Source organism: Streptomyces sp. NPDC090108 (genome assembly GCF_044747185.1).
In the GTDB taxonomy this organism is placed as follows: Bacteria; Actinomycetota; Actinomycetes; order Streptomycetales; family Streptomycetaceae; genus Streptomyces.
The window spans coordinates 854,042-909,880 of the sequence record NZ_JBIVDQ010000001.1 but is presented as its reverse complement, the minus strand read 5'-3'; the positions used below and the strand labels follow the sequence as shown (position 1 = coordinate 909,880).

The 55,839-nt window shown below is 73.0% G+C and carries 51 protein-coding genes and 2 pseudogenes (2 of these 53 only partly in view); 35 read left to right on the top strand and 18 right to left on the bottom strand.

What is annotated here, in order from left to right:
• On the top strand, nt 1–507 hold the 3' portion of the coding sequence (gene sucD / locus ACIPRD_RS03995) for a succinate--CoA ligase subunit alpha (RefSeq protein ID WP_356400743.1). Its footprint begins 378 nt before the window's first position; only the last 507 of its 885 coding nucleotides appear in the window; its start codon lies beyond the left edge, outside the window; it ends in the stop codon at nt 505–507.
• Between the two features lie 153 nt (nt 508–660).
• On the opposite strand, the gene ACIPRD_RS03990 is transcribed toward sucD, so the two are convergent.
• Nucleotides 661–1,755 carry a helix-turn-helix domain-containing protein gene (locus tag ACIPRD_RS03990; RefSeq protein ID WP_401559639.1) on the bottom strand — a complete coding sequence of 365 codons (1,095 nt, stop codon included), beginning with the start codon at nt 1,753–1,755 and terminating at the stop codon, nt 661–663.
• 104 nt (nt 1,756–1,859) lie between these two features.
• Here ACIPRD_RS03990 and ACIPRD_RS03985 point away from each other — a divergent pair.
• Nucleotides 1,860–2,936 (top strand): annotated as a pseudogene (locus ACIPRD_RS03985) (DUF6350 family protein); the annotation flags it as partial.
• 1,445 nt (nt 2,937–4,381) lie between these two features.
• Here the strand turns inward: ACIPRD_RS03985 and ACIPRD_RS03980 are convergent.
• Complete coding sequence (locus ACIPRD_RS03980) at nt 4,382–5,212, bottom strand: hypothetical protein (protein WP_356400739.1); 831 nt, start codon at nt 5,210–5,212, stop codon at nt 4,382–4,384.
• A 272-nt stretch (nt 5,213–5,484) separates the two neighbouring features.
• Between ACIPRD_RS03980 and purN the strand changes: the two genes are divergently transcribed.
• Both purN and purH read left to right on the top strand, forming a co-directional pair.
• Nucleotides 5,485–6,123: a phosphoribosylglycinamide formyltransferase gene (gene purN, locus ACIPRD_RS03975; protein WP_356400737.1), complete on the top strand. Its 639-nt coding sequence runs from the start codon at nt 5,485–5,487 to the stop codon at nt 6,121–6,123.
• On the top strand, nt 6,120–7,691 hold the full coding sequence (purH, locus tag ACIPRD_RS03970; protein ID WP_356400735.1) for a bifunctional phosphoribosylaminoimidazolecarboxamide formyltransferase/IMP cyclohydrolase: 1,572 nt from the start codon (nt 6,120–6,122) through the stop codon (nt 7,689–7,691). Before purN ends, purH begins: the two co-directional genes overlap by 4 nt.
• A 147-nt stretch (nt 7,692–7,838) precedes the next feature.
• On the opposite strand, the gene ACIPRD_RS03965 is transcribed toward purH, so the two are convergent.
• Nucleotides 7,839–8,396, bottom strand: coding sequence for an RDD family protein (locus ACIPRD_RS03965; RefSeq protein ID WP_356400733.1), 558 nt, complete (start codon nt 8,394–8,396; stop codon nt 7,839–7,841).
• Nucleotides 8,397–8,671: 275 nt separating this feature from the next.
• Between ACIPRD_RS03965 and ACIPRD_RS03960 the strand changes: the two genes are divergently transcribed.
• The 12 genes from ACIPRD_RS03960 to ACIPRD_RS03905 all read left to right on the top strand — a co-directional run bounded on the left by ACIPRD_RS03960 (nt 8,672) and on the right by ACIPRD_RS03905 (nt 24,211).
• Nucleotides 8,672–9,526, top strand: a complete 855-nt coding sequence (locus tag ACIPRD_RS03960; RefSeq protein WP_356400731.1) for a bifunctional methylenetetrahydrofolate dehydrogenase/methenyltetrahydrofolate cyclohydrolase — start codon at nt 8,672–8,674, stop codon at nt 9,524–9,526.
• 22 nt (nt 9,527–9,548) lie between these two features.
• Entirely contained in the window at nt 9,549–9,974 is a 426-nt protein-coding gene (locus tag ACIPRD_RS03955) for a DUF3017 domain-containing protein (RefSeq protein WP_356400729.1), read from the top strand.
• 291 nt (nt 9,975–10,265) lie between these two features.
• Nucleotides 10,266–11,594, top strand: a complete 1,329-nt coding sequence (locus ACIPRD_RS03950; RefSeq protein WP_401559634.1) for a DUF2690 domain-containing protein — start codon at nt 10,266–10,268, stop codon at nt 11,592–11,594.
• 596 nt (nt 11,595–12,190) lie between these two features.
• Entirely contained in the window at nt 12,191–13,180 is a 990-nt protein-coding gene (locus tag ACIPRD_RS03945) for a malate dehydrogenase (protein WP_356400725.1), read from the top strand.
• Between the two features lie 201 nt (nt 13,181–13,381).
• Nucleotides 13,382–15,112 (top strand): hypothetical protein, encoded by a 1,731-nt coding sequence (locus ACIPRD_RS03940; protein ID WP_401559631.1) that lies wholly within the window; start codon nt 13,382–13,384, stop codon nt 15,110–15,112.
• Nucleotides 15,102–15,461 carry a hypothetical protein gene (locus ACIPRD_RS03935; protein ID WP_356400721.1) on the top strand — a complete coding sequence of 120 codons (360 nt, stop codon included), beginning with the start codon at nt 15,102–15,104 and terminating at the stop codon, nt 15,459–15,461. The genes ACIPRD_RS03940 and ACIPRD_RS03935 overlap by 11 nt, the downstream gene beginning before the upstream one ends.
• Nucleotides 15,462–15,807: 346 nt before the next feature.
• Entirely contained in the window at nt 15,808–16,674 is an 867-nt protein-coding gene (locus ACIPRD_RS03930; protein ID WP_401559628.1) for a hypothetical protein, read from the top strand.
• 418 nt (nt 16,675–17,092) lie between these two features.
• Nucleotides 17,093–18,613 carry an aldehyde dehydrogenase family protein gene (locus ACIPRD_RS03925; protein ID WP_401559625.1) on the top strand — a complete coding sequence of 507 codons (1,521 nt, stop codon included), beginning with the start codon at nt 17,093–17,095 and terminating at the stop codon, nt 18,611–18,613.
• A 55-nt stretch (nt 18,614–18,668) separates the two neighbouring features.
• Nucleotides 18,669–20,201 carry a GMC family oxidoreductase gene (locus tag ACIPRD_RS03920; protein ID WP_401559623.1) on the top strand — a complete coding sequence of 511 codons (1,533 nt, stop codon included), beginning with the start codon at nt 18,669–18,671 and terminating at the stop codon, nt 20,199–20,201.
• Entirely contained in the window at nt 20,198–21,286 is a 1,089-nt protein-coding gene (locus tag ACIPRD_RS03915; protein WP_356400713.1) for a glycine betaine/L-proline ABC transporter ATP-binding protein, read from the top strand. Before ACIPRD_RS03920 ends, ACIPRD_RS03915 begins: the two co-directional genes overlap by 4 nt.
• Nucleotides 21,286–23,244, top strand: coding sequence for an ABC transporter permease (locus tag ACIPRD_RS03910; protein ID WP_401559620.1), 1,959 nt, complete (start codon nt 21,286–21,288; stop codon nt 23,242–23,244). Before ACIPRD_RS03915 ends, ACIPRD_RS03910 begins: the two co-directional genes overlap by 1 nt.
• Before the next feature lies 1 nt (nt 23,245).
• Nucleotides 23,246–24,211: an ABC transporter substrate-binding protein gene (locus ACIPRD_RS03905; RefSeq protein ID WP_356400709.1), complete on the top strand. Its 966-nt coding sequence runs from the start codon at nt 23,246–23,248 to the stop codon at nt 24,209–24,211.
• Between the two features lie 172 nt (nt 24,212–24,383).
• Here the strand turns inward: ACIPRD_RS03905 and ACIPRD_RS03900 are convergent, their stop codons facing one another.
• On the bottom strand, nt 24,384–24,881 hold the full coding sequence (locus ACIPRD_RS03900; protein WP_356400707.1) for a carboxymuconolactone decarboxylase family protein: 498 nt from the start codon (nt 24,879–24,881) through the stop codon (nt 24,384–24,386).
• A gap of 47 nt (nt 24,882–24,928) precedes the next feature.
• Between ACIPRD_RS03900 and ACIPRD_RS03895 the strand changes: the two genes are divergently transcribed.
• Nucleotides 24,929–26,332 carry a PLP-dependent aminotransferase family protein gene (locus tag ACIPRD_RS03895; RefSeq protein ID WP_356400705.1) on the top strand — a complete coding sequence of 468 codons (1,404 nt, stop codon included), beginning with the start codon at nt 24,929–24,931 and terminating at the stop codon, nt 26,330–26,332.
• A 329-nt stretch (nt 26,333–26,661) separates the two neighbouring features.
• Here the strand turns inward: ACIPRD_RS03895 and ACIPRD_RS03890 are convergent, their stop codons facing one another.
• A complete protein-coding gene (locus ACIPRD_RS03890; protein ID WP_401560049.1) occupies nt 26,662–27,546 on the bottom strand; it encodes a hypothetical protein in 885 nt (294 codons plus the stop codon).
• Nucleotides 27,547–27,663: 117 nt separating this feature from the next.
• Here ACIPRD_RS03890 and ACIPRD_RS03885 point away from each other — a divergent pair, with 117 nt between their 5' ends.
• The 3 genes from ACIPRD_RS03885 to ACIPRD_RS03875 all read left to right on the top strand — a co-directional run bounded on the left by ACIPRD_RS03885 (nt 27,664) and on the right by ACIPRD_RS03875 (nt 30,928).
• Nucleotides 27,664–28,035: a hypothetical protein gene (locus tag ACIPRD_RS03885; RefSeq protein ID WP_356400703.1), complete on the top strand. Its 372-nt coding sequence runs from the start codon at nt 27,664–27,666 to the stop codon at nt 28,033–28,035.
• A 7-nt stretch (nt 28,036–28,042) separates the two neighbouring features.
• Complete coding sequence (locus tag ACIPRD_RS03880) at nt 28,043–29,254, top strand: glutathionylspermidine synthase family protein (protein ID WP_401559616.1); 1,212 nt, start codon at nt 28,043–28,045, stop codon at nt 29,252–29,254.
• A gap of 213 nt (nt 29,255–29,467) precedes the next feature.
• A complete protein-coding gene (locus ACIPRD_RS03875) occupies nt 29,468–30,928 on the top strand; it encodes a glycine hydroxymethyltransferase (RefSeq protein ID WP_401559613.1) in 1,461 nt (486 codons plus the stop codon).
• A 78-nt stretch (nt 30,929–31,006) separates the two neighbouring features.
• On the opposite strand, the gene ACIPRD_RS03870 is transcribed toward ACIPRD_RS03875, so the two are convergent.
• Nucleotides 31,007–31,708, bottom strand: a complete 702-nt coding sequence (locus ACIPRD_RS03870; RefSeq protein ID WP_401559610.1) for a hypothetical protein — start codon at nt 31,706–31,708, stop codon at nt 31,007–31,009.
• Between the two features lie 155 nt (nt 31,709–31,863).
• Between ACIPRD_RS03870 and trpS the strand changes: the two genes are divergently transcribed.
• A complete protein-coding gene (gene trpS / locus ACIPRD_RS03865; RefSeq protein ID WP_356400695.1) occupies nt 31,864–32,877 on the top strand; it encodes a tryptophan--tRNA ligase in 1,014 nt (337 codons plus the stop codon).
• Between the two features lie 206 nt (nt 32,878–33,083).
• Complete coding sequence (locus ACIPRD_RS03860) at nt 33,084–33,662, top strand: 2'-5' RNA ligase family protein (RefSeq protein WP_356400693.1); 579 nt, start codon at nt 33,084–33,086, stop codon at nt 33,660–33,662.
• Between the two features lie 86 nt (nt 33,663–33,748).
• Here the strand turns inward: ACIPRD_RS03860 and ACIPRD_RS03855 are convergent, their stop codons facing one another.
• On the bottom strand, nt 33,749–34,504 hold the full coding sequence (locus tag ACIPRD_RS03855; RefSeq protein ID WP_401559605.1) for a decaprenylphospho-beta-D-erythro-pentofuranosid-2-ulose 2-reductase: 756 nt from the start codon (nt 34,502–34,504) through the stop codon (nt 33,749–33,751).
• Nucleotides 34,505–34,586: 82 nt separating this feature from the next.
• Here ACIPRD_RS03855 and ACIPRD_RS03850 point away from each other — a divergent pair, with 82 nt between their 5' ends.
• A complete protein-coding gene (locus ACIPRD_RS03850) occupies nt 34,587–35,498 on the top strand; it encodes a YihY/virulence factor BrkB family protein (RefSeq protein ID WP_356400690.1) in 912 nt (303 codons plus the stop codon).
• Here the strand turns inward: ACIPRD_RS03850 and ACIPRD_RS03845 are convergent.
• Nucleotides 35,446–36,741: a D-alanyl-D-alanine carboxypeptidase family protein gene (locus tag ACIPRD_RS03845; protein ID WP_401559601.1), complete on the bottom strand. Its 1,296-nt coding sequence runs from the start codon at nt 36,739–36,741 to the stop codon at nt 35,446–35,448. The two genes, ACIPRD_RS03850 and ACIPRD_RS03845, sit on opposite strands and share 53 nt — an antisense overlap.
• Nucleotides 36,742–36,832: 91 nt before the next feature.
• On the opposite strand from ACIPRD_RS03845, the gene ACIPRD_RS03840 reads away from it, so the two are divergent.
• Both ACIPRD_RS03840 and ACIPRD_RS03835 read left to right on the top strand, forming a co-directional pair.
• Nucleotides 36,833–37,072: an SCO4848 family membrane protein gene (locus ACIPRD_RS03840; protein WP_356400686.1), complete on the top strand. Its 240-nt coding sequence runs from the start codon at nt 36,833–36,835 to the stop codon at nt 37,070–37,072.
• A 239-nt stretch (nt 37,073–37,311) separates the two neighbouring features.
• Complete coding sequence (locus ACIPRD_RS03835; RefSeq protein ID WP_356400684.1) at nt 37,312–38,859, top strand: ABC transporter substrate-binding protein; 1,548 nt, start codon at nt 37,312–37,314, stop codon at nt 38,857–38,859.
• A gap of 58 nt (nt 38,860–38,917) precedes the next feature.
• Here the strand turns inward: ACIPRD_RS03835 and ACIPRD_RS03830 are convergent, their stop codons facing one another.
• The 4 genes and pseudogenes from ACIPRD_RS03830 to ACIPRD_RS03815 all read right to left on the bottom strand — a co-directional run bounded on the left by ACIPRD_RS03830 (nt 38,918) and on the right by ACIPRD_RS03815 (nt 41,274).
• Nucleotides 38,918–39,664: a TetR/AcrR family transcriptional regulator gene (locus ACIPRD_RS03830; RefSeq protein WP_401559599.1), complete on the bottom strand. Its 747-nt coding sequence runs from the start codon at nt 39,662–39,664 to the stop codon at nt 38,918–38,920.
• A gap of 297 nt (nt 39,665–39,961) precedes the next feature.
• Nucleotides 39,962–40,354 (bottom strand): annotated as a pseudogene (locus ACIPRD_RS03825) (thiol-disulfide oxidoreductase DCC family protein); the annotation flags it as partial.
• 5 nt (nt 40,355–40,359) lie between these two features.
• On the bottom strand, nt 40,360–40,767 hold the full coding sequence (locus tag ACIPRD_RS03820) for a hypothetical protein (RefSeq protein ID WP_356400681.1): 408 nt from the start codon (nt 40,765–40,767) through the stop codon (nt 40,360–40,362).
• A 96-nt stretch (nt 40,768–40,863) separates the two neighbouring features.
• Nucleotides 40,864–41,274 carry a VOC family protein gene (locus ACIPRD_RS03815; protein ID WP_356400680.1) on the bottom strand — a complete coding sequence of 137 codons (411 nt, stop codon included), beginning with the start codon at nt 41,272–41,274 and terminating at the stop codon, nt 40,864–40,866.
• A gap of 143 nt (nt 41,275–41,417) precedes the next feature.
• Between ACIPRD_RS03815 and ACIPRD_RS03810 the strand changes: the two genes are divergently transcribed.
• The 3 genes from ACIPRD_RS03810 (at nt 41,418) to ACIPRD_RS03800 (ending at nt 42,703) form a co-directional block, all read left to right on the top strand.
• Nucleotides 41,418–41,840: a TM2 domain-containing protein gene (locus tag ACIPRD_RS03810; protein ID WP_356400678.1), complete on the top strand. Its 423-nt coding sequence runs from the start codon at nt 41,418–41,420 to the stop codon at nt 41,838–41,840.
• Nucleotides 41,833–42,240, top strand: a complete 408-nt coding sequence (locus ACIPRD_RS03805; RefSeq protein ID WP_401559595.1) for a DUF2752 domain-containing protein — start codon at nt 41,833–41,835, stop codon at nt 42,238–42,240. The genes ACIPRD_RS03810 and ACIPRD_RS03805 overlap by 8 nt, the downstream gene beginning before the upstream one ends.
• A 199-nt stretch (nt 42,241–42,439) precedes the next feature.
• On the top strand, nt 42,440–42,703 hold the full coding sequence (locus tag ACIPRD_RS03800) for a TM2 domain-containing protein (RefSeq protein ID WP_401559592.1): 264 nt from the start codon (nt 42,440–42,442) through the stop codon (nt 42,701–42,703).
• Between the two features lie 187 nt (nt 42,704–42,890).
• On the opposite strand, the gene ACIPRD_RS03795 is transcribed toward ACIPRD_RS03800, so the two are convergent.
• From ACIPRD_RS03795 to ACIPRD_RS03775, 5 genes are all read right to left on the bottom strand, one after another.
• Nucleotides 42,891–43,652: a succinate dehydrogenase iron-sulfur subunit gene (locus ACIPRD_RS03795; protein ID WP_356400675.1), complete on the bottom strand. Its 762-nt coding sequence runs from the start codon at nt 43,650–43,652 to the stop codon at nt 42,891–42,893.
• Entirely contained in the window at nt 43,652–45,406 is a 1,755-nt protein-coding gene (sdhA, locus tag ACIPRD_RS03790; protein ID WP_356400673.1) for a succinate dehydrogenase flavoprotein subunit, read from the bottom strand. Before sdhA ends, ACIPRD_RS03795 begins: the two co-directional genes overlap by 1 nt.
• 19 nt (nt 45,407–45,425) lie before the next feature.
• The gene (locus tag ACIPRD_RS03785; RefSeq protein WP_356400671.1) at nt 45,426–45,908 is read right to left on the bottom strand and encodes a succinate dehydrogenase hydrophobic membrane anchor subunit; all 483 of its coding nucleotides are present in this window, start codon (nt 45,906–45,908) and stop codon (nt 45,426–45,428) included.
• A gap of 5 nt (nt 45,909–45,913) precedes the next feature.
• Nucleotides 45,914–46,294: a succinate dehydrogenase, cytochrome b556 subunit gene (gene sdhC, locus ACIPRD_RS03780; RefSeq protein ID WP_356400670.1), complete on the bottom strand. Its 381-nt coding sequence runs from the start codon at nt 46,292–46,294 to the stop codon at nt 45,914–45,916.
• Nucleotides 46,295–46,484: 190 nt separating this feature from the next.
• Nucleotides 46,485–47,039, bottom strand: coding sequence for a 2-oxo-4-hydroxy-4-carboxy-5-ureidoimidazoline decarboxylase (locus tag ACIPRD_RS03775; RefSeq protein ID WP_401560047.1), 555 nt, complete (start codon nt 47,037–47,039; stop codon nt 46,485–46,487).
• 172 nt (nt 47,040–47,211) lie between these two features.
• Between ACIPRD_RS03775 and ACIPRD_RS03770 the strand changes: the two genes are divergently transcribed.
• From ACIPRD_RS03770 to ACIPRD_RS03740, 7 genes are all read left to right on the top strand, one after another.
• Nucleotides 47,212–48,843: a glycoside hydrolase family 20 protein gene (locus tag ACIPRD_RS03770; RefSeq protein WP_401559587.1), complete on the top strand. Its 1,632-nt coding sequence runs from the start codon at nt 47,212–47,214 to the stop codon at nt 48,841–48,843.
• 350 nt (nt 48,844–49,193) lie between these two features.
• Complete coding sequence (locus tag ACIPRD_RS03765; RefSeq protein ID WP_401559585.1) at nt 49,194–50,618, top strand: DUF2079 domain-containing protein; 1,425 nt, start codon at nt 49,194–49,196, stop codon at nt 50,616–50,618.
• A 145-nt stretch (nt 50,619–50,763) separates the two neighbouring features.
• Nucleotides 50,764–51,573, top strand: a complete 810-nt coding sequence (locus ACIPRD_RS03760) for a DUF4328 domain-containing protein (protein WP_401559584.1) — start codon at nt 50,764–50,766, stop codon at nt 51,571–51,573.
• Between the two features lie 91 nt (nt 51,574–51,664).
• Nucleotides 51,665–52,237 (top strand): hypothetical protein, encoded by a 573-nt coding sequence (locus ACIPRD_RS03755; RefSeq protein WP_356400660.1) that lies wholly within the window; start codon nt 51,665–51,667, stop codon nt 52,235–52,237.
• 274 nt (nt 52,238–52,511) lie between these two features.
• Nucleotides 52,512–52,898 carry a hypothetical protein gene (locus ACIPRD_RS03750; protein WP_356400658.1) on the top strand — a complete coding sequence of 129 codons (387 nt, stop codon included), beginning with the start codon at nt 52,512–52,514 and terminating at the stop codon, nt 52,896–52,898.
• A 442-nt stretch (nt 52,899–53,340) separates the two neighbouring features.
• Nucleotides 53,341–54,003 (top strand): RNA polymerase sigma factor, encoded by a 663-nt coding sequence (locus ACIPRD_RS03745; RefSeq protein WP_356400656.1) that lies wholly within the window; start codon nt 53,341–53,343, stop codon nt 54,001–54,003.
• Nucleotides 54,003–55,166, top strand: coding sequence for a hypothetical protein (locus ACIPRD_RS03740; protein WP_356400654.1), 1,164 nt, complete (start codon nt 54,003–54,005; stop codon nt 55,164–55,166). Before ACIPRD_RS03745 ends, ACIPRD_RS03740 begins: the two co-directional genes overlap by 1 nt.
• 301 nt (nt 55,167–55,467) lie before the next feature.
• Here the strand turns inward: ACIPRD_RS03740 and ACIPRD_RS03735 are convergent, their stop codons facing one another.
• A protein-coding gene (locus tag ACIPRD_RS03735; RefSeq protein ID WP_401559580.1) for a L,D-transpeptidase family protein crosses the window boundary here: on the bottom strand, nt 55,468–55,839 show its 3' portion. Its footprint extends 561 nt past the window's final position; the window shows 372 of its 933 coding nt (coding positions 562–933); its start codon lies off the right edge, out of view; the stop codon is at nt 55,468–55,470.

Genomic DNA, 55,839 nt, shown 5'->3' with positions numbered 1-55,839 from the left:
GGCCCGAACTGCCCCGGCATCATCACCCCGGGTCAGTCGAACGTCGGCATCATCCCGGGCGACATCACGAAGCCGGGCCGCATCGGCCTGGTCTCGAAGTCCGGCACGCTGACGTACCAGATGATGTACGAGCTGCGTGACCTCGGCTTCTCGACGGCCGTCGGCATCGGTGGCGACCCGATCATCGGCACCACGCACATCGACGCCCTGGCCGCGTTCCAGGACGACCCCGACACCGACCTGATCGTGATGATCGGTGAGATCGGTGGCGACGCCGAGGAGCGCGCGGCCGCGTTCATCAAGGAGAACGTGACCAAGCCGGTCGTCGGTTACGTCGCGGGCTTCACCGCGCCCGAGGGCAAGACCATGGGCCACGCCGGCGCCATCGTCTCCGGTTCGTCCGGCACCGCCCAGGCGAAGAAGGAGGCCCTCGAGGCCGCCGGTGTCAAGGTCGGCAAGACGCCGACCGAGACCGCGAAGCTGGCGCGCGAGATCCTGAGCGCCTGAGTCTCCGGACACACGCGCCGGTGGGCCCGCTCCCCTTCGAGGGGGGCGGGCCCACCGGCGTTCCGGGCCCGGCTCGCAAAGGCCCACCGCGGCTCGCGAAGGCCCACCGGCGTTCCGGGCCCGTGCGGCCGGGAGCGGCCGCGTCCGCAACGGTCAGCGCGCCGCCGGGACGAGCCGTTGCGGACCGCTCTCCGCCGTCCCGCGCAGCTTGGCCCGCAGCGCGGTCTCGGCCGGGGAGAGCGGACCCATGGCCGGGGCCACCGGGACCCCGCGCACGGCCTGGGCCGGGGCGAGCGGCGGGATGTAGTGCGTCGGGGCCGTGTGCAGGGTCAGCGCCGTCGCGCCGACGATGGCGGCCGTGAACGCGATGGCCGCCTGGGTCCAGAAGACGTTGCGGCGCTCGCCGACCGTCCGGACCGTCGTCGGTTCGGTGGCGCGCAGCCTCTCCGTGGACGCCAGCTCGGTCAGCCGCCGGTGCAGGGCCGCCGGATCGGCGAGTTCCGGCACCTGCGCGGCCACGGCCTCCCGCGCGCGGGTCAGCCGGCCCGCCGCGGCCGGTGTGCTCGCCTCGGTCTCCGCCGCCGTCTCCGGCAGGTCGAGGCCGACGCCGTCGTACAGCACGAGGGTGCGCCGGTACGACGGCGGGAGTTTCAGCAGCGCGTGCAGCAGGGCGCGGTCCGCCGGATCGGCGGGCGGGGACTCGGGGGAACGGTGGCGGCGGCGGAAGCGGTGCCAGGGGGAGAGGGCGTACTCGTACGCCGTCGACCGGATCCAGCCGCCCGGGTCACGGTCGCGCGCCACCTCGGGCCAGTTCTGCCAGGCCAGCTGGAACGCCCGTTCCACGGCTTCCCGGGACAGTTCGCGGCGCCCGGTGAGCAGATAGGTCTGGCGCACGAGAGCGGGCGCGCAGAACGCGTACAGCGCGTCGAAGGCCTGATCGGGAGTCAGGGACGGGACGGCGGGCGAGGGTGCCGGTACCCGCGCGGCCGAACGTTCCTTCCGCTGCCCGTCGTCCGTCCGTTCCCGTCCCCGGCCGTCCGTCGGCGGTGACGCGAGTGTGGCGATCAGGCGGGCGTAGGCGGCGGCCCGCGGGCCGCTCGGTGCGGTGCGGCCGCGCTCCCACGCGCGGACCGTCGCGCGGCTGACGCCGACGTGTGCGGCGACCTGAGCCCGCGTCAGCGAGGCGGCGTCGCGCAGACGGCGGCGTTCCTTCGGCGGTGGGAGCGGGCCGGCAGGATTCTGCGTCACAACTCACCCCTCCGTGCGAAAAAGTACATAAACATATATTGAGCGACACATCGGGCGATCGCCTGTTACGACGGGAAAGCGCGTGTCGTTGGGAGCATGGCGGCGTGACTCAGCTGACCGCCCGCCGCTCGTCGCCCCTGCTGACCCGGCTGCGTGACCGTTCGCCAGGACTGGCCGCGAGCCTCATGGGAGGCGCGCTCGCGGCCGGGCTCGGACTCGGCTCGTCCGCGGTGCTGGTGATGGTGCTGTGGGTCAGTTCGCCGTACCCCGACAGCGGTCCGGGCGGCGCGCTGCACATCGCCGCCGCGCTGTGGCTGCTGGCGCACGGGGTCGAACTGGTCCGCGCCGACACGCTCTCCGGCGCCCCGCACCCGGTCGGCGTGACACCGCTGCTGCTGCTCGCCGTGCCGGTGTGGCTGCTGTACCGGGCGGCGCGGGACGCGGCGGACGCGTCACCCGAGCCCGACGGGCCGCCGCCGGTGCGCGCCCGCACGGCGTGGACCGGCGTCGTCGCCGGCTACCTCGGCGTCGGTGTGCCCGCCGCGCTGTACTGCTCCGGCGGTGAACTGCGCCCCGAATGGCCCTGGGTGACCCTGTGTCTGCCGCTCGTCGCGGCGGGCGCGGCGGGGGCCGGGGTCTGGTCGGCGTACGGCCGTCCGCGTGAACCCCTGGCGCGGCTGCGGACCGTACTGCCGCGGCCGGTGCGACGGCTGGTGTCCGGGCCCGACGGGCGGGCGCGGCTGGGTACGGCCGTCCGGGCCGCCGGGGCCGGTACGGCGGTGCTCACCGGCGGCGGGGCCCTGCTGCTCGCGGTGTCGCTGGTGTGGCACGGGGATGCGGCCCGGGTGTCCTTCCTCCAGCTCACGGAGGGCTGGACCGGACGGTTCGCGGTCCTGCTGCTCGGGGTCGCGCTGATCCCCAACGCGGCGGTGTGGGCGGCGGCGTACGCGCTCGGCCCCGGCTTCGCCCTCGGTGCCGGGCACATGGTGCACCCGCTCGCCGCCGATCCCGCCCCGCTGCTGCCGCCCTTCCCGCTGCTCGCCGGGGTGCCGGACGCGGGTGCCGGGACCCCGCTGAACTGGGCGGCCGGGCTGGTGCCGGTGGCCGCGGGGGCGACGGTGGGATGGTTCGTCGCGCGCGGGTCCGTACGGCGGGCGCCGGCCCCGAAGGCGGGAGCGCCGGCGAAGGCCGGGGCGTCCGCGAAGGCGGGAGCTCTCGCGGTGGGACCGGCGGGCGCCGGGAGGCCGGTTCTTCCCGGGAAGCCGGCGGCGGACGGACGCGAACCGGGAGCTTCGGGGAAGCCGTCCGCCGCCGCGAGACAGGGGGCACCCGCGGCAGCGGCCACCCGCGTGGTGCCGCGGGCGCGCTGGTCGGCCGCGCGGACCGCGGGGGTGCTGCTGTTGGCCGCCCTGGTGTGCGCGGCCGTGCTCGCCCTGCTCGCCGAACTGGCCGGAGGGCCGCTGGGGGTGGCCGCGCTGTCCCGGTTCGGCCCGTCGGGATGGCGGACCGGTGCGGCGGCCGGCAGCTGGATCGCGCTGACCGGTCTGCCGGTGACGCTCACCGTACGGGCGTGGCGGCTGCGCGGACCGCGCGAGCCGGGGACGCCGCGGCGGCCGGGGGCGATCCCGGCGCAGGGTGCCGAGGAGGGGCGCGCGGAGATCCGTACGGCACGGAAGGCGGCGAAGGCGGCGGCGAAGAGGGCGCGCAAGGACGCGAGGAGCGGGCTGAAGGAGGCGAAGAGGGCGCGGAAGGCGGCGAAGAGGACGGACCGCCGAGCGGCGAAACAGGAGCGGGCGACGGCGAAGCAGGAGCGGGCGGCGGCGGGGAAGGCCGCGAAGGCGGTGAAGAGGGCCGCGCGCGCCGGGAAGTCCGGCGCGGGGAGCGACCCGGCCGTGCAGGTCGTCGCGGACCGCTCGGCACAGGGCGCGGCCGAGTCGTCCGCCGTGCGGGACCCCTCGGAGGAGACCGCCGGGACCCCGTCCGGCCACCCGGCCGTACTCACCGGCCCCGCGCCTGCCCCCGCGCCCGGATCCGGAACCGCGCCCGCCTCCGCGGCCGTTCCCGTTCCCGGACCCGCGCCCGCGTCCTCCGTCGGGCGTGCCGGAGATCAGGCCCGGGATCGACCGGACGGTGTTCTCCCCGCCGAGGGCACGTTCCCTCCGGCATGGCAGGACGACGACGTCTCCCGCACCGCTCGCTGGGCGGCCCTGCGCGCGGCCTCGACGGCACCGGACCCCGAGCCGCCGGCCCGGCACCCCCGAAACGGCCCGGACGCGACGACGGACCTGCCACGGAACCCGCAGGCCGTCTCACCGCAGAACCCGCAGGCCGTCTCGCCGCAGAACCCGCGGGCCGACTTGCCGCAGAGCTCGCAGGCCGACTCACCGCGGAACCCGTCGTCACCTGCCGGGGCGTCACCCGGACGGGACCGGGCGTCGTCCGCGCAGCCGGACGCCACCTCCGGCGCACCGGCGGCCGGTCCGGACCGGCCGGAGCCGCCCGAGCCCACACCCCCCGGCGACGCTCACCGCTCCCCGTCCACCCCGCCGGACCGGACGGGCTGAACCGGGTGGCGACGCGAGACCCTGCCGCGAGGACACGGGCCGGAGGCCGGCGCCGCCTCCGCTCAGTCGTTGCCGGCGCTCAGGATGCCCCGCAGTTCGCGCGGGAGCATCTGGTCGCAGGACTGCTTGGACTCGCGGGTCAGGGCGTCGTTGACGCAGGTGTAGTAGTCCCGGTAGGCGACCTGGACGGAGAAGACGCCGCCGACCAGGACCAGGGCCAGGGCCCCGGAGACCAGGCCGCCGATCGCGGACATGGTCTGCGGGCGGGGGCCCGGAGGAGCCGCGGGCGCCGGACGGTCCGGGTCCTCGGCGGGCCGGGACTTGGCGCGCAGGGCGCTGACGCCCCAGTACAGGGCGAGCGCGCCCAGCAGCAGGGAGACGTAGGGCCAGCCGAGCAGCACGAAGAAGATCGCCCACATGCCGGACAGGAGCGCGTAGCGCGCGCGGCGCTGGGCGGGGTCCGCCGGGTCCCAGCGCATGCCGGACCGGCCCCCCTGGCCCTCGGGGCCGCCGCCGGGCCGCTCGCCGAAGTTCCCCGGCGCGCGCCCGGGCTGCCGGTCGCTCCACTGGCCGCCCCACGAGGAGCCGGAACCCTGGGAACCCTCGGGGTGGCGAGGCTGCCACGGCCGGTCGGGCGTGCCCTCCGGCGGCGGCGCGAACGGGTTGTCGTCCTGCTGTCCGCCGCGGGCGCCGTCCCCGGCCTGTCCGGCCTGTCCGCCCTGGTCACGGTGCTCCTCGTGTCCGCCGCCACCGGCGCGCCCGTCACCGTCCCGGCCGCCGGGAGGCGTCTGCGACGGCGAGGCCGGACGCTCCCGCAGCAGCGTGGCACCACGCTCGCCTCCCTGGACCTTCAGTGGCGGGAACGTGAGGAGTCGCGGGCTGCGATCGGGCATCAAAAGAGCGTCTTCCCCTAGGTGGAACGGCTGTCCGGCGTGAGCTTCCACCCCGTGAACGCACCGCACGAAGACCGCGTTCCCGAGCAGGCTCGTCCCGAACGCTACCTTCCGGCCAGGCCCCCGTCCCGTGGGGGCCGTCCGGAGTGCCGGTATCGTTGCTGCCGGTCGGCCGCTTCGTAGACTTCCCCGTATCGCGGGGCGCGAAGCATTCGTACGACTGTACAAACCGCCGGCCGGACACCCGTCGCTCCCCGAGAAAGGGCCCCACCGTGGCCGCCACCCCCGCTGGCCCAGCGGTCAAGCGCCTCGTCGTGCTGGTCTCCGGATCCGGCACCAACCTGCAGGCGCTCCTGGACGAGATCGAGCGCACCGGAGCCGAGGCCTACGGCGCCCGCGTCGTCGCCGTCGGGGCCGACCGCGACGGCATCGAGGGGCTCGCCCGCGCGGAGCGGGCCGGGCTGCCCGTCTTCGTCCGCCGGGTGAAGGACTTCGCCGCCCGGGAGGAGTGGGACGCGGCGCTCGCCGAGGCCGTGGCCGCGTACGAGCCCGACCTCGTGGTCTCCGCGGGGTTCATGAAGATCGTCGGGAAGGAGTTCCTGGCGCGGTTCGGCGGCCGGTTCGTCAACACCCACCCGGCCCTGCTGCCCAGTTTTCCGGGGGCCCACGGCGTGCGGGACGCACTCGCGTACGGCGCCAAGGTCACCGGCTGCACCGTCCACTTCGTCGACGACGGCGTCGACACCGGCCCGATCATCGCCCAGGGCGTGGTCGAGATCCGGGACGAGGACGACGAGAGCGCGCTGCACGAGCGCATCAAGGACGTCGAGCGAAGGCTGCTCGTCGAGGTCGTGGGCCGGCTCGCCCGCCACGGCCACCGCATTGAGGGACGAAAGGTAGTTATCCAGTGACCGCCACCGCCGAGAGCACCAAGCGGCCCATCCGCCGGGCGCTCGTCAGCGTCTACGACAAGACCGGCCTGGAAGACCTCGCGCGCGGGCTGCACGCGGCCGGGGTGGAGCTGGTCTCCACCGGGTCCACCGCGGGCCGTATCGCCGCCGCCGGCGTCCCCGTCACCAAGGTCGAGGAGCTGACCGGCTTCCCCGAGTGCCTGGACGGCCGGGTCAAGACCCTGCACCCCAAGGTGCACGCCGGCATCCTCGCCGACCTCCGCCTGGACAGCCACCGCGAGCAGCTCGCCGGTCTCGGCGTGGAGCCGTTCGACCTCGTCGTCGTCAACCTGTACCCGTTCCGGGAGACCGTGGCCTCCGGTGCCTCGCCCGACGAGTGCGTGGAGCAGATCGACATCGGCGGCCCCTCGATGGTCCGCGCCGCCGCCAAGAACCACCCGTCCGTGGCGGTCGTCACCAGCCCCGAGCGGTACGCCGACGTCCTCGGCGCCGTCCAGGACGGCGGTTTCGACCTCACCACCCGCAAGCGCCTCGCCGCCGAGGCCTTCCGGCACACCGCCGCCTACGACGTGGCCGTCGCCTCCTGGTTCGCCGACGGCTACGCGCCCCTCGACGACTCCCCCTTCCCCGACTTCGTCGGCGGCACCTGGGAGCGCGCGCACACCCTGCGCTACGGCGAGAACCCGCACCAGCCCGCCGCCCTGTACACCGAGGCCGGCGCCACCGGGCTCGCGCAGGCCGAGCAGCTGCACGGCAAGGAGATGTCGTACAACAACTACACGGACACGGACGCCGCCCGCCGTGCCGCGTACGACCACGACGAGCCCTGCGTGGCGATCATCAAGCACGCCAACCCCTGCGGCATCGCGACCGGCGCGGACGTCGCCGAGGCGCACCGCAAGGCGCACGCCTGCGACCCGCTGTCCGCGTTCGGCGGCGTGATCGCCGTGAACCGGCCGGTGAGCAAGGAGATGGCCGAGCAGGTCGCGGAGATCTTCACCGAGGTCATCGTGGCGCCGGACTACGAGGAGGGGGCCCTGGAGGCCCTCGCCAAGAAGAAGAACATCCGTGTGCTGAAGGCTCCGGACGCCCCGGCCGGCCGGCTGGAGAGCAAGCAGATCGACGGCGGTCTGCTGCTCCAGGAGACCGACCGGCTCCAGGCCGACGGCGACGACCCGGCGAACTGGACGCTGGCCAGCGGTGACGCGCTGTCTCCCGAGGAACTGGCCGAGCTGGCCTTCGCGTGGCGGGCCTGCCGCGCGGTGAAGTCCAACGCGATCCTGCTCGCCAAGGGCGGCGCCTCGGTCGGTGTCGGCATGGGCCAGGTCAACCGCGTCGACTCCTGCAAGCTGGCCGTCGAGCGGGCCGGCGAGGAGCGGGCGCGCGGCTCCTTCGCCGCCTCCGACGCCTTCTTCCCCTTCCCCGACGGCCCGCAGATCCTCATCGACGCCGGGGTGCGCGCCATCGTGCAGCCGGGCGGCTCGATCCGGGACGAGCAGGTCGTCGAGGCGGCGAAGCAGGCCGGCGTGACGATGTACTTCACCGGGACGCGGCACTTCTTCCACTGACCCGGCCGCTCGCCCGGCCCGGCCGCTCGCCCGAGCTCGCCGGCGACGGCGGGGCCGCGGTGCACGGAGACCCGTGAACAACGGAAAGCGGCCTTCCGCCCCCTTTCGCGGGGTGTGGAAGGCCGCTTTCCGTTACGGGAGTTCAGCTCACTGGCTGCGGATCACGATCGTGCCGCACACCTTGTCGGCGAACGTCTGACGCTTGGCGTCCCACGCCGGCCACAGCCAGCCCAGGTAGCAGGCGACGTTGTCGATGAAGTGGGCCAGCTGGCGCACGAACGCCATGCCGAAGCCGATCGGCTGGCCGGTCAGCTCCTTGACGAGGCGGATGCCGACGGCCTTCTTGCCGAGGGTCTGCCCGGTCTTGCCCTCCATGATCATCTGCCAGATGGCGAGGCCGAACACGATGAGGAAGCCGATCGCGCCCAGGACCGGTATGTCGTTCCGCAGGCCCGCCAGCGCCAGGCCGTAGGGCACACCCAGGATCAGGAGGTCGACGAGCTTGCCGAGGAAACGCTGCCCCCAGTTCGCGTACGACGGCTGCCCGTAACCGGCCTGCGGGTAGCCGCCGTAACCCTGCTGCGGGTAGCCGTAGCCCTGCTGCGGCGGGATGCCCTGCGGGGCCTGCGGCGCCTGCGGGTAGCCGTAACCCTGCTGCGGGTCCTGCGGCTGACCGTAGGGGTTGTTCGGTGAGCCGAAACTCATGGGGGTGTTCCTCCGTTGACCTTGCGGGGACGAAGCGGAAGGCGCGGAGGAACGTCAAGGTCTGAGCGGTTTTCCCCCCACCGGACCGCAGTGACACGGCGTTCATCGTTATGGACAGACCGGTCCCTGTCCAGTCTCTTTTGGACAGGTGTTGCACAAGCGAAACAACGACGATCACCTGGTGACGTCCGTGTGACGGCCCGGTTCTCCGCCCGTGACACGGTGCCGCCGACCCGGAGTGGAACCGGGGGCCCGTCATCCGCGAGGATGGTGCCATGACCGCCCAGATTCTCGATGGCAAGGCCACCGCAGCCGAGATCAAGACCGATCTGACCGCCCGCGTGGCGGCGCTGAAGGAGAAGGGCGTCACGCCCGGCCTCGGCACCATCCTGGTGGGGGAGGACCCCGGAAGCCAGAAGTACGTCGCCGGCAAGCACCGCGACTGCGCGCAGGTCGGCATCGCCTCCATCCAGCGTGAACTCCCGGCCACGGCGACCCAGGAGGAGATCGAGGCGGTCGTCCGCGAGCTGAACGAGGACCCGGCCTGCACCGGCTACATCGTCCAACTGCCGCTGCCCAAGGGCATCGACGAGAACCGTGTCCTGGAGCTGATCGACCCGGCCAAGGACGCGGACGGCCTGCATCCGATGAACCTCGGCCGCCTCGTGCTGAACGAGACGGCGCCGCTGCCCTGCACCCCCAACGGCATCCTCACCCTGCTGCGCCGCCACGGCGTGGAGACCAAGGGCGCCGAGGTCGTCGTGGTCGGCCGCGGTGTGACCATCGGGCGCTCGATGCCGCTGCTGCTCACCCGGCGCAGCGAGAACGCCACCGTCACCCAGTGCCACACCGGCACCCGTGATCTCGCCTCCCACCTGCGGAAGGCCGACATCATCATCGCGGCCGCGGGTTCCCCGCACCTGATCCGCGCCGAGGACGTCAAGCCGGGGGCGGCCGTCCTGGACGTCGGTGTCTCCCGCAACGCGGAGGGCAGGATCGTCGGCGACGTCCACCCGGACGTGGCCGGGGTGGCCGGCTGGATCTCCCCGAACCCGGGTGGAGTGGGCCCCATGACGCGCGCCGAACTGCTGGTCAACGTGGTCGAGGCGGCGGAGCGCAGTGTCGGCTGAGCGCGCGCGTCCGAGCACGGCGATGACCGCCCCCGTCCGCACCGAGCGGCACCCCCGGCGTCCCGGCCGCCGTTTCCCCCGGTTCACCCGGGACACCGCCCGCCCCGAGGGCGGCGGCCGCGCGGCGCCCGGTGACGCCCCGGCGCCCGCCCGGCAGTGGCCCATGCTCGTCGTGCTGTCGACGGTCGCCCTCGGGCTGCTGCTGACCGCGCTCGGCGTGTTCCGCTACGGCATGGTGCTGATCGGCGTCGCGATGCTGGCCGGCGCGGTCATGCGCTGGGCGCTCCCGAGCGTCGGCATGATCGCCGTCCGCTCACGGTTCACCGACATCGCCACCTACGGCGTCCTGGGCGCCGCGATCGTGCTGCTGGCGCTGTCGGCCCAGCCCCATCCGCTGCTGGAGATCCCGTTCCTGAAGGGCATCCTGCACTTCACGCTCTCCAACTAGCCCTCTGCGCCGAGACGGCGGCCCGCCCCCTCCCCCGAGGAGGGCGGGCCGTCTGCGTTCACCCTGGCCCGCCGGGGGCGGCCCGTTCAACGCCTGTCCGCACGCTGTGGCACGGAAGTGACCGTTCCGCCACGGTGTCCGCGCCCTGTCGCGCCGGGGACCGCCGTGTCGATGTGCCGACAATTCGGGGGTTATCTTACGAAGGAGCGTCAGAACCCGGCTGACTTGTCCGGCGTGTCCTTCCGGGGCGGGGAAGCGACAGCACCGACCCGGGGAAAGAGGGGGGAAGCAATGCCTCGATGGAAAGCCCTGCCGGACGAACTCGATCCGCAGATAAAGGAGTTCACCAGTCAGCTGCGGCTGCTCGTGGACCGCAGCGGCATGGGCGTCGCGGCGCTGGCCGACCGTACCGGCTACAGCAGGACGTCCTGGGAGCGCTATCTGGCGGGCCGGCTTCTCGCGCCCAAGGGCGCGATCGTCGCGCTCGCCGAGGTCACCGGCACCCATCCCGGTCACCTCACCACCATGTGGGAGCTGGCCGAACGGGCCTGGAGCCGGGCGGAGATGCGGCGCGACCCGACCGCGGAGCGGAGCGGGGCCTCCCGGACGCCGACCCTGCCCGGGGAGTCCGTGATGGCCGCCGGGGCCAAGGGTGCCTCCTGGGCCGCCCGCGGGAGCGGCGCGACGGCGCCGGACGCCGCGAGCCCGGCCGGTGCCCTTCCGGCCGCCCCGCCCCGCCCGCCGGCCGCGGAGACCGTCGAGGACGGGAAGCCGGAGGACGCGGGCACCGACGGCACGGTCGCCAAGGCCAACTCCTGGGGGGTGGCCGGGTACCAGGGACCGTCCACGGCGAGCCGCGGCCCCGGCGCCGGCTCGCCCGCGGGCGCGGGCCCGGACGCCGGCACGGGCGCGGGGAGAAGCGCAGGTGCGCGTACGGGTACGGGTTCCGTGGTGCGGCCCTCCGGACCGGGCGGGGGCTTCGACTCGACGACGGTCCTGCCTGCCTCGCACGGCGTCCCGCCGCAGGCGTCCCGTCCGGCGGGCGGCGCACCGGGAGGCGGTGCGCCGGGCGCCGGTGTGCCCGGAGCCGGCGCCCGGGCGGGCGGTGGTCGCGGGAGCGCCGGGGGCGGGGCCGGACAGCGGCTCACGATGTTCCTGGCCGGCTTCGGCACCATGCTCGTCCTCATCGGCGCCGTCTTCCTCTTCACGCACCGCGGTGACGCCGACGGACACGGGGCCGCCGCCTCCCCCTCGCCGTCCGCCACCGCCCACCGCAAGCTGCCCCACGGCGTGAAGTGCGCCGGAACGGACTGCGACGGCAAGGACGCCGAGGCCATGGGGTGCAGCGGCGAGTTCGTGACCACGGTGAAGACCGCCACCGTCGGTGCCGCCACCCTGGAGGTCCGCTACAGCAAGGCCTGCGGCGCGGCCTGGGGGCGGATCACCGGGGGCGCCCAGGGCGACCAGGTGCGGGTGACCGTCGGCGGGACCCGTCAGGCGGGGGACGTCGCCACCGCCGGGGACACCATCGCCTACACCCCGATGGTGGCCGTCAAGGACGCGTCCGGGGTCAAGGCCTGCGCGATCCTGGCGGCCGGCCAGAAGGGGTGCACCACCTAGGGGGCGTCTCCCCGATCTTCGTGGGTCCGCGACGCCCGGCACGGCACCTCGCCGCACGGCCGAACCGCCCACGTACGCCCAGTACGAGGGCGGTCCGGCCGCACGCCGAGGCACCGCACCGGACGCCGCGGCCTGTTCCACGAAGATCGAAGAGACGCCCCCCCAGGGGGCATCCTGAGGGTGTCCCCGAGAGACGCCCTCAGGGGAGCCGGACCGCGCTTCCGGTGCTGCTTGATACACCAAGTCGGGCCGGAGCGTGGGTTCGACGCAAAACCTCCAGCAATTCGGGTGTATTTCCCGAGGGGGACGCATGTCCGGTCCGATCCTGGGCACGCGATTCGTACCCCCACGGGAATCCGGTGTACCGGTATCCCCACCGGCGGCCGTCCTCGTCCCCCCCTCTCCCGGACGGGACGGCCGCCCCCCTTCCGTCCGCGCGCGACGCGCCCCGCCTTGTGTGCGGGGCCACATGCCCCCGGCCGTCTCGCATGCCGGATGCGCGATAGCCTGACCGGTGGAGATCTCTTGACGCCAAGAGATCGATCATCCGCACGGGGCAGGGACGCCCCACCGACAGCTGTCATACGGAGAACGCCATGACCCGCACTCCCGTGAACGTCACCGTCACCGGCGCGGCCGGCCAGATCGGTTACGCCCTGCTCTTCCGCATCGCCTCCGGCCAGCTGCTCGGCGCGGACGTGCCGGTCAACCTGCGCCTGCTGGAGATCACCCCGGCGCTCAAGGCCGCCGAGGGCACGGCCATGGAGCTCGACGACTGCGCGTTCCCGCTGCTGAGCGGCATCGAGATCACCGACGACCCGAACGTGGCGTTCGACGGCACCAACGTCGCCCTCCTCGTGGGCGCCCGCCCGCGCACCAAGGGCATGGAGCGCGGTGACCTGCTGGAGGCCAACGGCGGCATCTTCAAGCCGCAGGGCAAGGCCATCAATGACAACGCCGCGGACGACATCAAGGTCCTGGTCGTCGGCAACCCGGCCAACACCAACGCCCTGATCGCCCAGGCCGCCGCCCCGGACGTCCCGGCCGAGCGCTTCACCGCGATGACCCGCCTGGACCACAACCGCGCGCTGACCCAGCTGGCGAAGAAGACCGGCACCCCGGTCTCGGAGATCAAGCGCCTGACGATCTGGGGCAACCACTCCGCCACCCAGTACCCCGACATCTTCCACGCCACGGTCGCCGGCAAGAACGCCGCCGAGGTCGTGAACGACGAGCAGTGGCTGGCCGACGACTTCATCCCGACCGTCGCCAAGCGCGGTGCCGCCATCATCGAGGCCCGCGGTGCCTCCTCGGCCGCCTCCGCCGCCAACGCCGCCATCGACCACGTGTACACCTGGGTCAACGGCACCGCCGAGGGCGACTGGACCTCCATGGGCATCCCGTCGGACGGCTCCTACGGCGTCCCGGAGGGCCTGATCTCCTCCTTCCCGGTCACCACCAAGAACGGCACGTACGAGATCGTCCAGGGCCTGGACATCAACGAGTTCTCCCGCGGACGCATCGACGCCTCCGTCCAGGAGCTCGTCGAGGAGCGCGACGCGGTCCGCGCGCTCGGCCTCATCTGAGCCACCGGCGCTCCGGCGGTCCGCCCCGCCGCGCCCCACGGCCCCGTTCCGGCTTCCCGGAACGGGGCCGTGCCCGTTTCACAGGTTTCGCACAGACCGCCCGCCGCAATCCCGCTACAGCCCTCTCTCCCGCCGCCCTATGCTGATGGCTTGTCAAATGCCTGTACGGCAGTAGGCCTTCGCGCTCATCGGGGGAGTGGCATGAGCACCGCTCACGTGCCGCAGCAACAGCAGACCGCGTCGCCCCCAGGGGTGCCGCCGACACCACCGCCCACACCACCGCACGCCAGCGAGGCCACCCGTCTGCTGTGCGCGGGTGTCTACCTGGACTCCGGCTACCGCGACCGCGTCATCGAGGAACTCCACCTCAACGAACAGCGGATCGCCGCGCCGTCGCTCGGTTTCGACGCCGCCCGCGTCCTCGCGCACGCCCTGCGCGCCCGGCGGCTGGAGCTGGGCTGGGCCGGGGCCGTCATCGGATTGTGGGTGGTGGGGACACCGCTCAGCGGGTGGCTGCTGGGCATGGTCCTGTGGGCGAGCGTCTGGCTGGCGCTCGCGCCCTGGATCCGGGGCCGTGCCGCGCAGCCGCCCCTGTACCGGCTGGTCCCCGCGTTCCTGGTCCGCCTCGGGGCCCGTCTGGTCTTCGCCCTGATGCTGGGCCTCACCCTGTTCATCGCGTTCGGCGGCGGCCCGGACGGCGGCTCCTCCCCGGAGCCGTACGACCCCTACTCCGGCTCCTCCGGCGGGGACGACATCACCACCCTGCTGACGCCCAAGCCGCTGCAGGCCTGGGCCGCGCTCGTCGTGCTGGCGCTCATCGGCTTCTGCGTCCACGCCCAGCGCACCCAGGTCAGCCGGGCGCTCGCCGCCGAACTCTCCCCGCAGCGCTTCCCGGACGCCGCCGGTGACCCCGCCGAGCAGACCGAGAACGCGCGTTACCAGCGGCTCAAGCGGCTCATCCGGACCGAGCAGCACTCGCCGCTGATCATGTACAACGAGGCCCATCCCTTCTGCGGGGCGGGTGAGGCGTACGACACCTGGGTGCTCGCCGTGGAGCTGAAGCCGGACGAGCTGAAGAAGAAGCAGCAGCTGAGCAACCGCACCATCCTGGAGAAGATCCGGCCGCTGCTCGAACAGCTGCGGATCCCCTCCGAGTTCGCCGGGGACGGGGTCCGGGACCGGCTGCGCCGGCTGGAGATCGACGAGTGCGTGTTCCTGCCGGCCGAGGGACTCCTCCGCCGCGACCAGGCGCCGTACACCCCGCAGGCGTTCGAGGAGCACCGGGCGCGCGCGGTCGAGGAAGGGGCCGAGAAGCGGCGGCACTTCCTGCGCATCCGCGTCGGCGGCTGGGAGGAGGAGCTGGTCGTCACGGTCTTCGTGCGCGTCCACACCCAGGGCCGGATGCTGATGCTGGAGGTCGCCCCGCACGTGCTGACGCCGGTGCGCGCCGACTTCAAGGACGCCGACCGCACGGCGCACCGGTTCCGCCACAACACCGCGCTGGGCAAGGCCGCCGGCGCGGCCGTCCTGGTGCCCGGCTCCCTGGGCCGCGCGCTCGGCCAGCTCGGCCGGGGCCTGCGGTACGTGTGGCGCGTGACGACCGGCGGCTACGCGGGCGCGCTGCCCGACGGCCCGGCCCTGTCCGTGCGCGAACTGGGCTCGGCGCCCGCCGCCTCCCTCTTCCAGGACATGGACGTGGCCCGCTACCTCAAGAGCGTGCAGGACCGCGTGGCGAACGGCGTGCGGGCCGCGCTGGCCGATTCCGGCTACGAGACCGGCGAGTTCGTCCAGAAGGTCGTCAACATCAGCAACGGCGACGTGAACATCGGCCGCGTCGAGGGCAGCACCTTCGCGGTCGGCAGCCACGCCTCCGCGTCCTCCATCGATCAGCGCGGCGCCACGCCGCAGAAGGGAGCCGACCATGTCCGGTGACGAGCCCCGTGTCAGCTTCGGCGACGTCTCCAAGAGCACCTTCGCCGTCGGCAGCCACGCCCACGCCGAGAGCCATCACCACCAGGGCGCGGGCGCGCCGCTCGACGAGGGCGCCCAGGAACTGCTCAGAGCGGTGCGGGAGCTGCGCGCCGACCTGGAGCGGGTGCGCGGCAGCGAGCAGACGGCCGCGCTGGGCAGCGCGCTCGCCGAGACCGAGGACGAGATCACCCGTACCGGCCAGGCGGGGACCACCCGGCGCGAGCGCCTGCGGGAACTGCTCACCGACTCCCAGGCTCTGCTGAGCGTGCTCGCCTCGGCGGGCGCCGTGGCCGGCCTGCTCGGCATGTGACCGGGGGAGGGACACGATGAGCGGGGGACAGCGGTACTGGGACGAGGACGCGCAGCGCTGGCGGGACGGGGCCGGGCACCAGCCGGCCGTACCGCCGACGCTCCCGCCCCCGTCCCGGCCGTCCCATGCGCCGAGCGCGCCGGCCGCCGGGACCGGCCCGGCCGCCGGGACCGGCCCGGGCACTGGGGCAGGCCCGGACACCTGGACCGGCCCGGACACCGGGACCGGCTCACGCACCGGGACCGGCTCACGCACCGGGACAGGCCCGGACACTGGGATCGGCTCACACACCGGGACGGGCCCGGACACCGAGACGGGTACGGGTGCCGACACGGGTGCGGGTGCCGTGATCGGTGCCGGCACGGGTACCAGCACCGGTGTCAGCCCCGGCACCGGTACCGGCACCGCTGAGGGCGCCGCGTGGCCGCCGCCGGACGTGCCGGGCGCCGTCACCATCACCTGGCCGCCGGCCGCGGACGGGCCCCAGGCGCCCCGCGCCGGCGGGCTGAACCGGCGTCGGGTGGCCGTGGTCGCCACCGGTGCCGCGGTCGTCGGCGTGGCGGTGAGCGTCGCGCTGTTCCTGACCGTCGGCCACGGCAGCCCCGCCCCGCACCGGAGCCCTGTCGCCGGGCCCTCCGGCTCGACGCACCCGCCGTCACCGGCGCCCTCCACGTCCGGGGTGCCCACCATGTCGCCGTCGCCGTCCGGCTCCGCCACGGCGCTCCCGGCGGGCTTCGCGTCGTACGACGACGAGGAGGGCTTCCGGATCGCCGCGCCCGAGGGGTGGACACGCAGCTCGGTCGGCTCCTCGTACGGCATCCGCGTGGTCAACTACCGCAGCCAGGACCGCAGGGAGCGGCTGCAGATCTACCAGGTGGCGGAGCAGTCCCCGGACGCCTCCTTCGAGCTGTTCCTCGACCCGACCACCCACAAGCCGCGGGGCTTCGAGAAGCTCTCTTTGCGGAACCTCGACGACGGCGACTTCATCGGCTCGCGCCTGGAGTACCTGGCCGACTCGATCAGCGGCGAGCCCGACGTCGGCACCTGGCGTGTCTACGACGAGCGCTTCGTCGCGGCCGACGGCAACATCTACTCCGTCACCGCGTACGCCCCCGACTCCGGCAGCCACGAGGACGAGCTCGCGCTCCTCACCACCGCGCTGGGCCACTTCTGCCCGCCCGCCACGAACTGCGACGGCGACGCGCTGGACTGAGCGCGCGCGGCGACGCCCGGCGGCCGCCCCGGTCCGCTCCACAGCCTGTGGGCGGCCACCGGGCGGCCCGGCCGCCGGCCCGCTGCTGCCGCTTCCGCTTCCGCTGCCGCTGCCGCTTCCGTTTCTGCTTCCGCTTTCGGCCGGCCGCCCGGCGCGCGGCCTCCGTCGACAGGCCCCACCAGGCCGTTCCTCACGCGTTTCCGATCACCGCCCCCCTCCGCCGGCCTCCGGTTCCGCCCTCCGCACACTCCTCCGTGTCCGATTTACCGGCATTTCTCCCGGGTTTTCAGTGACCCCGCGCACTTTGAGCCATCGATCGCGCATGTCAGGCGAAACCCCGGGCAGGCGGTGGCGGTCCCCGAGCGTGACATCCGTGTCACACAGGGGCACCGAACAGGAACGGAAGGCGATACCGATCATGGCGGACAGAACGGAACGACAGGCCCGGGCGACCATCCACGTGGGCGGCGAATGGCTCGAAGCGATCGCCGGCGGGACACGCGAGATTCTCGACCCCGCGGACGCCCTGCCGTTCGCCGTGGTCGCCGAGGGGGACGCGAAGGACGCCCAGCGCGCGGTGGCCGCCGCGCGGCAGGCCTTCGACCACGGGCCCTGGCCCGGCACCCCCGTCGCCGAGCGTGCCGCGCTGCTGCGCCGCGTCGCCGACCTCCTCGTCCGTGACCGCGAGGAGCTCGGCCTGCTGGAGAGCCGGGACGCGGGCAAGACCGTCGAGGAGGGCCGCGTCGACATCGACTGCGTCGCCGACGCCTTCCGCTACTTCGCCGACCTGGTCGCGGGCGAGGCCCCCGGCCGCGTGGTCGACGCGGGCACCCCCGACGTCCACAGTGTCGTCGTCCACGAGCCGGTGGGCGTGTGCGCGCTGATCACCCCCTGGAACTACCCCCTGCTCCAGGCCAGCTGGAAGATCGCCCCGGCGCTCGCCGCCGGCAACACCTTCGTGATCAAGCCCAGCGAGATCACCCCCCTGACGACCGTCGCGCTGATCGGGCTGCTGGCGGAGGCGGGCCTGCCGGCCGGAGTCGCCAACCTCGTCACCGGCCCCGGCCACACCGTCGGCGCCGAGCTCGCCGAGCACCCCGGCGTCGACCTGGTCTCCTTCACCGGCGGCCTGGCCAGCGGCACCAAGGTCGCCCAGGCGGCCGCGCCGACCGTGAAGAAGGTCGCCCTGGAGCTCGGCGGCAAGAACCCCAACGTCGTCTTCGCCGACGCCTGCGCCACCGAGGAGGGCTTCGACACCGCCGTCGACCAGGCCCTCAACGCGGCCTTCATCCACAGCGGCCAGGTCTGCTCGGCCGGCTCCCGGCTCATCGTCGAGGAGTCCGTCCGGGACCGCTTCGTCGCCGAACTCGTCCGCCGCGCCAAGCGGATCAGGCTGGGCCGCGGCACCGGCGAGGGCGTCGAGTGCGGCCCCCTGGTCTCCGAGGCACAGCGCGCGAAGACCGAGGCGTACGTCTCCGGCGCGCTGGCCGAGGGCGCGGTGCTGCGCTGCGGCGGCAAGCGGCCCGAACCGGGCGAACTGACGCCCGCCGCCGGCTACTTCTTCGAGCCGACCGTGCTCGACGGCTGCCACCGCGAGATGGCGGTCGTCCGCGAGGAGGTCTTCGGACCGGTCCTCACCGTCGAGACCTTCCGCACCGAGGACGAGGCCGTGTTCCTCGCCAACGACACCGAGTACGGCCTCGCCGGTGCCGTCTGGACCGCCGACGCGGGCCGCGCCCGCCGGGTCGCCGGCCGGCTGCGCCACGGCACCGTCTGGATCAACGACTTCCACCCCTACCTGCCGCAGGCGGAGTGGGGCGGCTTCGGCAAGAGCGGCACCGGCCGCGAACTGGGGCCCGCCGGGCTCGCCGAGTACCGCGAGACCAAGCACGTGTACCAGAACCTCGCGCCGAAGCCGGTGCGCTGGTTCGCCGGCTGATCCCGCCCGTCACGCGCCCCTCACCTCCCCCAGAGCCTCCGGAGCACGCACCACCATGTCCCACACCCCCCACCTGTACGACTACGTCGTCATCGGCGGCGGCACCGCCGGGTCCGTCATCGCCTCCCGCCTCACCGAGAACCCGGACGTCACCGTCGCCGTCATCGAGGGCGGCCCCTCCGACGTCGGCCGCGACGACGTGCTGACCCTGCGCCGCTGGATGGGCCTGCTCGGCGGCGAGCTGGACTACGACTACCCGACCACCGAACAGCCCCGCGGCAACTCGCACATCCGGCACAGCCGCGCCCGCGTGCTCGGCGGCTGCTCCTCGCACAACACCCTGATCTCCTTCAAGCCGCTTCCCTCGGACTGGGACGAGTGGGAGGAGGCCGGCGCCAAGGGCTGGGGTGCGGTCCCCATGGAGGCGTACTTCGCCCGCCTGAAGAACAACATCGTCTCCGTCGACGAGAAGGACCGGAACGCGATCGCCCGCGACTTCGTCGAGGCCGCGCAGTCCGCGCTCGGCGTCCCCCGCGTCGAGGGCTTCAACAAGAAGCCGTTCACCGAGGGCGCCGGCTTCTTCGACCTCGCCTACCACCCCGAGAACAACAAGCGCTCCTCCGCCTCCGTGGCCTATCTGCACCCCGTGATGGACGAGCGCCCCAACCTCCACCTGTACCTGGAGACCTGGGCGCACCGGCTGGAGCTGGACGGCACCCGCGCCGAGGGCGTGCACGTGCGCACCAAGGACGGCGAGGAACTGCTGATACGGGCCCGCGAGGAGGTCCTGCTCTGCGCCGGCGCCGTCGACTCGCCCCGCCTGCTGCTGCACTCCGGCATCGGCCCCCGCGGCGACCTGGAGGCCCTCGGCATCCCCGTCGTGCTCGATCTGCCCGGCGTCGGCGAGAACCTGCTCGACCACCCCGAGTCGGTCATCGTCTGGGAGACGGACGGACCGATCCCGGAGAACTCCGCCATGGACTCCGACGCGGGCCTGTTCGTCCGGCGCGACCCCGAACACCCCGGCCCGGACCTGATGGTCCACTTCTACCAGGTCCCCTTCACCGACAACCCCGAGCGGCTGGGCTACGAACGCCCGGAGCACGGCGTCTCGATGACCCCGAACATCCCCAAGCCCAGGAGCCGCGGCCGGCTCTACCTGACCAGCGCCGACCCGGCCGTGAAGCCCGCCCTCGACTTCCGCTACTTCACCGACGAGGAGGACTACGACGCCCGCACCCTCGTCGACGGCATCCGCCTCGCCCGCGAGATCGCCGCGAGCGAGCCGCTGGCCGGCTGGCTCAAGCGCGAGGTGTGCCCGGGCCCCGGGATCCAGAGCGACGAAGACCTGAGCGAGTACGCCCGCAAGGTCGCCCACACCGTGTACCACCCCGCCGGCACCTGCAGGATGGGTGCCGCGGACGACGAACTGGCCGTCGTCGACCCGGATCTGAGGATCCGCGGCCTCGACGGCATCCGCATCGCCGACGCCTCCGTCTTCCCGACCATGACCGCGGTCAACCCGATGATCGGGGTCCTCATGGTCGGGGAGAAGGCCGTCGACCTGCTCGGAGGTGACGCCCGATGACTCTCACCGTTCCCACGCGCAAGCCCCCCACCGACACGCCCGCCGGATCCCCGGTCTTCTCCGTCGACGGCCTGTGGAAGGTCTTCGGCCCGAAGGCCGGCCGCGTCCCGGCCGACCCGGAGCTCCAGCGGCTCGACCCCGCCGAGCTGCGGGCCCGCACCGGCTGCACCGCCGCCGTGCGTGACGTCTCCTTCGACGTGCGCAAGGGCGAGGTCTTCGTCGTCATGGGCCTGTCCGGCTCCGGCAAGTCCACGCTGGTGCGCTGCCTGACCCGGCTCATCGAGCCGACCGCCGGCACCATCGCCATCGACGGCGAGGACGTCCGGGCCATGGACCGCACCCGCCTGCGCGAACTGCGCCGCCACCGTGCCGCGATGGTCTTCCAGCACTTCGGTCTCCTCCCGCACCGCACCGTCCTCGACAACGTCGCCTACGGCCTGGAGATCCAGGGCGTCGCGAAGTCCGAACGGCGCGAGCGTGCGGCCGAGTTCGTCACCAAGGTCGGCCTCGAGGGCATGGAGCACCGCCGCCCCGAGCAGCTCTCCGGCGGCCAGCGCCAGCGCGTCGGACTCGCCCGCGCCCTCGCCGTCGACCCCGAGGTGCTGCTCTTCGACGAGCCGTTCAGCGCCCTCGACCCGCTCATCCGGCGGGACATGCAGGACGAGGTGACCCGGCTGCACCGGGAGGAGGGCCGCACCATGGTCTTCATCACCCACGACCTGTCCGAGGCGCTCAAGCTCGGCGACCGCATCGCCCTGATGCGCGACGGCCGCGTGGTCCAGCTCGGCACCCCCGAGGAGATCGTCGGCTCCCCGGCCGACGACTACGTCCGCGAGTTCGTCCGGGACGTCCCGCGCGAGCAGGTCGTCACCTGCCGCACCGCCATGCGCCCGGCCGCCCCCGGCGAGAGCGCCGGCGGTGCCGCCCTCGACCCGGAGACCACGGTCTCCGAGGCCATCGAGGCAGTCGCCCGCACCGGGGCCCCGGCCCGGGTGATGGACGGGGCCCGCTGTCTCGGCGTCGTCGACCACGAGCGGCTGCTCGCGGTCGTCGCCGGAACGGAGCCGCTCAAGGAGGCGGCGTGATGGCCACCGTCAGTACCACCACCGCGCCCACCGCGACGCGCCCGGCGCCGCCCGCCGTGCTGCGCCGGCCCGCGGCCCGCAAACTGCTCGCCCTCGCCGTCGTCGCCGCCGTGCTCGTGCCCCTCGCGCACGGCAGCTTCGGCAGCGGTGCCTGGCCGCACGCGCTGACCGTCGACTTCTCCAAGCCGCTCGCCGACGCCAGCGGCTGGGTCGTCGACCACCGCGACACCCACCCGGTCTTCCTGTACTTCTTCGGCTACATCAGCAACGGCGTCGTCCTCGGCGTGCGCGCCGTCTACCTCGCCCTGCTCGCCCTCGGCTGGGCCGGCGTCACCGCTCTGGGCGGACTCGCCGCCTGGCGTCTCGGCGGGGTCCGCCTCGGCCTCGGCACCGCCGCGGCCTTCCTGGCCTGCGGCGCCCTCGGCATGTGGGTGCCGACCATGCAGACCCTCGCGCTGATGACCGTCGCCGTCCTCGCCTCCGTGGCCGTCGGCGCCGTGCTCGGCCTCGGCGCCGGACTCTCCGACCGCCTCGACCGCGCCCTGCGCCCGGTCCTGGACACCATGCAGGTGCTCCCGGCCTTCGCCTACCTGCTCCCCGTGGTGCTGGTCTTCGGCATCGGCGTGCCCGCGGCCGTCCTCGCCACCGTCGTCTACGCCGCCCCGCCCATGGCCCGTCTCACCGCGCTCGGCCTGCGCGGCGCGGACCCCGAGGTGCTGGAGGCCGTCGAGTCGCTGGGCTCCACCCCGCGCCAGCGTCTGCTGACCGCCCGCATCCCGCTGGCCCGCAAGGAACTCCTGCTCGGCCTCAACCAGACGATCATGATGGCGCTGTCGATGGCCGTCATCGCCTCGGTGATCGGCGCCGGTGGCCTCGGCGACCGCGTCTACCAGGCGCTCGCCTCGGTGGACGTGGGCGCCGCCCTCGCGGCCGGCATCCCGATCGTGCTCCTCGCCGTCGTCCTGGACCGGGTCACCGCCGCCGCCGGACGCGGAGCGGGCGACCCCGACGCCGCCCGCTCCGTCGGCTGGCCCTACGCCCTCGCCGCCGGTGCGGCCGTCGCCCTGGCCGCCCGGCTGCTGGGCCGTCTCGACTGGCCCGCCGGCTGGACGCTGGAGATCGCCGCGCCGGTCAACCGCGCCGTCGACTGGATGACCGCCCACCTCTACTCCGGCGTCCCCGTCGTCGGCGGCACCGCCGACTGGGCCGGACACTTCACCACCTGGATGCTGGACCCGGTCCGCTCCGGCCTGCAGTGGCTGCCCTGGTGGTCGGTGCTGCTGATCGTCGCCGCGCTCGCCTGGCTGATCGGCACCTGGCGCACCGCCCTGACCGCCGTGCTCGCCATGGCCGCGATCGGCGCGCTCGGCGTCTGGCAGCCCGCGCTCGACACCCTCTCCCAGGTGCTGGCCGCCGTCGCCGTCACCCTGGTCCTCGGTGTCGCCACCGGCATAGCCGCCGCCCGCGACGGACGCGTCGAGCGCGTGCTGCGCCCGGTCCTGGACGTCTTCCAGACCATGCCGCAGTTCGTGTACCTGATCCCCGTCGTCGCCCTGTTCGGCGTCGGCCGCGCGCCCGCCGTCGCCGCCGCCGTCGTCTACGCCCTCCCCGCCGTCGTCCGGATCACCGCGCAGGGCCTGCGCCAGGTCGACCCGGCCGCGATGGAGTCGGCGCGCTCGCTCGGCGCGACCGGCCGCCAGCAGCTCTGGCAGGTCCAGCTGCCGCTCGCCCGCCGCTCGCTGCTGCTGGCCGTCAACCAGGGCGTGGTCCTGGTCCTCGCCGTCGTCATCATCGGCGGCCTGGTCGGCGGAGGCGCCCTCGGCTACGACGTCGCCTTCGGTCTCGCCCAGGGCGACCTGGCGACCGGCCTGGTGGCCGGCGCGGCCATCGTCTGCCTCGGCCTGATGCTCGACCGGGTGACCCAGCCCGTCGACCGGAACGCGAAGAAGGGAGCCTGACATGCGCGTCCGTACGACCGCCCTGGTGGCCGTCGCCCTCTCCGCCCTCGTCGCCGGTGTGACCACGGGCTGCGGCGCCGCCGACATGACCAAGCAGGCCAGCCCCTTCGCGAACGCGGGCGGCGCCAAGTCGGTGACCCTGTCCGTGCAGTCCTGGGTGGGCGCGCAGTCCAACGTGGCCGTCGCCCAGTACCTCCTCCAGCACAAGCTGGGCTACCGCGTCGACACCGTCCAGGTCGACGAGGTGCCCGCCTGGGACGCCCTGAGCCAGGGCCGCGTGGACGCGCTCCTGGAGGACTGGAGCCACCCGGAGCAGGAGAAGCGGTACGTCGACGACAAGAAGACGGTCGCTCCCGCCGGCGGCCTCGGGGTGACCGGGCACATCGGCTGGTACGTCCCCACCTACCTGGTCAAGCAGCACCCGGACATCACCGACTGGCGGAACCTGAACAAGTACGCCTCGCTCTTCCGCACCCCGGAGAGCGGCGGCAAGGGCCAGATCATGGACGGCTCCCCGGCCTACGTCACCCACGACAAGGCCCTGGTGAAGAACCTGAAGCTGGACTACCAGGTGGTGTTCGCCGGTTCCGAGGCCGCCCAGATCACCCAGATGAGGCAGTTCGCCAAGGAGAAGAAGCCCTTCCTGACCTACTGGTACACCCCCCAGTGGCTGTTCAAGAAGGTCCCCCTGACCGAGGTGAAGCTGCCGCCGTACAAGGAGGGCTGCGACACGGACGCGGCGAAGATCGCCTGCGCCTACCCGCACACCCCGCTGCGGAAGTTCCTCAACGCCGACTTCGCGAAGTCCGGCGGCAGGGCGGCCGCCTTCCTGAAGAAGTTCCGGTGGACCACCGAGGACCAGAACGAGGTCTCGCTGATGATCGCCGATCAGAAGCTGAGCCCTCAGGACGCGGCGAAGAAGTGGGTGGACCGTCACGAGTCCACCTGGAAGCGGTGGCTGGACTGAGCCCCGCCCGGACCGGCGGCGCGGTCCGGACCCGGCACGGGCGGCCCCGTGCGCACCTCACCCGGTGCGCACGGGGCCGCCCGCCGTCCGGAGCCGCGCGGTCCGCCGTCCGGAGCCGCGACCGCCCGTCCGGAGCCGCAGGCCCCGCCCCCGGCCGCGGCGGCCCGGGCCGTCAGTGCCGGCCGGGCTCGTAGTTGCCCGGGACCATCCGGGTCGTCACGGCGAACCGGTTCCACGCGTTGATCACCGTGATCGCGGCGATCAGCTGGGTCAGCTCGGCCTCCTCGAAGTGCTTGGCGGCCTTCTCGTACACCTCGTCGGGCACGAAGCCGTCGGTCAGGACGGTGACGGCCTCGGTCAGCTCGATCGCCGCCACCTCCTTCTCCGTGTAGAAGTGCCGGGACTCCTCCCACGCGCTGAGCTGGACGATGCGCTCCACGCTCTCGCCGGCCGCGAGCGCGTCCTTGGTGTGCATGTCGAGGCAGAACGCGCAGTGGTTGAGCTGGGAGGCCCGGATCTTGACCAGCTCGCACAGCTTGGGGTCGAGCCCCTGCCGGGCGGCGGCGTCCAGGCGGACCATCGCCTTGTAGACGTCGGGCGCGTGGTCGGTCCAGTTCAGACGCGGGGTGTGCGCGGGGGCGTAGCGGGAGGTTTCCTCTGCGGTACTCATGTGTCCGACCCTAGGAGCGGGAAAGCCCGGGGGTATGGTCCATTTCCATGGCGGAACCGTGGGCCACTTGGGGCGTCGACCTGCACCTGGAACCGGCCGGCACCGGCGGACTGCGCCGGGGCCTGACCGACGCGCTGCGCGACGCCGTCCGCACCGGCCGCCTCGGCCCGGGCACCCGGCTGCCGTCCTCCCGCTCCCTCGCCGCCGACCTCGGCATCGCCCGCAACACCGTTGCCGAGGCCTACGCCGACCTGGTCGCCGAGGGCTGGCTCACCGCCCGCCAGGGCTCCGGGACCCGGGTCGCCGAACTGGCCGCCGTCGCGCCGGCCGGACCCGGGGCGCCGCCCCGGCGCCGTGTGCCCGGCCGGCCCGTCCACGATCTCGTCCCCGGCACCCCCGACCTCGCCGCCTTCCCGCGCGCCGAGTGGCTCAAGGCCGCTCGCCGCGCCCTCGCCGCCGCCCCCGCCCGGGCCCTCGGCTACGGCGACCCGCGCGGCCGCCCGGAACTGCGCACCGCCCTGGCCGGCTATCTCGCCCGCGCCCGCGGTGTCCGCGCCGACCCCGACTCCCTCCTGATCACCGCCGGGTTCTCGCACGCGCTGAGCATCCTCGGCACGGTGCTGCGGGCGCGCGGGGCGGACACGGTCGCGGTGGAGTCGTACGGCCTCGACGTCCACTGGGCGCAGCTGCGCGACCAGGGCCTGGCCACGCGCCCGCTGCCGTACGACGGACTCGGCACCGGGACGACGGCGCTGACCGGCGAGGCGGCGGTCCTGCTCACCCCCGCCCACCAGTTCCCGACCGGCGTGCCGCTGCACCCCGACCGGCGGGCCGGCGTCGTGGAGTGGGCGCGCCGCACCGGCGGGCTGGTCCTGGAGGACGACTACGACGGCGAGTTCCGCTACGACCGCCAGCCCGTCGGCGCCCTCCAGGGCCTCGACCCCGGCCGGGTCGTCCACCTCGGCACCGCCAGCAAGTCCCTCGCCCCGGGCCTGCGCCTGGGCTGGATGGCGCTGCCCCCGTCCCTGCTGGAGGAGGCGGTCGCGGCCAAGGGGGAAGTCGACAGCTGCGGGGTGCTGGACCAGCTGACGCTCGCCGAGTTCCTCACCTCCGGCGCCTACGACCGCCATGTCCGCTCCGCCCGGCTGCGCTACCGGCGCCGCCGCGACGCCCTCACCGCCGCCGTCGCCGCCCGTCCGCCGGACGCCCCGCGCATCGAGGTGACCGGGATCGCGGCCGGTCTGCACGCGCTGCTGCGGCTGCCGCCCGGCACCGAGCAGTCCGTCGTCCAGGCCGCGGCCTACCAGGGACTGGCGCTGCACGGCCTGTCCTTCCACCGGCACCCGGAGGCGGTCGTCCCGCCCGTGGACGCCCTGGTGGTGGGGTACGGGACGCCTTCCGACAGCGGCTGGCCGGGGGCGCTGGAGGCGCTGTGCCGGGCACTGCCGTGACCGGCGACTCCGCTTCTCCGAGAAGCACTTGGCCGTTCGGACTCCCATAAGGGGCGTTTCGTACGGGGGTTGGCGGAGCGGTGGACGTGCGCTACAGTTGATCTTGTTGCAGGCCGCCGGAACTCCCGGAGACCGGACACGCGTTGGTGGTCCAAGGAAAGACGCCCCGCTTCCTGCGGGGAAATGCAGGTGCAAGGCCTGCCCGGCGCTCAGAAGAAAGAACCCCGCCTCCGTCACGGAGGCGGGGTTCTTCGCGTCAGGGGCCCAGGACGCACGCCCGTCGGCACCGGGGCCCGGCGCCGACGGGCGCCGGCGCCGGACGCCGCGTCTCAGTGCGCCACCGGCGCCGGGGCCGGCGTGTCCGTCCCGGCCGGCGCCTCCCCGAACCGGGCCAGGGCGAGCGCGCCCGCCACCGCCACCGCGAAGCCCAGCACCGCCAGCCACGCGAGACCCTCCCGGGTGCGGTCGCCGAGCCAGACCACACCGACCGCCGCCGGGCCGATCGTCTCGCCGATCACCATGCCGGCCGTCGCCGTGGTCACCGAGCCGCGCTGGAGGGCCGAGGTCAGCAGCAGGAACGCGGCGCCGCCGCCGAGCAGCAGGCCGTAGAGCGCGGGGTCGGTGAACAGGGCGGCGGGGCGCAGGGAGCCGATGAGCCGGACCGCCACCTCCACCACACCGAAGCCGAGACCCGCGCCGAGCCCGAGCAGCAGCGCGCGGGCCCGCCCGGACATCCGGGCACCGGCCGCGCCCAGCAGCAGCACCCCGGCGGCAGCCACGGGCATCGCGTACGGCAGCCACCCCGGGCCGCTCAGGTCGCCCTCCGCGCCCGAGGCCAGCCCGAGCATCGCCAGGCCCGCGCACACCACGCCGACGGCCGCCCACTCCAGCCCGCTCAGCCGGACCCGCAGCAGCCGTGCCGCCACCACCGCCGTCACCGCCAGGCTGGCCGCCAGCGCCGCGCCCACCGCGTAGATCGGCACCGAGCGCAGCGCGGCGATCTGGAACACGAAGCCCAGTCCGTCCAGCGCCAGCCCGGCGAGATAACGCCACTGCCGCAGCGCGCGCAGCAGCAGCGCGGCCTCACCCGCCGAGGTCCCCGGTCCGCAGGCCCCCGGTTCCGCGGCGCCTGTCGCGGCCGCCGCCCGCGCGGCCATCGCCTGAAGAACCGTCGCCGTACCGAAGCAGACCGCCGCCCCGAGGGCACACACCATTCCAAACAGCACGAAGCGACTCTAAGCGAGCGGGGCGGCGCCGGTGCCCCCGCACAGGAGTTCTCACCTTTCTCTAAGCTGTGGGGCGGATTCACACCACGACGGGGGAGACGGAACATGGCGAACGCACGGCGGCGATTCAGGTCGACCACGGTCGTCCTCGGCGGCATGGGCATCCTCGCCGCCGCCCTGACGGCCTGCTCGTCCGAACCGGACAAGCGCTGTGTCGACCGGGGCAGCCACAACCTCGCCAAGGGCTACAAGGTCGTCTCCGACAAGAGCTGCAAGACGGTGAAGTCCGCCGTGAACGGCGCCTGGTACTACGGCGGCGACAAGAAGGGCTCCTGGGTCGACGGCGGCTCCTTCACCAAGCCCGGCGGCGGCAGCCGCAGCGGCTCGACGGGCCACTACTCCTCCGACGACGACAGCCACCGCACCGGTGTCCACCGCGGCGGCTTCGGCGGCGGCCACGGCGGCTCGGGCGGCTGACGGACCCGTGGAACGCCGTACGCTCACCCCCCGCCCCGACTGGCAGCGGACCGTCGAGCAGCAGGGGATCGTCTACCCGCTCACCCGCCACCCCGACGGCGTCCTGCGCCCGTACTGGGACGAGAGCGCCTGCTACGTCTTCTCGGCCGACGAGGTCGAGGCGCTGGAGGAGACCGTCGCGGAACTGCACACGATGTGCCTGGCCGCCGCCGGGCACATCGTGGAGCGCGACCGCCTCGCCGACCTCGGCATCACCGACCCGCGGGTCGCCGCAGCCGTCACCGAGGCCTGGCACCGGCGGGCCGAACTGCCCTCCGTGTACGGCAGGTTCGACCTGCGCTACGACGGCACCGGCCCGGCGAAGCTGCTGGAGTACAACGCCGACACCCCCACCTCGCTGGTCGAGGCCGCCTCCGCGCAGTGGTTCTGGATGGAGGACCGGTTCCCCGGCGCCGACCAGTGGAACTCCCTGCACGAGCGCCTGACCGACGCCTGGCGCGCGCAGGCCGCGCTGCTGCCGCCCGGCGGCCCGCTGCACTTCGCGCACTCCAGCGCGGACGAACTGGGCGAGGACCTGATGACGGTCGCCTACCTCAAGGAGACCGCGGAGCAGGCCGGACTCGCCACCGAATGGATCTCCATGGAGGAGATCGGCTGGGACAGCCTCTCGGGCCGCTTCGTGGACACCCGGCTCCGGTTCATCCGCAGCATCTTCAAGCTCTACCCCTGGGAATGGCTCACCACCGACTCCTTCGGCGGCCACGTCCTGGACACGCTCGACAACGGCGGCGGCACCGGCAGCACGCTGTGGATCGAACCCGCCTGGAAGATGCTGCTCAGCAACAAGGCCCTGCTGGCGGTCCTGTGGGAGCTGTACCCCGGCCACCCCTGCCTCCTGCCCGCCCACCTGGACGGCCCGCGCGAGCTGGCCGGCTCCACCGGGTACGTCGCCAAGCCGCTGCTCGGCCGGGAGGGCGCGGGCGTGACCGTGCACCCGCCGGGCGCCCCCGCGGCCGCCGGCGAGGCGCCGCCGTCGGGCACCCGGGACGACGAGCCGTGCTGCTACCAGGAGCTGGCCCCGCTGCCCGCCTTCGACGGCAACCACGTCGTGCTCGGCGCCTGGGTCGTCGGGGACGAGCCGGCGGGCCTCGGCATCCGGGAGTCCTCGGGCCTGATCACCGACACCTACGCCCGCTTCCTGCCGCACGTCATCCTCTGAGGCCGCCCGTCCACCGCGCCGCGGGCCCCCGTCCGCGCGTCGCCCGCATGGTGGACGACGGCCGGAGGCGCCGCGGCGCGGCCGGTAGGCTGGCCGCGGGCCGTGACTGGCGCGCTGGGATGGGACGGACCATCGGGGAGCGGCCCGAGCGGGAACGAGTGCCGTGCGCCTGGGCCGAACCGAGCACGCCGAACGCCCCGTCCGGAGGTCCCGATGTCCGAGAACGCCCAGTCCGCGCCCCTGTCCGGCGAGTCCACCGCCTTCCGCGCCGCCCTCGACGTGATCCGCGCCGTCGAGCCGCGCGTCGCCGACGCCATCGGCCAGGAGGTCCACGACCAGCGCGAGATGCTCAAGCTGATCGCCTCCGAGAACTACGCCTCCCCGGCCACCCTGCTGGCGATGGGCAACTGGTTCAGCGACAAGTACGCCGAGGGCACCGTCGGCCGCCGCTTCTACGCCGGCTGCCGCAACGTCGACACCGTCGAGTCCCTCGCTGCCGAGCACGCCCGCGAGCTGTTCGGCGCCCGGCACGCCTACGTCCAGCCGCACTCCGGCATCGACGCCAACCTCGTCGCCTTCTGGGCCGTCCTCGCCGACCGCGTCGAGGTGCCGTTCCTGGAGAGGACCGGCGCCCGCCAGGTCAACGAGCTGACCGAGGCCGACTGGGCCGAGCTGCGCCAGGCCTTCGGCAACCAGCGCATGCTCGGCATGTCCCTGGACGCCGGCGGCCACCTCACCCACGGCTTCCGCCCCAACATCAGCGGCAAGATGTTCGACCAGCGCTCCTACGGCACCGATCCCGCCACCGGTCTGATCGACTACGAGGCCCTGCGCGCCCAGGCCCGCGAGTTCAAGCCGCTGATCCTCGTCGCCGGCTACTCCGCCTACCCCCGCCTGGTGAACTTCCGGATCATGCGGGAGATCGCCGACGAGGTCGGCGCGACCCTCATGGTCGACATGGCCCACTTCGCGGGCCTGGTCGCGGGCAAGGTCCTCACCGGCGACTTCGACCCGGTCCCGCACGCCCAGATCGTCACCACGACCACCCACAAGTCGCTGCGCGGCCCGCGCGGCGGCATGGTCCTGTGCGACGACTCCCTCAAGGAGCAGGTCGACCGCGGCTGCCCGATGGTCCTCGGCGGCCCGCTCCCGCACGTCATGGCCGCCAAGGCCGTGGCCCTCGCCGAGGCCCGGCAGCCCGCCTTCCAGGACTACGCCCAGCGGATCGTCGACAACTCCCGCGCCCTCGCCGAGGGGCTGACGCGGCGCGGCGCCACGCTGGTCACCGGCGGCACCGACAACCACCTCAACCTGATCGACGTGGCCTCCTCCTACGGCCTCACCGGCCGCCAGGCCGAGGCCGCCCTGCTCGACTCGGGCATCGTCACCAACCGCAACGCCATCCCGGCCGACCCCAACGGCGCCTGGTACACCTCCGGCATCCGCGTCGGCACCCCCGCCCTGACCACCCGGGGTCTCGGCACCGCCGAGATGGACGAGGTCGCCGGACTGATGGACCGGGTCCTGACGACGACCGAGCCGGGCACGACCAAGTCCGGTGCCACGTCCAAGGCGGCCCACGTCCTGGACCCGAAGGTGGCGGACGAGATCGCGAAGCGCGCGACCGACCTGGTCGCGGGCTTCCCCCTCTACCCGGAGATCGACCTCGGCTGACACCCCCGGCGGGAACCCGGCCGCCCGGTCCCCCGCGTCCATGGGGACTCGCGGGACCTCACGGGACCTCACGGGATCTCACAGGTCGATCAGTTCCTGCCGGGCTTCCCCGTACGGCGGTTCCGCCCGGCGCCGGGCGGCCGCACGGCAGCCGAGGAAGCCGCCGGCGGCGCCGGCGGCCAGTCCGGGCAGCACCCACCAGACACCACCCGCGCCTCCGGCACCGCCGGAGGCCACCGGGCGGGTCCCGGTCCCGCCGTCCGGCGCCGCCTCGGGCAGACCGGCCCGCTCCAGATCCCGGAGCAGCGTCCGCGGTCCCCGGTGCCAGCGGATGTCGTCGTCCGCCACGTCCGGGGACGGGTCCGAGCGCACCCACGGGGTGCCGTCGGCCGCGACGACCACCTGGTCCAGCCGCTCCATCGCCACGTCCCCGCCGGGCGGGCGGTGCGTCCGCGGCCAGCCCCCGACGCCCGTCACGCCCCACAGCACGGTGACCCGCACCACCGGACGGCCCTCTCGCGCCAGGCCCCGCGGCGCCGGCTCCGTGTCCACCCGGTCCGGCCGCAGCAGCTCCCGGAGCCGGCCGAAGTCCGGCTCACCGGCGCGCAGCACCCGGCTCCGCCCGTCGTCCCCGGGGACGACCAGCGCCAGATCGAGCCCGTCGCCGGGTGGTCCGGTCGCGGCCGAGGCGGTCGTCGCCGCACCCGCACCCGCAGCCGCCAGCTGCGCCGCGCAGAGCACGGCCGCCCACCATCCCGCCCGGACCGTGAAAGACGCCACGCGCCCGCGTCGTAGAGCCATCCGAACCCCTCCAGCCCCGTACCGGCGCCTCCCCCGACGCGCGGATCTCCTTGATACACCGCCGGGCCACGTCCCGTACCCGTCTGCCGCCCGCTGGTTCCGGACCGGTCCCGGACACCTGCGAGAATGGGGGCATGGCCTCTGACCGACCTCGTGTGCTCTCCGGGATCCAGCCCACCGCGGGCTCGTTCCACCTCGGCAACTACCTCGGCGCCGTGCGCCAGTGGGTCGCCCTGCAGGAATCCCACGACGCCTTCTACATGGTCGTCGACCTGCACGCGATCACGGTGCCGCAGGACCCGGCCGAGCTGCGTGCCAACACCCGCCTGGCCGCGGCCCAGCTGCTGGCCGCCGGTCTGGACCCGGACCGCTGCACCCTCTTCGTGCAGAGCCATGTGCCCGAGCACGCCCAGCTCGCCTGGATCATGAACTGCCTCACCGGTTTCGGCGAGGCCTCCCGCATGACCCAGTTCAAGGACAAGTCCGCCAAGCAGGGTGCCGAACGCGCCTCCGTCGGTCTGTTCACGTACCCGATCCTCCAGGTCGCGGACATCCTGCTGTACCAGGCCCACGAGGTCCCGGTCGGCGAGGACCAGCGCCAGCACATCGAGCTGACCCGCGACCTCGCCGAGCGCTTCAACGGCCGCTTCGGCGAGACCTTCACGATCCCGAAGCCGTACATCCTCAAGGAGACGGCGAAGATCTACGACCTCCAGGACCCGTCGATCAAGATGAGCAAGTCGGCGTCCACGCCGAAGGGCCTCATCAACCTGCTCGACGACCCGAAGGCCACGGCGAAGAAGGTCAAGAGCGCCGTCACCGACACCGACACGGTGATCCGCTTCGACCCGGTGGACAAGCCCGGTGTGTCGAACCTGCTCACCATCTGCTCGACGCTCACCGGCAAGACGGTCGCCGAGCTGGAGCTGGAGTACGAGGGCAAGATGTACGGCGCCCTCAAGACCGACCTCGCCGAGGTCATGGTCGACTTCGTGACGCCGTTCCGCGAGCGCACCCAGCAGTACCTGGACGACGCCGAGACGCTGGACTCGATCCTCGCCAAGGGCGCGGAGAAGGCCCGCGCGGTCGCCGCGGAGACCCTCGCGCAGGCGTACGACCGGGTGGGCTTCCTGCCGGCCAAGCACTGAACCCGTCCGGGCCCCGGCTCACCCGGGTCCCGGACCGCACAGCACGGCGTACGACCGCACACATGTCCGCACGGGCAGAGCGCTGCACATCACTTCCGCTGCGCCTGCCCACGGGACAGCCGTGGCCGTACAGTCGAAAGCCGGAGCCCCGGCGACGACCGGGCGGCACCGGCCGGGAAGACATCGCACGACGGACAGGAGACGACGTGGGGACCGTAACGATCGGCGTGTCGATCGCGGTCCCGGAGCCTCACGGCAGCCTGCTCCAGGAGCGGCGCGCGGGCTTCGGCGACGCCGCGGCCCACGGCATCCCCACGCACGTCACGCTGCTCCCGCCGACCGAGGTGGACGAGGCCGACCTGCCGGCCGTCGACGCCCACCTGGACGGGGTCGCGGCGTCCGGCCGCCCGTTCCCGATGCGGCTGTCCGGCACCGGCACCTTCCGGCCCGTGTCCCCGGTGGTCTTCGTGCGCGTGGCCGAGGGCGCCGAGGACTGCGCGCTGCTCCAGCAGCGCGTGCGGGACGTCTCGGGGCCGGTGACGCGCGAGCTCCAGTTCCCCTACCACCCGCACGTCACCGTGGCCCACGGCATCGACGAGGCCGGGATGGACCGCGCCTTCACCGAGCTGGCCGGGTTCGAGGCCGCGTGGCCGTGCGCCGGCTTCGCGCTGTACGAGCAGGGCGCCGACGGTGTCTGGCGCAAGCTGCGCGAGTACACCTTCGGGGGTTCCGTGGTGCCGCCCCAGGCCGCGAGCGTCGAACACGGCACCACCGCGAGCCGCTAGGGGGCGTCTCCCCGATCTTCCTGGGTCCGCGGCGTTCGAAGAGACGCCCCCTGGAGGCGACACCGCCCGGATCCCGTCCCGCGGGATCAGACCGGCAGCCGCCGGAAGAGGGCGCGCGGCGCGTGCCGCAGCACCGACATCACCACCCGCAGCGTCCCCGGCACCCACACCGTCTCCGAGCGTCTGCGCAGGCCCAGTTCGATGGCCGTGGCCACTGCCTCCGGGGTGGTGGCGAACGGCGCCGGGGCCAGGCCGGCCGTCATCGCCGTCCGTACGAAGCCCGGCCGTACGACCATCACGTGCACGCCGGTGCCGTACAGGGCGTCGCCGAGACCCTGGGCGAACGCGTCCAGACCGGCCTTGCTGGAGCCGTAGATGAAGTCCGCGCGGCGCACCCGCTCGCCGGCGGCCGAGGAGAGCACCACCAGGGAGCCGTGCCCCTGGTTCTGCAGGGCCCGGGCGGCGACCAGACCGGCCGAGACCGCGCCGGTGTAGTTGGTCTGCGCGACCTGGACCGCGCGCAGCGGTTCGCGCTCGTCCTGGGCCTGGTCGCCCAGGATGCCGAAGGCGAGCAGCACCATGTCGACCCCGCCCTCGGCGAAGACCTTGCCGACGACCGCCTCGTGGGACGCGGGGTCGAGGGCGTCGAAGGCGACGGTGCGGACGTCGGCGCCGAGGGCGCGCAGGCTCCCGGCGGCCTCGTCCAGGGCGGGGGAGGGGCGGCCGGCCAGCCAGACGGTTCGGGTGCGCCGCGCGATCAGCCGGCGCGCGGTGGCCAGCGCGATCCCGGACGTGCCGCCGAGGACGAGCAGGGACTGGGGAGGACCGAAGGCAGCAGACATGCCCGAGACCGTATCGCCCTCATATGGGCGATACGTCCTAAGGCGTCGCCCGGCTCCCCGCAATGGGTGATTAATTAGAGGCATGGACTGGCTGAAGAAGCTGCCCGGGATCGGGCCGGCCGTCTCCTGGCTCATGGAGACGCACGCGTGGCAGTCGTACGAGCGGCTGGACAAGGTCAAGTGGACGAGGCTCGCCGGGGCCATGACGTTCTCCAGCTTCATCGCCCTGTTCCCGCTGCTGACCGTGGCCGCCGCGGTGGCCGCCGCCACGCTCTCCCCGGCCCGGCAGAAGACGGTCGAGAACAAGATCGCCGATCAGTTCCCGGGCATCTCCCAGCAGTTGGACCTCAGCGGCCTGGTGCACAACGCCGGCACCGTCGGCGGCATCGCGGGTGCCGCGCTGCTGTTCACGGGCGTCAACTGGGTGTCCCAGATGCGCGACTGCCTGCGCGCGGTGTGGGAGCTGCCCGACCGGGACGGCAACCCGGTGCTCGCCAGGGTCAAGGACGCCGGCGTCCTGATCGGTCTCGGCGGCGCCATGCTGGTGACCCTGATCGCCTCCGGTCTCGCCTCGGCCGCCGTCGGCTGGCTGACGCGCCAGCTCGGCCTGGACGAGCACAGCTGGAGCGGCGTCCTGCTGCGGATCGCCGCCTTCGCCGTCGCCGTGCTCGCCGACTTCCTGGTGCTGCTCTACGCCCTGACGGCACTGCCCGGCGTCGAACCGCGCCGCCGCCGCCTGCTGGAGGCGGCGCTGCTCGGCGCGGTCGGCTTCGAACTGCTGAAGCTGCTGCTCAGCGGCTACATCCAGGGCGTGGCCACGAAGAACGTCTACGGCGCCTTCGGTGTCCCCGTGGCCCTGCTGCTGTGGATCAACTTCACCGCGAAACTCCTCCTGTACTGCGCGGCCTGGACGGCGACGCGGGCCGAGGAGGAGAAGGCGCTCATGGACGCGGACGGCGACGCATCAGATCGGGCAGCGGCCAGCGGCGATTGACCAGGAAGGCCGCGCCCCCGAGCAGCGCGAGCAGCCCGCCGGCGATGCCCAGGGCGATCCCCGCGCCGCTGGAGCCCGACCCGGCGGCGGCACCCGCCACCGGGGTCGCGTCCGCCACGCCGGTGCCCCCGGTCCTTTCCGGGCCGGGCGTCGAGGCGGACGGAGAGCCGCTCGGCCCCGTGCCGGACTCCGCGACGTTCCTCGGCGCGACCAGCTCGCCGACCGGCTCGGCCTTTCCGTCCGCCCGGAAGCCCCAGTCGAGGAGTTTCGCGGCCTCCTTGTAGACCTCGTTGTGCTCGTGCTTCTCCGGGTTCATCACGGTGACCAGCAGCACCTTGCCGCCGCGCTCGGCGACACCGGTGAACGTGGCGCCCGCGTTGGTGGTGTTGCCGTTCTTCACCCCGGCGATGCCCTGGTAGACCGGCACGTCGGCGTCGCCGCTGAGCAGCCGGTTGGTGTTCTGGATCTCGAAGGTCTTGCGGACCGGCTTGCCCTTGCCGCCCGGCTGGACGCCGCCCGGGAACTGGGCCCGCACGGTGGCGCAGTACTCCCGGAAGTCCTTCTTCTGCAGCCCGGAGCGGGCGAACAGGCTCAGGTCGTACGCGGAGGAGACCTGGCCGTTCGCGTCATAGCCGTCGGGGCTGATCACATGGGTGTCCAGCGCCTGGAGCTGGTCGGCGTGCGCCTGCATGTCCCGGACGGTCCGGCCGACGCCGCCGTTCATCGACGACAGCACGTGGACGGCGTCGTTCCCGGAGCGCAGGAAGACGCCGAGCCACAGGTCGTGGACCGTGTAGGTCTCGTTCTCCTTTATCCCGACCAGGCTCGAACCGGCGCCGACGCCGGACAGGTCCAGCGGGACCACCCGGTGCTCCATCGACCTCGGGAACCGGGGCAGCACCGTGTCCGCGAACAGCATCTTCAGGGTGCTCGCCGGGGGCAGTCGCCAGTGCGGGTTGTGCGCGGCCAGCACATCGCCGGTCTCGGCGTCGGAGACGATCCAGGAGCGGGCGGTGAGGTCCTTCGGGAGGGCGGGCACACCGGCGGCGGTGTTCACCTGGGTGCCGGGCTGTCCGAGCCGGGCGCCGCCCACCTGCGACATCCGGGCCGGCGGGGTGGCCGGCGGGCTCGTCGCCGGGGCCGCCGAGGAGGCGAGGGCGGCCGGTGCGGCCAGGGAAGCGGACAGAAGGGTGACAGAGGCGACCAGCAGAGATCGCCCGACGGTCTTCTTGGGAGCGGGCACGGTCGAGAACGTACCTGTCCCGGGCAGTGAAGTCGCATTTCCCACTCCACCTCCGGCCCGGAACCGGACAGCGGGCGGTGATACTGGAGGAATGAAGCTCAGCCGCCCGGTCTCCTGGTTCCTGCTCGCCTTCGGGGTGTGGAGCTGGATCATCTGGGTCACTTTCGTCAAGAACCTGGTCAAGGACAGCAGCGGGCTGGCCTTCGACAACGGGCACCCGACCGCCTACTTCTGGGTCCACCTGACGCTGGCGGTCGTCTCCTTCGTACTGGGGACGGTCATCGGGGGCATCGGGTTGCGCGGACTGCGCGCACTGCGCCGCACGTCATAGCGGCGCCCCCCACCGCCTCGTGCGGGCCGCGGCGAAAACGCTCTCTGCCCCTGTGAAGAGGCTGTGAAACCAGGCGGTGACAACGGCTCGGTAAGTTCTTGCCATCCGGGCCGCATTGCTCTTCCCCAGCCGAAACACGTGTGGTTAGGTGAGCCGCGCCGCCACGGGTGTGGCGGAATTGTGCCGGGCCGGGGGGCCCTGGCGGTCCTGGGGAGGGCACCACCATGCGATCGCTTCGCATGCGCATTCTCGTGACATTGCTCGCACTCGCCGTACTGGGAGTCGGGGCCTGGCAGCTGTTGCCGTCGCAGGATGACAAGAACAAGACCATCAAGGTCGGTACGACGGACGAGATCACGTCCCTGGACCCGGCCGGCGCCTACGACGCCGGATCATGGGCCCTGTTCAACAACGTCTTCCAGACGCTGATGACCTTCCGGCCCGGCGCCACCGCGCCGGTTCCCGACGCGGCGAAGAGCTGCGGCTTCGCGCACGGCGATCTGAAGACCTACCGGTGCGTGCTGCGGGACGACATCACCTTCCCGAGCGGGCGCAGGATGACCGCCGCGGACGTGAAGTACTCCTTCGACCGCATGAAGAAGATCAAGTCCAGCGTCGGCCCGGTGTCCCTGTTCACCACCCTGAGCACGGTCTCCGCCGACGACGACAGCACGGTCACCTTCCATCTGTCGTCCGCGGACGCGATCTTCCCGCTGAAGATCTCCACGGGCGCCGGTTCGATCGTCGACCGGGACAAGTACCCGGCCGGCCGGCTGCGCACCGGCGACGCCGTGGACGGCACCGGACCGTACACGCTGACGTCGTACGCGAAGGGCGACAAGGCCGTCCTCGCGCCGTACGGCAAGTACAAGGGGTACGACAGCGGCGCGGCGCCCCGCCCGGTCGAGCTGCACTACTTCGCGGACTCCCAGAAGCTCGACAGCGCCTGGCAGGCCAGGCAGGTCGACATCGCCACCCGCACGCTGACGCCGGGTGTGCTGTCCCGGCTGAACCCGAGCGATCCGCAGCTGCGGGTCTCCGAGACGACGAGCGCCCAGGCCCGCAACCTGTACCTCAACACCCGGCCCGGAGCCCCGCTCCACGACCCCCGGGTGCGCCGCGCGCTGGCCTGGCTGGTCGACCGCGACGCGCTGGCCGCCAAGGTCTACCAGGGCACCGTCGACCCGCTGTACTCGCTGATCCCGGCCGGCATCACCGGCCACACCACCTCCTTCTTCGACGCGTACCCGGCGCAGAACGTGGACAAGGCACGGCAACTGCTCACCGAGGCCGGGGTGTCCCTGCCGGTGCGCTTCACGCTGGGCTACGGCCGGGGCCGCGGCGCGTCCGCCGAGGAGAGCGCCGAGCTGAAGCGGCAGCTGGAGGCCGGCGGCCTCTTCAAGGTGGACGTCAAGGCGTACGAGTGGACCGCCTTCCAGAAGCTCTGGGCCTCGGGGAAGATGGACGCCTGGGGCGTCAGCTGGCTCGCCGACTACCCGGACCCGGACACCTTCGGCGCCCAGCTCGTCGGCACCGGCTCCACCATGAACACCGGCTACAGCAGCAAGGCCGTCGACACCCTGATCCGGGACAGCCAGCGGTACGCCGACCGCAGCCGCGCCGTGCGGGACTTCGGCACCATCCAGGGCGACGTGGCCACCGACGTGCCGCTCATCCCGCTGTGGCAGGGCAAGGAGTACGTGGTCAGCACCAAGGACGTCAGCGGCGGCCAGTACCTCGCGGACGGCACCGGTGTCTTCCGCCTGTGGTCCCTCGGCTGGATCTGACCGGCCTCGCGGGTCCGCCCGGGACGCGCCGGCAACGGCGCGCCCCGGGCCGACCCGGTCAGCTCTCCTTGCGGGCCCTGGCACCCGGGTCCGGCAGCGCCTTCGTCATCCCGGGCAGGAAGTCCGTGAACAGCTCGTGCACCTCCAGCACCAGCGGGCGCAGCACCCGGAACCGGGCCAGGGCCACTCCGCGCGCGGTCAGCCGGGCCCCTCGCCGGGCCAGCCGGTAGCTGCGCTCGCGGCCCTCGGTGCGGTCGAAGACCCAGTACAGGACGAGCCCCATCTGTGACAGCCACATCAACTCGGGCAGTACGTCACGCAGTTCGGGCGCCACCTTGGACTTCGACCCGGCCAGCACCTCGCGGTGGACCCGGATCGCCTGCTCGCGGGCGTGCTCGCTCTCGGAGGAGAAGGGGCTGAGCGGGCTGTCGGGATCGGCGGCGTTCTTGAAGAACTGGACCGCGAACTCGTGGTACGGCGCGGCGACGTCCAGCCACGCGGTCAGCACGCCCGCGAGGCGCGCCTCCAGATCGGTCTCCCGGTCCAGGACCTCCCGCACCGCCCGCTCGTGCTCGGTGGCGATGCGGTCGTAGAACCCCTGGATCAGGTGTTCCTTGCCCGCGAAGTAGTAGTAGGCGTTGCCTACCGAGACCCCGGCCTCCTGGGCGATGGCCCGCATCGTCGTCTTGTCGTAGCCGCGTTCCTGGAACATCCGCATCGCGGTCTCCAGGATCAGCGCGCGGGTCTGCTCGGACTTGGGGGTCTGGGGGCCGGCCGCCTCGGGGCCGTCGTTCTTCGCGGGCACGGGACGAGCCTAACCAGTGGCGCAGGACCCGTCCGGGCAGGACGGGGGAACGCGGACCCAGCCGCGCGCCGGGTCGTAGGCCCATCCCGCGGTACCCGGCCCGGCGGCACCCCACCCCGCCGGGCCGGGTACGGCGGCACCCCACGCCGGTGCGCCGGGTCCCCTCGTGCCGGGCCCGGACGGCCGCGCGCCCACGGCGCCCGGCACCCCGGCTCTCGACATCCTGGCCCCGGGCGTCACCGCGCCCGGCATCCCGGCTCCGGGCATCATCGCGCCCGGCATCCCGGCCCCGGGCATCCCGGCCCCGGGCGTCACCGCGCCCCGCCACTTCGCGGCGGCCAGTACGGCGCCGCGGGCCAGCCGCGCGCCCGCCGGGGTGCTCAGCCGGTGCGACAGCGGGCGGTGTTCGCGCAGGGCCCACAGGACGACGATCCAGGCGCGGGAGCCGGTGTAGACCTGGCCGCCGTCGCCGACCACGGTGACGTCCTGGAGGGTGGCGGCGTGGTCGAGGCCGGGGAAGCGGCCGCGCGCCTGCTCCGACCCGGCCGGCACCAGCTCCAGCGGCACCAGCTGCGGCTGCCGTGCCAGCCAGTCGCGCACATGGGCGCACAGCGCGCACCCGGCGTCGTACAGGACGGTCAGCCCGCGGACCGGGACGCTCCCGGCGGCCCGGTCCCCGGCGTCGGTCATGGCGTTCACGCCCCGGCCGCCGGCGCGGTCCACTGCTGCGGCGGGACGGGCGGCAGCTGCTCCCGCTCCATGATCCCGCGCCGGCGGATCTTGTTCAGGACGTACACGTTGCCCAGGTGCATCACGCCCAGCACCAGCAGCACCACACCCAGCTTCGTCGACAGGGCCTCGAAGATGCCGCGGGTGTCGTCGATGTCGCCGCTGTCGCTCAGGTACAGCGCCACGAAGCCCAGGTTGACGAGGTAGAAGCCGACCACCAGCAGGTGGTTGACGGCGTCCGCGAGGTTCTCGTTGCCGCGCAGCACGTCGGAGAGGAATATCCGGCCGTTGCGGCTGAGCGTGCGGGCCACCCAGACGGTCAGCGCGATGCTGACGGTCAGGTAGATGACGTAGGCGATGACGGTACGGTCCATGCCCCACCCCTTCTTGAACACGTTCAAAACGTTGGCAGGCCTGACTGTAGACCTGTTTTTGAACGCGTTCAACCCGAGGGCGGAGAGCGTGGATCGTCAGTTCCTGCGGCCCAGTTCGGGGCGCTTGGTGTAGTCCGTGAAGCCCAGGACGTTGCCCCAGGGGTCGGCGGTCTCGACGGTCCAGCCGGTGGACGTGGAGAAGGGGCCGTCCGTCACCGCGATGCCCGCCGCGGCCAGTTCGCGTGCCGCCGCGCGCGCGTCCGGCACCTCCAGCCACACGCGCGGCGCGGGCCACGGGGGCGGCCGGTGCCCGAGCCCCTCCTCGGTGCGCAGCAGGATCCCCGGAGTCTCACCGCCCGCCTTCAGGGAGGCGATCCCGCCCTCGTCGAACCGGAAGCCCAGCGGGAAGCCCGCCCGCCGGTAGAAGTCGACGGCCTCGCCGAGGTCCCCGACGGGGAGGACCACGTGGTCGAAGCCGAGCAGTTCGTAGGACTCGTCATCTGACATGTCGTCAGATTAGGCGGACCGCGCGGCCGTCCGGCGCAGACATGCCCGGCGGGGACGTCAGAGGCACCTGGCATGATGAGCCGCACTCATCGTCATCTTGTCCTTCCGCGGGCATCCCGCACGGAACTCCAGGAGCAGTCGCCTTGACCGAGCAGCCGCAGGAGCCGCAAGCGCCGGGCCCGGGCGGGTACGGATACCCCGGCCAGCCGCCGGGCGCCCCCTACGGGTACCCGCAGCAGGGTCCTCCGCAGCCGGGGTACCCGCCGCCGGGGTTCCCGCCGCCCGGCTTCGTGCCGCCGGGCACCTACACCGGTGACCCCAACGCCCCTTACGGGTACGACGTCTACGGCCGTCCGTACTCCGAGAAGTCGAAGGTCGCCGCCGGCCTGCTGCAGATCTTCCTCGGCCACTTCGGCGTCGGCCGCTTCTACCTCGGCAACGTCGGCATGGGCCTGGCCCAGCTGTTCACCTGCGGCGGACTCGGCGTGTGGGCGCTCGTCGACGGCATCATGCTGCTGGTCAGCGACAACCAGACCGACTCCGACGGCCGGCCGCTGCGTGGCTGACACGGCGGGCCGTACCGGCTCCCTGCTCCGCCGTCCGGCGGCGGCGCCCCTCGCGGTGCTCGCCGCCGGCGCGGCGGGCGCCGCCTATCTCTACGGCACCGATCCGCACCAGCCCGGCCATCTGCTGCCCGGCTGCCCGTTCCGGATGATGACGGGCCTGCTCTGCCCGGCGTGCGGCGGCACCCGCATGGTGTACGACCTGATGCACGGCCATCCCGCCGAGGCCTGGCTCGACAACCGCGCCCTGCTGCTGGCCTCGCCGTACGCGCTGGCCCTGCTGGGGCGCTGGGCCGTGGAGGGGCTGCGCGGGCGCCGCTGGCGCCCCCGTACGGGGCCGCGCGGCCAGGCGGTGATCCTTCTGATCGCGGTGGCGTGGACCGTGCTGCGCAACGTCAACTGACGCTTTCCTGACCTCCCGTTGACCGGGAGTTGACCAGAGCGAAATTCATCACGGAACGAGAACGATCGTTCGACGCATCTCCCGTGCCCCTCGGCCGCCTCCCTAAGATCGCGGCTCACGGGGGGACGACGGGGCGCATGCTCCGCCGTGGGATCCCTCCTGCTCGCAGATCCCATCGGTACATCCAGGAGCGACTTCCATGAGCGTCCCCACCCCTGAGGCCCCCTTCGGCGTCGACCCGCAGGGCCGCCCCTACTCCGACAAGTCCAAGGTCGTCGCGGGTCTCCTGCAGATCTTCCTGGGCGGGTTCGGTGCCGGGCGCTTCTACGTCGGCAACACCGGCGTCGCGCTGGCCCAGCTCTTCACCTGCGGCGGCCTCGGCTTCTGGGCGCTGATCGACGGCATCATCTTCCTCACCAGCAGCGACCGCACCGACAGCCAGGGCCGCGTGCTGCGCGGCTGACGCCGGCACCGGCGGCCCGCGCCCCGCGCGGAGCCGCCGCGCGGCAACCCCGCGCCGCACAACTGCCCGAGGGCCCCGCTTCCGTGACGACGGAGCCGGGGCCCTCGGGCCGTCCGGTTCCGGGAACGGCGAGGGCCCCGCCCCGGTACGCGACCGGAGACGGGGCCCTCGACCGGGCGGACCCGGATCAGAAGCGACGCGTGATCAGCGCGCGCTTGACCTCCTGGATCGCCTTGGTGACCTCGATGCCACGGGGGCAGGCGTCCGTGCAGTTGAAGGTCGTGCGGCAACGCCACACGCCGTCACGGTCGTTGAGGATCTCCAGGCGCTGCTCGCCCGCCTCGTCACGGCTGTCGAAGATGAAGCGGTGGGCGTTCACGATCGCGGCCGGACCGAAGTACTGGCCGTCGTTCCAGAACACCGGGCAGGACGACGTGCACGCGGCGCACAGGATGCACTTGGTGGTGTCGTCGAACCGCTCGCGGTCCTCGGCGGTCTGCAGGCGCTCGCGGGTCGGCTCGTTGGTGTCCTTGGTGACCAGGAACGGCATGACGTCCCGGTACGCCTGGAAGAACGGCTCCATGTCGACCACGAGGTCCTTCATCGCGGTGAGGCCCTTGATGGGCTCGACCGTGATCGGCTTCTCGGGGTTGACGTCCTTGATCAGCGTCTTGCAGGCCAGACGGTTCTTGCCGTTGATCCGCATGGCGTCCGAACCGCAGATGCCGTGGGCGCAGGAACGGCGGAAGGTCAGCGTGCCGTCGAGGTCCCACTTGATCTTGTTGAGCCCGTCGAGGACGCGCTCCTTCGGGTCCATCTCCAGCTGGAAGTCCTCCCAGTGGGCCTCGGCGGAGACCTCCGGGTTGAACCTGCGGATGCGGATGGTGACCGTGATGTAGGGGGACGCCGCGGCCTCCGCCTCCACCTTGTCCAGAACAGGGGTAGCCATCAGTACTTACGCTCCATCGGCTGGTAGCGGGTCTGGACGACCGGCTTGTAGTCGAGACGGATGGTCTCCGAGCCGTCGTCGCCCGTCTCGCGGTACGCCATGGTGTGGCGCATGAAGTTGACGTCGTCGCGGTTGGGGTAGTCCTCGCGGTAGTGACCGCCGCGGGACTCCTTGCGGGCGAGCGCGGAGACGGCCATGACCTCGGCCAGCTCCAGCAGGTTGCCCAGCTCGATGGCCTCCAGCAGGTCCGTGTTGAACCGCTTGCCCTTGTCCTGGATGGAGACGTTCTCGTAGCGCTCGCGCAGCTCGGCGATCTTCTCGACGGCCGTCTTGATCGTCTGCTCGGTGCGGAACACCATGACGTTGGCGTCCATGGTCTCCTGCAGCTCGCGGCGGATGTCGGCCACCCGCTCGGTGCCGGTGGAGTTGCGCAGGCGCTCGATCTGCTCGACGACGGTCGCGGCCGGGTCCTCCGGCACCTCGACGAAGTCGACCGTGTGCGAGTAGTCGGCGGCGGCGATGCCCGCGCGACGGCCGAACACGTTGATGTCCAGGAGCGAGTTGGTGCCGAGGCGGTTGGCGCCGTGCACGGAGACACAGGCGACCTCGCCGGCCGCGTACAGGCCCGGGACGACGGTGGTGTTGTCCGACAGGACCTCACCCTCGACGTTCGTCGGGATGCCGCCCATGGCGTAGTGCGCGGTGGGCTGGATCGGGATTGGGTCCGTGTAGGGCTCGATGCCGAGGTAGGTGCGCGCGAACTCGGTGATGTCCGGGAGCTTGGCGTCGAGCTGCTCCGGCGGGAGGTGCGTGAGGTCGAGGTAGACGTGGTCGCCCTCGGGACCGCAGCCGCGGCCCTCACGGATCTCCGTGTAGATGGAGCGCGAGACGACGTCACGGGACGCGAGGTCCTTCATGACCGGCGCGTACTTCTCCATGAAGCGCTCGCCGTCCTTGTTGCGGAGGATGCCGCCCTCACCGCGGGCGCCCTCCGTCAGCAGGATGCCCATGCGCCAGATGCCGGTCGGGTGGAACTGGAAGAACTCCATGTCCTCCAGCGGGATGCCCCGGCGGAAGCACGCGGCCTGGCCGTCACCGGTCAGGGTGTGCGCGTTGGAGGTCACCTTGAAGAACTTGCCCGTACCGCCGGAGGCGTAGATGACGGACTTCGCCTGGAAGACGTGGATCTCACCGGTGGCCAGCTCGTACGCCACCACGCCGGCGGACGTCTTGACGCCGTCGACCTCGGTGATCAGCTGGTCCAGGACGTAGAACTCGTTGAAGAACTCCACGCCCTCCTTGACGCAGTTCTGGTACAGCGTCTGGAGGATCATGTGGCCGGTGCGGTCGGCCGCGTAGCAGGAGCGGCGGACCGGGGCCTCGCCGTGGTTGCGGGAGTGACCGCCGAAGCGCCGCTGGTCGATCGTCCCGTCCGGCGTCCGGTTGAACGGCAGGCCCATCTTCTCCAGGTCGAGGACGGCGTCGATGGCCTCCTTCGCCAGGATCTCGGCGGCGTCCTGGTCGACCAGGTAGTCACCGCCCTTGACCGTGTCGAAGGTGTGCCACTCCCAGTTGTCCTCCTCCACGTTGGCCAGCGCGGCGGCCATGCCGCCCTGCGCGGCGCCCGTGTGGGAGCGGGTGGGGTAGAGCTTGGTCAGCACCGCGGTGCGGCTGCGCTTCGTCGACTCGATGGCCGCGCGCATGCCCGCGCCGCCGGCGCCGACGATGACGGTGTCGTACTTGTGGAACTTCATGATTCTCGCAGCCCCGTACCTAGCGGATGTTCGGGTCGAAGGTGAAGATCACCAGCGTGCCCAGCAGGATGGTGAACACCGTGGCGGTGTAGAGCAGTGCCTTCAGCCACAGACGGGTGTTCGCGCGCTCCGCGTAGTCGTTGATGACCGTGCGCAGGCCGTTCGCGCCGTGCAGCATGGCCAGCCACAGCATCAGCAGGTCCCAGACCTGCCAGAACGGGGACGCCCAGCGGCCCGCCACGAAGGCGAAGCCGATCTTGGAGACGCCGCCGTCCAGCACCAGCTGGATCAGCAGGTGGCCGATCACGAGGACGACCAGCACCACGCCGGACAGGCGCATGAAGAGCCAGGCGGCCATCTCGAAGTTGCCACGCGTGGACTTCGGGGTCTTCTTGGTGCGCTTGCGCGGGGCCTCGATCAGCGGGGCCGGGTTGTCGACGTCGTAGACGACGACCTCCTCGACGGCGCCGATACCGGACGCGGGGGTTTCAGTCGTGGACATGCGCGTCAGCTCCCGAACAGAACACGAGCGGCGTGGCCGAGGACGGGGTAGATCGCCCCGATCATCAGCAGGACCCAGACACCGACGACGGTCCAGAGCATCTGCTTCTGGTAGCGGGGGCCCTTCGACCAGAAGTCGACGGCGATGACACGCAGACCGTTGAGCGCGTGGAACAGGATGGCGGCGACGAGGCCGTACTCCAGGCACGCGACGATCGGGGTCTTGTAGGTGGCTACGACCTTGTCGTAGTCCTCGGGAGACACGCGGACAAGAGCGGTGTCCAGCACGTGTACGAACAGGAAGAAGAAGATGAGGACGCCGGTGACTCGGTGAGCCACCCAGGACCACATGCCTTCCCGGCCGCGGTACAGCGTTCCAGCCGGCACGGAAGATCCCTCCGGGAGCGGGGACTAGGGCCGCGCCGGCTTCACTGTCGGTCGGGCCCGGCCGGGTACGGTCCACCGGCCCCCAGCATCGTAGCCATGCGTCGCGCCGTGCTTTACGGCGGGCCTACCTTGTGTGATCAATTTGGCACCGGACGGATCAGGCGCGCGGCCGCCGGGCGGTGACGTCCGGTCACCGACCGTGCGCGGGGGCGACGCGGCCGGCCGCGCCCCGCGGCGCCGGCGCCGGTGGATACGGCCTCGTGCCCCTGAGGAGGTGCGCCAGCCGTTCCTTCGCCAGGTACCGGAGCTGTTCCGCCGATATGACCCGCTCCTCCTCGGGATCGTTCGCCAATCGTGACCGGATGCCCTCGAGGACGTGGTCCAGGGCCTCGTCCGGGTGGGAGGCCCCCAGATAGATGACGAATGTGTGCCCGAATCGCGCCTCGTAGGCCGCGTGGGCCGCGGCCAGGGCCGTGTGGGCGACCGCATAGGTGTCCGCGGGGACGGCGGGGAGCGACTCCGCGGCCAGGGCGTCGGAGAGGTCCCGGGCCGAGAGGTCGTAGGCCGCCTCGTCCGCCGCCGCCAGGAGTGCGTCCAGGTCGGGGTAGGGGCGGTGGTCGGCGATCCGGCGGGACCAGCGCGGGCTGCGCAGACAGCGCAGGAGCAGGTCGTGGGCCTCTTCGGCGGACGCTGAGTTGAAGGCGTCGAGCGGCCTGGGGAGGGAAGGCAGGCGGTGCGCAGGCAGCGTGGGTCCTAGCGTCGCGTGTGGTGTGGCAGGGGATCTTGTGAAAGGTGTGTCGTCACGTTATCGAGAGTGCTCACTGCGTGTCCGACAGATGCACGAAATTCACTCGAACGGGAGAGTTTCAGAGCACCCCGATGACGAATCTGTGCGCGATCGGACGTACGTTGGCTGGGTGAGCCAGCACAGGCGCCGGGCGTCGGCGCAGAAGGTCAAGCGGAAGCGGGGGGCGGTCGCCGCGGCCGTCGCCGGCGCCGTGGCGGTCGGGGTGGGCGTCGGCGTGTGGGCGTCCTCCGACGGCGGCGGTACGGCGTCACGGGCGTCGGACGACACCGTGGTCGGCGCGTCCCGTCAGGTCGCGGCCCCGACGTGCAGCCATGCCGCCCCGCTGTCCGCAGCGCCCCAGGTGATACCCGCGGTGCGGTCCCACGCCCCGGCGCACGGTCCCGGCTGGCGGCCGCGGCAGGGCGCCCGGGTGGTGGTCGGCGATCCGCGGCTGGCCGACGAGGGCAAGCTGATAGCGGGCGAGCTGGGGCTCACGTACGCCGGGCAGCGGAACGACGTCCGCGCGGGCGATCTCCGGCTCGTGCTCGGCGCCAAGGGCGGAAACCCGGAGTCGTACACCATGACGGTGTGCGGGGGGCGGGTCGACATCAGCGCCCCGGCCGACGCGGGGGTCTTCTACGGCACCCGCACCCTGAAGCAGGAGGTGCACGGCGGCGGTACGGCCCCGGAGGGCGTCGTGCGCGACGAGCCGGCCAAGGCGGTGCGCGGGTTCAACCTCGACATCGCGCGCAAGCCCTTCAGCGAGTCCTGGATCGAGGACCGGATACGCGAGCTCGGGGACCTCAAGTTCAACGAGCTCGGGCTGCACTTCTCCGACGACCAGGCCTTCCGCATCCAGTCCGTCACGCACCCGGAGATCGTCTCCCCGGTGCACCTGACCCAGGCGCAGGTCAAGAAGATCATCGCGCTGGCGGCCTCCCGGCACATCACCGTCGTGCCCGAGATCGACTCGCCCGGACACCTCGGCGCCGTCCTTGCCGCCCACCCCGACCTCCAGCTGCGCAACGTGAGCGGGGTCCCCACCAGGGGCGCCATCGACATATCCAAGCCCGCCTCCGCGAAGCTCCTCGACGATCTGCTGAACGAGTTCACGGGCCTGTTCACCGGCAGCCAGTGGAACCTCGGGGGCGACGAGTACCAGGCGCTCACCGTCTCCGACCCGCAGGCCTCCTACCCGCAGCTCGCGGCCGCCGCGCGGCAGAAGTACGGCTCCGGCGGCACCGTCTCCGACCTGGCCACCGGCTGGCTGAACGACCGCGCCGCCACCGTGCGGGCCCACGACCGGACCATGCGGGCGTGGAACGACGGCTTCTACCGGCACACCTCCGTGCAGCCGGCCAAGGACCTCCAGGTCGCCTACTGGACCGGCAAGGAGATCGGCGCCCGGGAGCCGGTGCAGTACCTGAGCGCGGGCCGCAAGGTCATCAACTACAACGACGAGTACCTCTACTACGTGCTCGGCGAGCCGCAGACCTTCGTGTACCCGACCGGCCAGCGGATCTACCAGCAGTGGACCCCGCGCGTGGTGCGCGGCACGACCGCCGTGCCGGCCGCCTACGACGGCCAGATCCTCGGCGGCACCTTCGCGGTGTGGTGCGACTTCGCCAACGCGCAGACCGAGGCCCAGGTCGCCGCGGGCATCCGCATGCCGCTGCGGGCGACCGTGCAGAAGCTGTGGGACCCGGGGACACCGAAGCTGTCCTGGCCCGCCTTCAAGGAGCTGTCGAACAAGCTGGGCTGAGCGGGCGCGGGCCGACGCCCGCCCGGCACGGAGAACGGGCGCACCCCGCGGGGTGCGCCCGTTTCCCGTTTCCCCCGGAACCGGAAGGGGACGCCCGGAGGGGCATTCCGGCGCGCAGCCGGTCCCGCGCCGGACGTTCTGTTCGCGGTTCCGATCGCGTCCCGAACAGACCCGGTCAGGACGGAGGGGTCACCGAACAGGGAGCGGGGGCACTTCTTGCACGACCGGTCATGGCTGAGGCACGATCTTGACCGGCGGACCGGGGGCCGCGCGCGTATCCGCCGGGGACGGTCCGCAGGAACGATTCGGCCTGGCTTCCCGGCTGTCCGGCTGCCCAGAAAGAGGAACCGATGCCCCTCGGGCCGCTCGCCGGAACGCATCCCGCCGCAGTCCTGGCCCGGCGGCTCGGGGACGACGCCTCCCGCCGGGCGCCCCTGTTCCTCGGAGCGTTCGTCTCGGCCCTGTGCGGCGTGCTGTCGGTGCTGCGCTACCGGCGGTTCGCGGACACCTCCTGGGACCTCGGGATATTCACCGAGGCCGTCCGGAACTACGCGCGCCTCCAGGCCCCCGTCTCGGACATAAAAGGGCTCGGCTTCAATCTCCTCGGCGATCATTTCAGCCCGATCCTGGTGACCGCCGTCCCGGCCTACTGGATCTATCCGAGCGCCGCGTCCCTGCTGGTGGTGCAGGCGGTGCTCATCGGGATCTCGGCCGTCCCGGTCTGCCGGGCCGCCATCGGGATCCTCGGCACCCGCAAGGGTCTCGCCGTCGGCCTCGCCTACGGGATCTCGTGGGGCATCCAGCAGGCGGTCGACAACACCTTCCACGAGGTGATCTTCGCGGTCCCGCTGATCGCCCTGGTCATGGAGTCCCTCCTGCGGGAGCGCTGGAAGGCCGCCGCCCTGTGGTCCCTTCCCCTCGTCCTCGTCAAGGAGGACCTGGGGATGACCGTGGCGGCGGTCGGGGCGTACCTGCTGCTGCGGCGCCGGTTCCGCCTGGGCCTCGCGCTGATCGCGTACGGCGCGCTCTCGATCGCGCTCACCCTCCTCGTGCTCATCCCCGCCATGAACCCGAACGGCAGGTACGACTACTGGAACAAGCTGGGCGACGGGGGCGCGGGGGCGGAGCTCTCCTCGCTCGTCACCGGCGCCGAGATCAAACTCGGCACGCTGTTCGCGGTCTTCGCGATCACCGGGCTGCTGGCGCTGCGCTCGCCGCTGTGCGTCGTCGCCGTCCCCACCCTGTTCTGGCGCTTCACCTCCACCGACACCGACTACTGGGGGACGGTGTGGCACTACAGCGCGGTCCTCATGCCGGTGGTCTTCGTCGCGCTGCTGGACGCCGTGGTCGCCGCGCGGAGGTCCAGGCGCGCCTGGATGCGGTCGTACGCCCGCAACATCGTGCCCGCGGTGCTGGGCATCAGCCTGACCTACACGCTGGCCGGGAACCTGCCGCTGAAGGACCTCCTGGACAGCCCCGCCTACGAGATGGGCCCGCGCGGCCGGTCGGCGCGGCAGGCGCTGGCGGAGGTCCCCGACGGCGTGACCGTCGAGACCAACACCACGCTGATGTCCCATCTGACCGGCCGCTGCGACGTGTTCTGGGTCGGCAACACCCAGGGCCTGACCCCCGACTACGTGGCCCTCGACCTCCTCAACGGCTGGTCCAGGCCGGTCACCGACCCCCTCGGCTACGTCGGCGGACTCCACCCCGGCGCCCGCTACACCCTCGTCTCCGACACGGGCGGCTACGCGGTGCTGAAACACCTGACGTGAACGGCGGGCCGGTGCCGGGGCGGCGCCGGTGAACCCGTTGGACGGGGGCGGGAGGGGAACGTATGTTGCTGCGTCCGGCGCCGCGCGTGTCCGGCTCAGGGGAGAGCCGGCGCGGCCCGCTGTCCCGATCAGGGGGAACTCCCGCATGATCTGCGCCCGTTGCGACCATTACGCCGCCGTTCCGGGAAGGGAGCTGTGCGCCCGGTGCGCGCCCGTCCCGGCCGGACCTCCGCCGACCGCGGACGCATCCGTATCGGCACCCGTGTCCGCGGCGCCGTTCGCCGCGCCGACCGGCGCGTGGCTGCGCTCGCCGGTGGGTCTCGGCCGGGCCACCGCCGCCCTGCTCGGACTGGTCGTCGCGGCCGACCTGTTCGCCGTCTGGGCGGACCTGGCGCAGATCGACGTCACGGGGGAACTGGCCGACGGCGTCACCGACGGCTCCGTCGTACGCCGGGCCGACCGCGCCGACACCCTCTACGCCGCCTCGGGTGTCGCCCAGACGGTCGCCCTGCTCGCGACCATGACCGTGTACCTGTGCTGGTTCCACCGGGTCCGGGTCAACGCCGAGGTGTTCGACGCCTCCGCGCACTCCAAGTCGCGCGGCTGGGCCATCGGCGGATGGTTCTGCCCGGTCGTGAACCTCTGGTTCCCGCGCCGGATCACGCTCGACGCCTGGGACGCCAGCGCCCCCGCGGGCACCCGCCCCGGACACGCCCTGGTCAACTCCTGGTGGGGGCTGTGGCTGCTCTCGCTGTTCGCCGACCTGGTGGCCACGCAGCAGTACGACCGGGCCCACGGCGTCGGCGAACTGCGGGCGGCGGCAACCCGGATGATGTGTTCCGACCTGGTGGACATCGCCGCCGCGCTGCTCGCCGCGCTCGTCGTCCTCAGGCTGACCCGCATGCAGCACACGAAGGCCCTCGCCGGGTTCGCGGCCTTCCCCGTCGCTGGCTGAAAAACGGTGGCTGTGACACTACGGGCCCGTCGCACGCAGTAAGGGGAAATGCGGGCTCCGTAAAGGCGGTGCCCAGGCGAGGGAGGCTTGCATGAGCCTGATGGAACTGATCGCGCGGGCCGACGAGCGCGGACTGGCGGCGAGCGGGCTGGCTTGTTCGGATCGGTGCGTGCCCCTGCTGGTCGGCGACGACGAGGTGCTGCGCCCGCTGTGGGCCCACCTCGCCGAGGACACCGACTGGTCCGCGAGCCTGGAGAAGGCGCGCGACGCGCTGGGCGCGGCGGATCCCGGTGAGCCGGACTCCGGTGCGGCCGAGGCCGTGCGGCTCACCCGCGGCATGCTGGACGAGGCCCCGGCCGAGCGCACCCCCGAGGCCCTGCGGGCCTGGGCCGACGCCTGTTCCGTGGCCTCCCTGCGCATCCACCGGCTGCTCGACCCCGCCGTCGACGACACCACCCCGGCCGACGACGTCGAGGCCGAGCGGGCCGGCGGCCCGGAGAGCGCCTCCCCGCTGGTCGCCGCCGACCTGCGCCGCCAGATCCTGGTGCTGGAACTCCTCGCCGAGCACGGCGGCCAGGGCCTGCGCCGCGCCCTGGACGTGTCGGGGGAGGGCCGGCGGGTGCTCCGGGCGGTGGTGTCGCGCCGGGAGCGCGGCCGGGCCTGAGCGGGGGCCCGAGCGGGGGCCGGCCTGAGCGGGGCGGCCGCGCCGTGCCGCCCGGGACGCGCGGCGGGTGTCCTGTCCGGGTCGCACGGCGGGTGTCCGGGTCGCGGGTGTCCGGGCGGCGCCGCCCAAACCCGTTTCCGTGGGGGAGTTCTGTGGCCGTCCTGCGACAGCCGTGAGGGCCGTGGGGCGTTCCTGCGCGGGTTGCCGGATCGGCCCCGAAACGCGTGACGGATGGGCCGCCCGGTCCGCTTTTCCTTATGTGACAGCGCAGTACATGACAGCACAGACGGAGACCAGGCCGGCCGCTGCGGCGAAGCCCGCGCGATGGGCCGCGGACGCGGTCGTGGCCATGCGGGAGGGCGCGCGGATGCGGCTCGACTACTCGGCGCGGAGCCTGTGGCGGGTGGACCGCGTCATCGAGGAGATACGACGGGAGGGTGCGCCGTACGAGGCGGTCGACCGCGCGTTGCGCGGCTTCGGCGCCTACGCGGGCGAGGTCATCGTCCGCCAGTGCGGCGCCGAATGGTGGACGAGCGGCGGCGAGCACTGGATCCGCACCCCGGACGGGCGCCTCTGGGACCCGCTCGACGAGGCCCGGCGCTGCTACGGCGGCCACGGCTCGCTGCGCCTGCTGTGCCGGGACGCGGCCACCGCCGGATGAGCGGCGCCAGGGACCGGGGTGCCGTCCTCCCGGAGCCCAGGGACCGGGGCGTCGTCCTCCCGGAGTGCCCGCCGCCCCAAATCGGTGTGCCCGGACGGCGGTTGCCGGCCGTCCGGAGTGCTCCGGCACCGGGACACGTGAGCGGCTCCACGCCGTGCACGCACAACTGCCCTTAGAAGAAGGCGGATTCGCGCACGCCGTGCGCCTCGAAGATCCACCGGGACAACGGCCGGGGCCGCCACCCCCCACAGGAGAGGCCCCGGCCGTTGCACGGCACGGGCCGCGTCGCGGCCCGTACTTCCTACAGCGCCGTGCGTGAGCTTTCTGTCACACCCCGCGTGTCACGAGTTAGTTGCATCTTCTACGGACATGGACGAGCAGCGGTTTCACGCCGTAACGTGCCTTTCGCGCCGACCGAAGACTGGTGCAATAAGGGAGTGCGGTGCTGGGGGACGACGCGGAGCTGACCACCGCGGTGCGTGCGGCACAGGACGGCGACGAGGCCGCGTTCCGCACGGTGTACCGCGCGGTGCATCCACGGCTGCTCGGTTATGTGCGCACGCTGGTCGGCGACCCGGACGCGGAGGACGTCGCGTCCGAGGCCTGGCTCCAGATCGCCCGGGACCTCGAACGGTTCAGCGGTGACGCCGACCGGTTCCGGGGCTGGGCCGCACGGATAGCCCGCAACCGCGCCCTGGACCACATACGCATGCGGGGGCGCCGCCCCGTGACGGTCGGCGACGAGACCGAACTGACCGGCCGTGCCGCCGAGTCGGACACCGCCGGTGAGGCCATCGAGGCCCTGAGCACCGGCACCACCCTGTCGCTCATCGCGCGCCTCCCGCAGGACCAGGCCGAGGCGGTCGTGCTGCGCGTGGTGGTCGGCCTGGACGCCAAGTCCGCCGCCGAGACGCTCGGCAAGCGCGCCGGCGCCGTACGGACCGCGGCCCACCGCGGTCTGAAGCGGCTCGCGGAGATGCTCGGCGCGGACCCGGAATCCGCGGACGCGCTCGACGCGCTGCCGCCCCAGCGAGAGCCACGTGGCGGCGCCGTGAGGTCCGCCGGTGTGACGCATACGCGGACGCGTACGCAGAAGGACATGTGATGGCCGACGAGCACGACAAGTGGCTGAACCGGGAGACGGCGGAACGCCTGCTGAGCGGTGAGTCGCTGGAAGCCGTCGCCCCCGCCGCCCGTGACCGGGCCGGCCGGCTCGCCGCGCTGCTCGGCACGCTCGCCGCCGAGGCGGCCCCCTCGGACGGTGAACTGCCCGGCGAGGAAGGCGCGGTGGCCGCGTTCCGCAAGGCCCGCGAGGCCGCCGACGCCGAACGCGCGGCCGCCGCCCTCGGCTCCGCGGCCACGGACCGCCCCGCCGTCTCCGCCCCCGGGTTCGACGCCGGTCTGGTGCGGATCGACCCGCTGGCCCACGACCGCAGGACCCACCCGCCGCGCACCGGCGGAACGCGCGCCCGCGGCCGGGACGGCCTGCGGGCCGGAGCCCCCGCGCGCCGCCCCCGCTGGGGCCGTCCCGTCCGGCTCGTGCTCGCCGCGGCCGTCGCCGTGGGCACGGTCGGCGGGGTCGCCATGGCCGCGGGCGGTGTGCTGCCCTCGCCGTTCCACCACCACCGGCCCGACCCCGGCGCCTCCGTCTCCGCCACCGCGACCCCCGGGCAGACGCTCGCCTCGCCCTCGCCCCGGCCCTCGCGGACCGGCGGTCCGCAGGCGGCCCCGAGCGGCTCCGCGGGCGGTTCCACGGGCGGCGGTCCCGCCGCCACCGGACGGCCGGACGCGGAGGCCGGGTCCGCGCACGCTTCCGGCACCTCCTCCGGGGCACCCCGTCCGTGGTGGCGGACCGCCGTCCTCACCTGCCGCGATCTGCGCGAGGGCCGGGAACCGGGCGCCGAGCGCAGGCGGGTCCTGGAGGGCCTGGCGGGCGGTCCGGCGCGCGTGAAGACGTACTGCGGGACCGTGCTGTCGTCCGGCGGGGACGGAAACCGCGGCGACGGCAAGGGTGACGGACGGCGCGACGGCAGGACCGGCGGGCGTGAGGGCGGCGGCGGCCGCGACGGCCGCGGTGACCGCGACGGCAAGGGCGACGACGACGAGGGGCACGGGGGCCGCGACCGCGGCCACCGCCGGCACCACGGCCACCGCCGAGGCGGCCTCGCCTCCGCCTTCCCCACGCCCTTGGCGCCCGCGCGCCCCTGGGTGAAGAACGTCCCCGCTCCCCCCGCGTCCGCGCCGAGCCCCTCGTTCCACGTGCTCTGATCAGCGCTTTCCGCTCCGGCGCACGCCCCCGCCCGGGCTGCCACGCACGCCTGTGACCTGCGATTTCGTTGCACGCAAAAGTTTTTTCGCGACAGGTGTGACGTTTCTCGAGGTCGTGACGCAGTAGTGAGTGAGCCGACTGGTCATCGGCCGTCGCACTGAGCCGGGGTTCCCCCCGTACCCACGGCTCGTGCACCTGGCGCGGGCGGGACACGTTCCCCCGGTCCCGCCCGCGCCCCGCAAAACCTCTCGCGCCCCGCGCACGCCTTCCGCGCCCCGCACGCCTCGCCGGGCCGCCCGCTCACCAGGACACGACGACCTTGTCGCCGGTCCGCACCTGCGCGAACAGCGCCGAGACGGCCGCCTCGTCCCGCACGTTGACGCAGCCGTGCGAACCGCCCGCGTAGCCGCGAGCCGCGAAGTCGTAGGAGTAGTGCACCGCTTCGCCGCCGCTGAAGAACATCGCGTACGGCATAGGGGAGTGGTAGAGCGTCGACACATGGTGCCGTGACTTCCAGTAGATCCGGAACACACCCTCGCGGGTCGGGGTGTACTGCGTGCCGAAGCGGACGGACATCGTCGACACCGTCCGGCCGTCGATCATCCAGCGCAGGGTCCGGGTGGTCTTGCTGATGCACAGCACACGCCCGTACAGACAGCGCGGGTCGGGCGC

What these genes read in the sequence shown, in the direction of transcription:
- ACIPRD_RS03840 (WP_356400686.1), top strand. Translation starts at nt 36,833, where the DNA reads ATGAAGCTCAGCCGCCCGGTCTCCTGGTTCCTGCTCGCCTTCGGGGTG.
- ACIPRD_RS03835 (WP_356400684.1), top strand. Translation starts at nt 37,312, where the DNA reads ATGCGCATTCTCGTGACATTGCTCGCACTCGCCGTACTGGGAGTCGGG.
- ACIPRD_RS03850 (WP_356400690.1), top strand. Translation starts at nt 34,587, where the DNA reads ATGGACTGGCTGAAGAAGCTGCCCGGGATCGGGCCGGCCGTCTCCTGG.
- ACIPRD_RS03750 (WP_356400658.1), top strand. Translation starts at nt 52,512, where the DNA reads ATGACAGCACAGACGGAGACCAGGCCGGCCGCTGCGGCGAAGCCCGCG.
- ACIPRD_RS03755 (WP_356400660.1), top strand. Translation starts at nt 51,665, where the DNA reads ATGAGCCTGATGGAACTGATCGCGCGGGCCGACGAGCGCGGACTGGCG.
- ACIPRD_RS03890 (WP_401560049.1), bottom strand. Translation starts at nt 27,546, where the DNA reads ATGGTGTGTGCCCTCGGGGCGGCGGTCTGCTTCGGTACGGCGACGGTT.
- ACIPRD_RS03795 (WP_356400675.1), bottom strand. Translation starts at nt 43,652, where the DNA reads ATGGCTACCCCTGTTCTGGACAAGGTGGAGGCGGAGGCCGCGGCGTCC.
- sdhA (WP_356400673.1), bottom strand. Translation starts at nt 45,406, where the DNA reads ATGAAGTTCCACAAGTACGACACCGTCATCGTCGGCGCCGGCGGCGCG.
- ACIPRD_RS03895 (WP_356400705.1), top strand. Translation starts at nt 24,929, where the DNA reads ATGGCGGAACCGTGGGCCACTTGGGGCGTCGACCTGCACCTGGAACCG.
- ACIPRD_RS03960 (WP_356400731.1), top strand. Translation starts at nt 8,672, where the DNA reads ATGACCGCCCAGATTCTCGATGGCAAGGCCACCGCAGCCGAGATCAAG.
- ACIPRD_RS03905 (WP_356400709.1), top strand. Translation starts at nt 23,246, where the DNA reads ATGCGCGTCCGTACGACCGCCCTGGTGGCCGTCGCCCTCTCCGCCCTC.
- ACIPRD_RS03920 (WP_401559623.1), top strand. Translation starts at nt 18,669, where the DNA reads ATGTCCCACACCCCCCACCTGTACGACTACGTCGTCATCGGCGGCGGC.
- ACIPRD_RS03955 (WP_356400729.1), top strand. Translation starts at nt 9,549, where the DNA reads ATGACCGCCCCCGTCCGCACCGAGCGGCACCCCCGGCGTCCCGGCCGC.
- ACIPRD_RS03740 (WP_356400654.1), top strand. Translation starts at nt 54,003, where the DNA reads ATGGCCGACGAGCACGACAAGTGGCTGAACCGGGAGACGGCGGAACGC.
- ACIPRD_RS03855 (WP_401559605.1), bottom strand. Translation starts at nt 34,504, where the DNA reads ATGTCTGCTGCCTTCGGTCCTCCCCAGTCCCTGCTCGTCCTCGGCGGC.
- ACIPRD_RS03980 (WP_356400739.1), bottom strand. Translation starts at nt 5,212, where the DNA reads ATGCCCGATCGCAGCCCGCGACTCCTCACGTTCCCGCCACTGAAGGTC.
- ACIPRD_RS03760 (WP_401559584.1), top strand. Translation starts at nt 50,764, where the DNA reads ATGATCTGCGCCCGTTGCGACCATTACGCCGCCGTTCCGGGAAGGGAG.
- ACIPRD_RS03785 (WP_356400671.1), bottom strand. Translation starts at nt 45,908, where the DNA reads ATGTCCACGACTGAAACCCCCGCGTCCGGTATCGGCGCCGTCGAGGAG.
- ACIPRD_RS03925 (WP_401559625.1), top strand. Translation starts at nt 17,093, where the DNA reads ATGGCGGACAGAACGGAACGACAGGCCCGGGCGACCATCCACGTGGGC.
- ACIPRD_RS03820 (WP_356400681.1), bottom strand. Translation starts at nt 40,767, where the DNA reads ATGGACCGTACCGTCATCGCCTACGTCATCTACCTGACCGTCAGCATC.
- ACIPRD_RS03765 (WP_401559585.1), top strand. Translation starts at nt 49,194, where the DNA reads ATGCCCCTCGGGCCGCTCGCCGGAACGCATCCCGCCGCAGTCCTGGCC.
- ACIPRD_RS03875 (WP_401559613.1), top strand. Translation starts at nt 29,468, where the DNA reads ATGTCCGAGAACGCCCAGTCCGCGCCCCTGTCCGGCGAGTCCACCGCC.
- ACIPRD_RS03950 (WP_401559634.1), top strand. Translation starts at nt 10,266, where the DNA reads ATGCCTCGATGGAAAGCCCTGCCGGACGAACTCGATCCGCAGATAAAG.
- ACIPRD_RS03910 (WP_401559620.1), top strand. Translation starts at nt 21,286, where the DNA reads ATGGCCACCGTCAGTACCACCACCGCGCCCACCGCGACGCGCCCGGCG.
- ACIPRD_RS03945 (WP_356400725.1), top strand. Translation starts at nt 12,191, where the DNA reads ATGACCCGCACTCCCGTGAACGTCACCGTCACCGGCGCGGCCGGCCAG.
- trpS (WP_356400695.1), top strand. Translation starts at nt 31,864, where the DNA reads ATGGCCTCTGACCGACCTCGTGTGCTCTCCGGGATCCAGCCCACCGCG.
- ACIPRD_RS03935 (WP_356400721.1), top strand. Translation starts at nt 15,102, where the DNA reads ATGTCCGGTGACGAGCCCCGTGTCAGCTTCGGCGACGTCTCCAAGAGC.
- ACIPRD_RS03885 (WP_356400703.1), top strand. Translation starts at nt 27,664, where the DNA reads ATGGCGAACGCACGGCGGCGATTCAGGTCGACCACGGTCGTCCTCGGC.
- ACIPRD_RS03900 (WP_356400707.1), bottom strand. Translation starts at nt 24,881, where the DNA reads ATGAGTACCGCAGAGGAAACCTCCCGCTACGCCCCCGCGCACACCCCG.
- ACIPRD_RS03915 (WP_356400713.1), top strand. Translation starts at nt 20,198, where the DNA reads ATGACTCTCACCGTTCCCACGCGCAAGCCCCCCACCGACACGCCCGCC.
- ACIPRD_RS03815 (WP_356400680.1), bottom strand. Translation starts at nt 41,274, where the DNA reads ATGTCAGATGACGAGTCCTACGAACTGCTCGGCTTCGACCACGTGGTC.
- ACIPRD_RS03965 (WP_356400733.1), bottom strand. Translation starts at nt 8,396, where the DNA reads ATGAGTTTCGGCTCACCGAACAACCCCTACGGTCAGCCGCAGGACCCG.
- ACIPRD_RS03940 (WP_401559631.1), top strand. Translation starts at nt 13,382, where the DNA reads ATGAGCACCGCTCACGTGCCGCAGCAACAGCAGACCGCGTCGCCCCCA.
- ACIPRD_RS03800 (WP_401559592.1), top strand. Translation starts at nt 42,440, where the DNA reads ATGAGCGTCCCCACCCCTGAGGCCCCCTTCGGCGTCGACCCGCAGGGC.